Origin of the sequence: Zobellia uliginosa (assembly GCF_900156625.1) — a bacterium.
Taxonomy (GTDB): Bacteria; Bacteroidota; Bacteroidia; order Flavobacteriales; family Flavobacteriaceae; genus Zobellia; species Zobellia uliginosa.
The window spans coordinates 1-55,541 of sequence record NZ_FTOB01000013.1 but is presented as its reverse complement, the minus strand read 5'-3'; the positions used below and the strand labels follow the sequence as shown (position 1 = coordinate 55,541).

39 protein-coding genes and 1 tRNA gene are annotated in these 55,541 nt (G+C 44.1%); 9 read left to right on the top strand and 31 right to left on the bottom strand.

What is annotated here, in order from left to right:
- Positions 1 to 104 precede the first annotated feature (104 nt).
- The 7 genes from BW980_RS21470 to BW980_RS21440 all read right to left on the bottom strand — a co-directional run bounded on the left by BW980_RS21470 (position 105) and on the right by BW980_RS21440 (position 12,845).
- Complete coding sequence (locus tag BW980_RS21470; protein ID WP_076457209.1) at positions 105 to 1,208, bottom strand: acyltransferase family protein; 1,104 nt, start codon at positions 1,206 to 1,208, stop codon at positions 105 to 107.
- A 13-nt stretch (positions 1,209 to 1,221) separates the two neighbouring features.
- Positions 1,222 to 3,030 carry an alkaline phosphatase gene (locus tag BW980_RS21465; RefSeq protein ID WP_083690588.1) on the bottom strand — a complete coding sequence of 603 codons (1,809 nt, stop codon included), beginning with the start codon at positions 3,028 to 3,030 and terminating at the stop codon, positions 1,222 to 1,224.
- Positions 3,031 to 3,109: 79 nt separating this feature from the next.
- Positions 3,110 to 4,699: a RagB/SusD family nutrient uptake outer membrane protein gene (locus BW980_RS21460; protein WP_076457213.1), complete on the bottom strand. Its 1,590-nt coding sequence runs from the start codon at positions 4,697 to 4,699 to the stop codon at positions 3,110 to 3,112.
- Positions 4,700 to 4,718: 19 nt separating this feature from the next.
- Positions 4,719 to 7,784, bottom strand: a complete 3,066-nt coding sequence (locus tag BW980_RS21455; protein WP_076457208.1) for a SusC/RagA family TonB-linked outer membrane protein — start codon at positions 7,782 to 7,784, stop codon at positions 4,719 to 4,721.
- A gap of 177 nt (positions 7,785 to 7,961) precedes the next feature.
- A complete protein-coding gene (locus tag BW980_RS21450) occupies positions 7,962 to 11,693 on the bottom strand; it encodes an AraC family transcriptional regulator (protein ID WP_076457207.1) in 3,732 nt (1,243 codons plus the stop codon).
- Positions 11,694 to 11,881: 188 nt separating this feature from the next.
- A complete protein-coding gene (locus BW980_RS21445; protein ID WP_076457206.1) occupies positions 11,882 to 12,247 on the bottom strand; it encodes a DUF4870 domain-containing protein in 366 nt (121 codons plus the stop codon).
- A 142-nt stretch (positions 12,248 to 12,389) separates the two neighbouring features.
- Positions 12,390 to 12,845: a hypothetical protein gene (locus BW980_RS21440; protein WP_139327762.1), complete on the bottom strand. Its 456-nt coding sequence runs from the start codon at positions 12,843 to 12,845 to the stop codon at positions 12,390 to 12,392.
- 144 nt (positions 12,846 to 12,989) lie between these two features.
- Between BW980_RS21440 and mnmE the strand changes: the two genes are divergently transcribed.
- Positions 12,990 to 14,387: a tRNA uridine-5-carboxymethylaminomethyl(34) synthesis GTPase MnmE gene (gene mnmE, locus BW980_RS21435; RefSeq protein WP_076457204.1), complete on the top strand. Its 1,398-nt coding sequence runs from the start codon at positions 12,990 to 12,992 to the stop codon at positions 14,385 to 14,387.
- 140 nt (positions 14,388 to 14,527) lie between these two features.
- On the opposite strand, the gene BW980_RS21430 is transcribed toward mnmE, so the two are convergent.
- Positions 14,528 to 15,802 (bottom strand): glycosyl hydrolase family 28-related protein, encoded by a 1,275-nt coding sequence (locus BW980_RS21430; RefSeq protein ID WP_076457203.1) that lies wholly within the window; start codon positions 15,800 to 15,802, stop codon positions 14,528 to 14,530.
- 292 nt (positions 15,803 to 16,094) lie between these two features.
- On the opposite strand from BW980_RS21430, the gene BW980_RS21425 reads away from it, so the two are divergent.
- On the top strand, positions 16,095 to 16,799 hold the full coding sequence (locus BW980_RS21425; RefSeq protein ID WP_076457202.1) for an urease accessory protein UreH domain-containing protein: 705 nt from the start codon (positions 16,095 to 16,097) through the stop codon (positions 16,797 to 16,799).
- Here the strand turns inward: BW980_RS21425 and BW980_RS21420 are convergent.
- The 14 genes from BW980_RS21420 to BW980_RS21355 form a co-directional block, all read right to left on the bottom strand.
- The gene (locus BW980_RS21420) at positions 16,796 to 17,890 is read right to left on the bottom strand and encodes an NHL repeat-containing protein (protein WP_076457201.1); all 1,095 of its coding nucleotides are present in this window, start codon (positions 17,888 to 17,890) and stop codon (positions 16,796 to 16,798) included. The two genes, BW980_RS21425 and BW980_RS21420, sit on opposite strands and share 4 nt — an antisense overlap.
- Before the next feature lie 43 nt (positions 17,891 to 17,933).
- Entirely contained in the window at positions 17,934 to 18,995 is a 1,062-nt protein-coding gene (hypE, locus tag BW980_RS21415; RefSeq protein WP_245800138.1) for a hydrogenase expression/formation protein HypE, read from the bottom strand.
- 70 nt (positions 18,996 to 19,065) lie between these two features.
- On the bottom strand, positions 19,066 to 19,626 hold the full coding sequence (locus BW980_RS21410) for a transposase (RefSeq protein WP_076457200.1): 561 nt from the start codon (positions 19,624 to 19,626) through the stop codon (positions 19,066 to 19,068).
- A 36-nt stretch (positions 19,627 to 19,662) separates the two neighbouring features.
- Positions 19,663 to 20,757 (bottom strand): hydrogenase formation protein HypD, encoded by a 1,095-nt coding sequence (hypD, locus tag BW980_RS21405; RefSeq protein WP_076457199.1) that lies wholly within the window; start codon positions 20,755 to 20,757, stop codon positions 19,663 to 19,665.
- A gap of 6 nt (positions 20,758 to 20,763) precedes the next feature.
- Positions 20,764 to 21,042 carry a HypC/HybG/HupF family hydrogenase formation chaperone gene (locus BW980_RS21400; RefSeq protein ID WP_076457198.1) on the bottom strand — a complete coding sequence of 93 codons (279 nt, stop codon included), beginning with the start codon at positions 21,040 to 21,042 and terminating at the stop codon, positions 20,764 to 20,766.
- A 3-nt stretch (positions 21,043 to 21,045) separates the two neighbouring features.
- Positions 21,046 to 23,307: a carbamoyltransferase HypF gene (gene hypF, locus BW980_RS21395; protein WP_076457197.1), complete on the bottom strand. Its 2,262-nt coding sequence runs from the start codon at positions 23,305 to 23,307 to the stop codon at positions 21,046 to 21,048.
- A gap of 73 nt (positions 23,308 to 23,380) precedes the next feature.
- Positions 23,381 to 24,076 (bottom strand): hydrogenase nickel incorporation protein HypB, encoded by a 696-nt coding sequence (hypB, locus tag BW980_RS21390; RefSeq protein WP_076457196.1) that lies wholly within the window; start codon positions 24,074 to 24,076, stop codon positions 23,381 to 23,383.
- 66 nt (positions 24,077 to 24,142) lie between these two features.
- A complete protein-coding gene (locus BW980_RS21385) occupies positions 24,143 to 24,490 on the bottom strand; it encodes a hydrogenase maturation nickel metallochaperone HypA/HybF (protein ID WP_076457195.1) in 348 nt (115 codons plus the stop codon).
- On the bottom strand, positions 24,490 to 25,971 hold the full coding sequence (locus BW980_RS21380; RefSeq protein WP_139327761.1) for a hypothetical protein: 1,482 nt from the start codon (positions 25,969 to 25,971) through the stop codon (positions 24,490 to 24,492). Before BW980_RS21380 ends, BW980_RS21385 begins: the two co-directional genes overlap by 1 nt.
- Positions 25,946 to 26,203, bottom strand: a complete 258-nt coding sequence (locus BW980_RS21375; RefSeq protein WP_076457193.1) for a hypothetical protein — start codon at positions 26,201 to 26,203, stop codon at positions 25,946 to 25,948. The genes BW980_RS21380 and BW980_RS21375 overlap by 26 nt, the downstream gene beginning before the upstream one ends.
- The gene (locus BW980_RS21370) at positions 26,200 to 26,520 is read right to left on the bottom strand and encodes a hypothetical protein (RefSeq protein WP_076457192.1); all 321 of its coding nucleotides are present in this window, start codon (positions 26,518 to 26,520) and stop codon (positions 26,200 to 26,202) included. The genes BW980_RS21375 and BW980_RS21370 overlap by 4 nt, the downstream gene beginning before the upstream one ends.
- Positions 26,517 to 26,996 (bottom strand): hydrogenase maturation protease, encoded by a 480-nt coding sequence (locus tag BW980_RS21365; RefSeq protein ID WP_076457191.1) that lies wholly within the window; start codon positions 26,994 to 26,996, stop codon positions 26,517 to 26,519. The genes BW980_RS21370 and BW980_RS21365 overlap by 4 nt, the downstream gene beginning before the upstream one ends.
- Before the next feature lie 82 nt (positions 26,997 to 27,078).
- The gene (locus BW980_RS21360; RefSeq protein WP_076457190.1) at positions 27,079 to 28,671 is read right to left on the bottom strand and encodes a nickel-dependent hydrogenase large subunit; all 1,593 of its coding nucleotides are present in this window, start codon (positions 28,669 to 28,671) and stop codon (positions 27,079 to 27,081) included.
- A gap of 21 nt (positions 28,672 to 28,692) precedes the next feature.
- Positions 28,693 to 29,652, bottom strand: coding sequence for an NADH-quinone oxidoreductase subunit B family protein (locus tag BW980_RS21355; protein WP_046287861.1), 960 nt, complete (start codon positions 29,650 to 29,652; stop codon positions 28,693 to 28,695).
- Positions 29,653 to 30,021: 369 nt separating this feature from the next.
- Between BW980_RS21355 and BW980_RS21350 the strand changes: the two genes are divergently transcribed.
- Entirely contained in the window at positions 30,022 to 31,836 is a 1,815-nt protein-coding gene (locus BW980_RS21350) for a hypothetical protein (protein ID WP_076457189.1), read from the top strand.
- Here the strand turns inward: BW980_RS21350 and BW980_RS21345 are convergent.
- From BW980_RS21345 to BW980_RS21325, 5 genes are all read right to left on the bottom strand, one after another.
- The gene (locus BW980_RS21345; protein WP_083690589.1) at positions 31,831 to 34,431 is read right to left on the bottom strand and encodes a glycoside hydrolase family 95 protein; all 2,601 of its coding nucleotides are present in this window, start codon (positions 34,429 to 34,431) and stop codon (positions 31,831 to 31,833) included. The two genes, BW980_RS21350 and BW980_RS21345, sit on opposite strands and share 6 nt — an antisense overlap.
- A 10-nt stretch (positions 34,432 to 34,441) precedes the next feature.
- Positions 34,442 to 36,871 (bottom strand): DUF5703 domain-containing protein, encoded by a 2,430-nt coding sequence (locus BW980_RS21340; RefSeq protein WP_076457187.1) that lies wholly within the window; start codon positions 36,869 to 36,871, stop codon positions 34,442 to 34,444.
- Positions 36,872 to 37,089: 218 nt separating this feature from the next.
- A complete protein-coding gene (locus tag BW980_RS21335) occupies positions 37,090 to 38,751 on the bottom strand; it encodes a RagB/SusD family nutrient uptake outer membrane protein (protein ID WP_076457186.1) in 1,662 nt (553 codons plus the stop codon).
- A gap of 10 nt (positions 38,752 to 38,761) precedes the next feature.
- Positions 38,762 to 42,160 carry a TonB-dependent receptor gene (locus tag BW980_RS21330; RefSeq protein ID WP_083690586.1) on the bottom strand — a complete coding sequence of 1,133 codons (3,399 nt, stop codon included), beginning with the start codon at positions 42,158 to 42,160 and terminating at the stop codon, positions 38,762 to 38,764.
- A gap of 166 nt (positions 42,161 to 42,326) precedes the next feature.
- A complete protein-coding gene (locus BW980_RS21325; protein ID WP_076457185.1) occupies positions 42,327 to 43,490 on the bottom strand; it encodes a FecR family protein in 1,164 nt (387 codons plus the stop codon).
- 117 nt (positions 43,491 to 43,607) lie between these two features.
- Between BW980_RS21325 and BW980_RS21320 the strand changes: the two genes are divergently transcribed.
- Positions 43,608 to 44,210, top strand: a complete 603-nt coding sequence (locus BW980_RS21320) for an RNA polymerase sigma factor (RefSeq protein WP_076457184.1) — start codon at positions 43,608 to 43,610, stop codon at positions 44,208 to 44,210.
- 387 nt (positions 44,211 to 44,597) lie between these two features.
- Here the strand turns inward: BW980_RS21320 and BW980_RS21315 are convergent, their stop codons facing one another.
- Together BW980_RS21315 and BW980_RS21310 are read right to left on the bottom strand one after the other, a co-directional pair.
- On the bottom strand, positions 44,598 to 45,776 hold the full coding sequence (locus BW980_RS21315; protein WP_076457183.1) for an acyl-CoA dehydrogenase family protein: 1,179 nt from the start codon (positions 45,774 to 45,776) through the stop codon (positions 44,598 to 44,600).
- A 55-nt stretch (positions 45,777 to 45,831) separates the two neighbouring features.
- Positions 45,832 to 46,542 carry a tRNA1(Val) (adenine(37)-N6)-methyltransferase gene (locus BW980_RS21310; RefSeq protein WP_076457182.1) on the bottom strand — a complete coding sequence of 237 codons (711 nt, stop codon included), beginning with the start codon at positions 46,540 to 46,542 and terminating at the stop codon, positions 45,832 to 45,834.
- Between the two features lie 267 nt (positions 46,543 to 46,809).
- Between BW980_RS21310 and BW980_RS21305 the strand changes: the two genes are divergently transcribed.
- The gene (locus BW980_RS21305) at positions 46,810 to 47,856 is read left to right on the top strand and encodes a sugar phosphate isomerase/epimerase family protein (RefSeq protein WP_076457210.1); all 1,047 of its coding nucleotides are present in this window, start codon (positions 46,810 to 46,812) and stop codon (positions 47,854 to 47,856) included.
- A 37-nt stretch (positions 47,857 to 47,893) separates the two neighbouring features.
- Here BW980_RS21305 and rimM read toward each other — a convergent pair whose 3' ends face one another.
- Entirely contained in the window at positions 47,894 to 48,424 is a 531-nt protein-coding gene (gene rimM / locus BW980_RS21300) for a ribosome maturation factor RimM (protein ID WP_076457181.1), read from the bottom strand.
- Between the two features lie 16 nt (positions 48,425 to 48,440).
- Positions 48,441 to 48,992, bottom strand: coding sequence for a 30S ribosomal protein S16 (locus tag BW980_RS21295; RefSeq protein ID WP_076457180.1), 552 nt, complete (start codon positions 48,990 to 48,992; stop codon positions 48,441 to 48,443).
- Between the two features lie 307 nt (positions 48,993 to 49,299).
- Here BW980_RS21295 and dnaE point away from each other — a divergent pair, with 307 nt between their 5' ends.
- The 4 genes from dnaE (at position 49,300) to BW980_RS21275 (ending at position 55,373) form a co-directional block, all read left to right on the top strand.
- Positions 49,300 to 53,736, top strand: a complete 4,437-nt coding sequence (gene dnaE, locus BW980_RS21290) for a DNA polymerase III subunit alpha (RefSeq protein ID WP_076457179.1) — start codon at positions 49,300 to 49,302, stop codon at positions 53,734 to 53,736.
- 129 nt (positions 53,737 to 53,865) lie between these two features.
- A complete protein-coding gene (gene trxA, locus BW980_RS21285) occupies positions 53,866 to 54,183 on the top strand; it encodes a thioredoxin (RefSeq protein ID WP_013993536.1) in 318 nt (105 codons plus the stop codon).
- Positions 54,184 to 54,296: 113 nt separating this feature from the next.
- A complete protein-coding gene (locus tag BW980_RS21280; RefSeq protein ID WP_076457178.1) occupies positions 54,297 to 55,226 on the top strand; it encodes a DUF58 domain-containing protein in 930 nt (309 codons plus the stop codon).
- A 73-nt stretch (positions 55,227 to 55,299) separates the two neighbouring features.
- Positions 55,300 to 55,373 (top strand) — tRNA-Asp (locus BW980_RS21275).
- The last annotated feature ends 168 nt before the right edge of the window (positions 55,374 to 55,541 follow it).

The window sequence follows — 55,541 nt, the reverse complement described above, 5'->3', positions numbered from 1 at the left end:
TTTGGCTATAGATGATAGTGAATCTGAAAGCATTTAACTTTTTGGATTCAAAGATCGGCCAATTTTAACCTCTCCACAACTTTTTGTGTTGAGCCTAATCTATCCTAGACTTTAATATAGATTTTTTTTCTGTCCAACCAAAGACCGATGCTCCAGCAGAAGAGCATAAAGACCAGGGCAAAGGCCAAAGAGCCAAAGTAAGGCCCTATCCAGCTAAAGCGCTTTTCGTAGCAATATTCGTAGAGGGTCTGTTCTCCGTCTACTCGGATAAAGTGCATGCCTATGGCCAGGTATTCCGAGAGTAGATAGATGAAAAGCGGGTTTTTGCCGAATACTTCAAAGAAATTATAGTTGATCGGTCGCTTTAGGAATTCAATGGTATAGATCAATACGGACAAGACCACGATATCAAGACCTACGGTAAGCACTACGAAGGAACTGGTCCATAATTTTTTGTTTACGGGGAAAGTAAGGTCCCATAAATAGGCCACTACCAGTAAACCCGCTCCAACAAGAAGCATTTTGGCCAGTTTTTCGTAATCGATGCCCTTGTCAATAAGGTACTTTCCTACTAGGTAGCCACCAAGAACGTTGCATATGGAAGGCAAGGTGCTTAAAATCCCTTCAGGGTCAAACGGAATACCATTACCCATATAGAGGTGGCTGTCACCCAAAAGCATTCGGTCTATGGTTCTAACAAAGTTTCCTTCCAAGGTGTAATCGCCAAAGGCGCTTAACAATCCCCAATAGCCCAATAAAATCGCGGCCGAGGCTATGATCAATTGCCTATTGGTCAGAAAATAGATCATAGTGGCGCCAATGAAATAACATAGGGCAATACGTTGCAGTACACCTAGAATCCTTGTTTCGTTAAAAGGAATGGCTGCTAGATCCCCAGTTTCGGTCCAAGAGAAGAAGGGAATCCAATACATGGTATAGCCCAATAGAAATATGATCAAGGTACGTTTGGCTATTTTCTTGAAAACATCGGAAAGCGGTTTGTCGGCCCATTTCGTTTTGACGAAAGCAAAGGCGTTGCCAACGGCAAACAAAAATGAAGGAAATACCAAATCGGTAGGGGTGAAGCCGTGCCATTTGGCGTGTAATAAAGGTGAAAAGGTCATGTCCCAGTCTCCGGGCGTATTGACAATAATCATCAGGCAAATGGTCAATCCGCGGAAAACGTCGAGCGCTTTGAATCTTTTCATGGTCGGTTATATTTTATTTGGACTCTAAGTTAAGTGCTCTTGTGATCTTTTCAAACATATCACTGTTTTCGTAGATGCCCTGAAATGATTGCGAGCTTGGGCCATAGGCAAAAATAGGAACCATAGTGGCCGTATGGTCGAAGGTAGTAAAAGTTCCTTCAATTATTCCTTTTTTAAGGTCGCCTTGTGGTATGCTAAAACCAGAGGTTTCGTGATCCGCGGTAATGACTACCAAAGTATTTCCCGATGCATCGGCAAATTTTATCGCTTCGGTGATGGCCCGGTCAAAGTCTATGCCTTCAGAAACAATACCGCCTACATTGTTGTAATGACCTTGACTGTCTATTTGTGCCGCTTCGACCATTAGGAAAAAGGGTTTGTTCTTTGAGGCCAGAAAATCGATTCCGTTTTTTGTGGCTTCCGCAAGGGCATTGTCACGGCCATCGAGTACACTAGGTACGTCTTTTTTAGAAAGAAAATAACCGAGCTTGTCGGCCTTATGTTTACCGATTTTATCGATGCGGTCTACAATGGTGAAGTCGGTGTTTTTCCAATCGAAGGTGAAATTTTCTTCCCCTCCACCAATAAAAAGGGAAAGTTGGCCCTTAAGGATGTCTTGGGCGATTTCTTTGGTGTCCGATCGGTCTTTTTGATGGGCGAAGAAGGAAGCGGGAGTCGCACCGGTAACCTTGTCGGTGGTAATGATACCCGAAACGTAACCGTGTTTTGAGAGAAATTCGGGCATGTTCTGAACGGGCTTTCTTGATGGGTCTAGGCCGATGGCGCGATTATAGGTTTTTGTACCCGTAGCCAGTGCGGTACCTGCCGCGGCAGAGTCGGTGGTAAAATCATCGGCAGATTGTGTCTTTAAAAAGCCGATGCTCTTTAGTTGTGAAAGGGTAAGCTCGCCGCCATTGGCCAAAACGGCCGATGAAATTTGGTTTAGGCCGTTTCCGTCGCCGATCAGTAGTATTACGTTTTGTACAGGACCCTCTTTTTGGTCCGTAGCGTAGGTAGGGCGGTATACTTTTGAGCTTATGGTGTTGGTATAGGTGCGTTTTTCCAGTGTATTGAGGTAGGCCGATGTCTCGTGGGGCATATCGGTATTTATGATGTCTACGCCCATATCGGAAAAGGCTTTCCATGCGGTATTTGAATCTGGTGTTCCCCAAAATCGGAAGGGCTTATTGAGATTGTGGGCTTTTGTGATGGCTTCCGATACGGTTTGGTAATCTTCTTGGGTAAGTCTACCCTTTCCGTTCCACTCCGAATAGTTTTTAAAATCGACACTAATAAAAGCGACTTTTTTCCAATCATCGGTATCAAGGTCGCTCTCTAGCTTCTGGTGATCGAAATAAATGAACTCGGGATAGGAACTATAGGTTTCGGGCTTGGGCCTTTGCCCGGAAATAACAATCTTTATATCGGGCCGTGAGGTAATCTCGGGGTATTTTTTAAGTGTGGCCAATATTTTTTTTAAGGTAGGAATGGCCTTCGATTTGACATCGAGCATCAGCATAAGGCCGGAAGCATTACCGATGTTGTTTTTGATGGCATACTTTATAGGATCTAAATAAAGTATTTGTAATGTGTTGCCCTCAATAATTTCCGATTCGGTGTGGGCAATGTTCAATGTACCGTTCTTTAAAACGACATCGGCCTCAATAATATCGAGACCATTGGCGTAAGCCTTCCAAAAGGGAACGTTTTGCAGGTAATCGTTGTGAGAGTGGATCAGGGTTTTTCGATTTTCTTGGGCAGTGAGCAGGGCTATGCAGAAAAGGGCGATTATGAGGGAATACTTTGTTTTGAATCTATACATACTTCTTAAAATTAAAAAAAGGTACCCCATTAGGAGGTACCTTTTTGTAAAAACTAAACTAACGAACTCATTTTTATGCTTACCATCCTTTGTTCTGTTGAATTCCAGATGATTCTATTACTGTATTGGGTATGGGCCAAACATTCATGTATGAGGCATCAAAATTTCGTGCAGGCCATACAATTTCAGAAGTGTAGGGCGAATCGGGATCGGAACGATCGGTGTAGATACGGCCATAAATAGGCTCGGCATACGTATCGGCGGCATCGCCCCAACGAACAAGGTCGAAATGTCGGTTGGCGAACTCGCCGGCAAGCTCTACCCTTCTTTCATGTTTTAAATCGCTCATGGTCGCATTGGTAATGGGGGCAAGACCAGCCCTTTCCCGTACCATATTCAATGGGGCATCTCCATTTTTACCATCCATGATTAATGCTTCGGCTTTCATAAGTAAGACTTCCGCGTAGCGCATTAAAGGCACATTGTAAACGGTAGAAGGATCGTCGCCATTGCTGTTCAGGTACGTGCCGATAGGATTTTCAAATTGAAACTCGTACATGTATTTGTTGAACTGAAAACCTGATAGGGAGTTTTCCGATTGATATCTTCTGGTTTCGCCGAAAAAAGTAAATTCATCACCGAAATTCAATATGGTTACCGCCTTTCTGGCATCGTCGTCTTCAAACTCGTTGTAAAGGCCTTCTGATGGCGTATAATAGCCCCAGCCGTTATATTTGCCCCATCCCTTGTTCTCCAGCATAACACCGGTTAAGATGCTGCCTTTATCAACTCCTGAGTTAACGGACCAAATGTACTCACTGGTCCAGTTGTTCAAATGGCTGTGCAATTCACGGTAATCTTTTGACGGATTACCCGTGTTGATCAGCGCCCTACCCGAACCACTATTGGTAACGGCATCGGCGTACTTTACTACCTCGGCATATCTAGAGGCGTCGTGTTGTGCCCAGTATAGGTTGGTTTTTGCGATATAGGCGTAAGCGGCGTCCTTATGTGGGCGACCATAGTTATCGGAAGAATATTCTGTGAATAGCGGTAATAATTCCGCGGCTTTCAAAAGGTCGGCTTCTATTTGCTTGTAGTTTTCGACCACGCTGGCAGGTCTTGTGTAACTACCGGCCTCATCGTTCATGTTCTCTTCCGTAATAATGGGTACACCCCCATTTTCACCGTTATCTCCATAGGTATGGGCAACCCAGAAGTAACTGAAGGCACGCATAAAGTAGGCTTCTCCCAAATATTGGTTTTTTAGGCCTTCGCTTATTTCCATATTGGGGACGTTCAAAATAACATCATTGGCCCTGCGGATTACCTGATAACTTTTAGGGTAGCAGGTTGAGGTATACCCGCCTTCGCCACCGGTGATATTGAAATCTTTGATATTGTCGGCAGAGGCTTTGATTCGACCGGTAATCATATCATCGGAGGCGTTGATGTACCAAAAGAAGCCCCTAGAGAACATTTCTTGGTCCGTCATGTATTGATACATACTGTTCACTGCCTCTGAAGCATCTTGTTCAGATGCCCAAAAATTGGCGTATGACGTGCTTCCTAGGGGAGTGACCTCCGTAAAATCGTCAGAGCAACTAATCAGGTTAAGGCCGGCAAAGCCCAGTACCAAGCTCATGGTTTTTATGCTATTGAATTTCATTTTTTTCATTTTTTTTAGGTTAGAGCGATAATGATAGACCAGCGGTAATAGTTCTTGATAATGGGTACCGTGCGATATCCAATCCTTTGCCACCAACTTCGGGGTCGATGCCCGTATAATCTGTAATGGTAAATAGGTTTTCTGCAGAGATGTAAAAACGCAATGACGAGCCGGGCAATACGGTATTCATAATACGCTCGTTTATGGTGTACCCAAGGGTTACGTTCTTCATTCTTAAGTATGAGGCATCTTCAAGATACCAGCTTGATGCCAGACCAAAGTTTTGGTTGTCGTCTTTGGTCGATAGCCTTGGTGTAGTGGCCCCTGTGTTGGAAGGCGACCATGCGTCAAGTACCCTGTTATCTAGGTTATATCCGGTAAGCGAAGCGTTATAGGTAGAAAACTTGTATCCGTTAAATACTTCAACACCTGAAACGCCTTGAAACAACATGCCTAAATCAAAATTTTTGTAATTTAGGTTCAGACCGAAGTTATAGGTGAAATCGGGTTGGTAACTGTCGTAAAAAACCTTGTCGTTATCGTCTATTTTTCCATCATTGTTGCTATCGGCAAATTTAAAATCGCCAGGCTGGGCGTTAGGCTGTATTAAGTTGCCATCTTTTACATGGGCATCAATTTCTGCCTGATTTTGGAATATGCCCAATTGGGGCACTACATAGACCGAGTACAAGGCTCTGCCCACTTCGGAGCGGTAAGGTCTAAGCACTCCTCTAACATTGTCAGAATGGGCAATAAAATCTATACCGCTTTTATTATAACCGTCTAGGTTTACCAGTTCATTTTCCAGTACGCTGGTATTGGCATTGATGGTAAAGTCGAGGTCTCCTATTTGCTTGGAATAGCTTGCCGAAATTTCAAAGCCATTGTTCTTTACCTCCCCACCGTTTACATCGGCAGCCGATGTACCTTGGTGTAGATCTTCAAGACCGGGAAGGATCATTCCCTTGGTCGATTTTTCGAAGTAATCGAAAGTAAGGCTTAGACTGTTGTTGAAAAGTGCTGCGTCTAGACCAAAGTTGACCGATTCCGACACTTCCCAGTTTAGGTTTGGGTTCGATTGCTTTCCAACGTACGCACCCTTATCGTCATGTGAGGCGTCTTCGCCAATAGTAACTACCGTGGTGTTCAATGGAACGTCAAAAGAATAATAGCCTACGGAGTTGATATTTCCTATCTGTCCCCAAGAAGCTCTAAATTTCAGGTCATTGATGGCTTTGACATTGAAGAATGATTCGTCTGACAATCTCCAGCCCACGGTAGCCGATGGAAAGTTATCCGCTTGATTGTTTACCGCTAAGCGTGAGGTCATATCCCTTCTAATGCTCCCTGAGATAAAGTAGCGATTCTTGTAATTGTACATTAGCCTACCAATGGCCGATGTCAAGGCATCTTCATAAACATTGGTGCCAGGGTTTCTGATGACGGAGGCATTCGATAGATATTGGTTGAATGCTTCTTCGTTGCTAAAACCTTCCCCTCGGTTAGATAGGCTCTCAAAATCCGTATGCTGGGAAGAATAGATTGCGGTAAGGTCTAGGTTGTGGTCGCCAAATGATCGTTTATAGCTCAATTGGTTGTCCCAGACCCAGCGGTTCGTGGTAGAGGTGGTTTGATCTAAATAATTGTTCGGGTTTGAACGCCCCAATTCAGGTACTTTAGGCTGAAACCTTTTGTATTGCGAATGGGTGTAGCTATACGAATAGTTAGTTTTGAACGATAGGCCGTTCAAGATTTTGTATTCTAAAAATACATTGGCGTTCAAAAAGTTTGTAGGCGCATTGGTCGTAGGTCTTAGCAAGAGGGCCAAGGGGTTGTAAACATCTCCGTACGCCCCTGCAAATTGAGAAAGGTTCTCTGGGACAACTCCGGCAAAACTGCCATCTTCATAGCGGGTTGGAGAGGCAGAAGGCATGTAAATGGCGTTTATTATGGTTCCTGAATACGGGTTGTCCGTATTGGTTCCTACGGCTTCCGTTTTTGAAAAGTAAACGTTCTCGCCAATCTTTATTTTATCGGAAAGGTCAAAGTCGGACTTCACCCTAAAATTGTAGCGTTCAGAACTTGTTCCCTCTAAAAGACCATTTCTTTTAGTATAACCAAACGAAGTTAGGTAATTCATACTTTCTCCGGCACCGCTAATATTAACATTGGCATTGTTCATACCTGCGGGCCTAAAAATCGCGTCTACCCAGTTGGTACGGTTTACTTGTCCGTACGGGTTTTGTGCGGCGTCGTGTGCCGATTGTCGTGGTGTTCCGGCATTGTCGGCGGCAGTGTTGTAAATGTCGGCCTGTTGTTGTGCCGTAAGTGGGGTAGGGAGGTTGGTAGCTTCTTGAATACCGCCATAGTAGTCTACGGTAATACGAGGTTTGCCTATGACCCCCTTTTTGGTTTGGATAACGATAACCCCCGATGCTGCTTGTGCTCCATAAATGGCGGCCGAGGCGGCATCCTTTAGTACGGAAACCGACGCGATGTCGTTGGGGTTGATGGCAGGGCCATAATAGGGCACACCATCTACAACGGTCAGCGGTTTTTCATTGGAAAAGGTTCCGAGGCCACGAATAACGACATTGCCGCTAGAAGTTGGGTCCCCACCTTGTTGTAATACGGTAACCCCTGCGACATTACCCTGTAGGAATTCGGTAATATTAGAGACCGGTCTTGAAGCAATGCTCTCTACATTATTGACCGTTGCAATGGCCGTGGTCAAATCACCCTTTCTGGATGAACCGTAGCCGATAAGGACTACTTCATCCAAAAAGCTGGCTTCTTCATTCATCGATACATTCAGGACCTGGTCTCCTGAAAAGTTTACTTCTTTAGTGGCAAAACCCAAGGAAGAGAACACTAGGGTTCCACTTTCTTCGGAGAGGCTTAGCGTAAAGTTACCGTCAAAATCTGTTGAGGTACCGGTTTGGGTTTCCCCTTTCAGTACAATCGATACCGAAGGAACCGGCATTCCATCTGTTTCGGAAACTACCGTTCCCTTTACTGTTACTTGCGAATAAGAAAAGGAAATACATCCTAATGCTATTAGCAAAACTAAGTACACTTTTTTCATTTAGGTAGAATTTTAAATTGGTTATGAACCAAAAGTAGTTGGAGGTGCTACTTTTCCAGATGAAAAAAGAATCATAAAGGTGTACTTATGTCTCAAAAAAGGGGGTGAATGGTTTCTTTTTAGTGCACTTTCATTACAATGATTTTAACGTAACATTGTGATAATATGTAGCTAACGTTAGGCGTTGTCGGTTTTGGCGCGATATGCTTTTGGGCTATAATCGAAATTTTTCTTAAATAGGCGGCTAAAGTACTTAGGATCGTTAAAACCACATTCTATACTTATTTCGGAAATGTTCAAGGTGTGATTTTTAAGGAGATATTCGGCTTTTTGCAGGCGTAACTTTATAATGACGTCGGAAGGAGACTGTTGGAGCACCTCTTTAAAGGCCCGATAGCACTTGATTTTTGATACGAAAAGCATTTCTTGTAGCTTCTGAACGTTGAACGAGGGGTCGTTGAGGTTTTTGTTTATCAGGGCCAGGGCCTTTTTTACAAGTTTCTCGTTGATCGATAGGGTTTTGGTCTCATCGAAAGGCGGAACATAGAAGAGGTGTTTTGATGTGTTGTTCGCATATTCTTTTCTAACGGATGTGAGTTTCGAAATTTTACTTTGAATAAAAGACTTGCTTACGGGTAGCTGTATAAAGGTGTCTACGCCAAGTTCTGTAGTTTGTATGCGCAATGAATGGTTTATTTCTTCGGAAACGTAGAGCACCGAAACGGCTATCTGTGCCCCATTGCTTTTTATAAGATGAAAGAGTTGTACCAACTGTTCGTCAATGGGAATATTGTACAGGGCCAGGCAATGTATGTTGACATGTTTGATGGCCGAGCTTACCGCTGATGCCGTTTTTTCAAAGATTAGATTGTTGTCGGGGTGGTCGAATAATTGAAGGGCCGGCAAAGCGTCGTCGTCATTACAAAAAACTAGAATGTTGTTTTTGTCCGAGGGAAGCTTTTCATTTAGGTCGAGGTGCTTCCATAAGACTTCTTCTACCTTATTGTTTTCGGTATCTACCACCTTGATCGGCAAGTGTACCGAAATGGTCAGTTCGTCGTTTTTTTCAATGCTAAGGTTTCCATCCATAGCAGCTAACAGGGTGTTCGATGCTTTGTAATACGGACTGTAATGTTGTATACTGAAAAAGTTGTCGGAGAGTACTTTACTGTCCGATTTTATAAAGAGTCCTAAGGAATTACCTTTTGTCCTTACCGTAAGTTTTAGGTAGCTGTCTTTCGAAAGGTATTTGAGAATGTCGTTAAAGAGGTATTTGAAAAACAATTTAAAACGGAGGGAGTCTAGTTCTACCCATTGGTCTTCGATATCTAGGGTGTAGTCTAAATTGATTTTCGATTTTCGGGCGTGTGTAGCGAGTCCGTCTACAAGTACTTTTATGGTTTGTCTTATTTTGGTCGCCGATTTTTTTAGTTCGCCTATGTCCTTAGAGTTGGTAAGGTAGTCCCATTCCGATAGCAACGTGATCAATTTGTTCGACTCCTTATTGATGTTTTGTTTTGTGCCGTCGTCTTCGTTCAGTTCTTTGGTGTTCTCAATAATTTTGGAAACCGGTTCCTTGAACTCCGACAATACGAAGGTCTTGAACTTTTCGATTTCAAAATCTTCGTTTTTAAGCTGGTGATAAGAGTTTAAGAGTTCTTCCCTTTGGCGGTTGATTTCTTTATTTTTTTCATCTAAGGTATGGTTGACCTTCAAGAGCCGTTCTTTTTGCCGGTTTATGGTTTCGGTCCGTTCCTCTATTTTACGTTCCAATTCTTTCTGGTTTTGCGCAATGTTGCGGTTTCGTACCAGTACCCAGCTTGTAAGGCTTAGTAGCAAGGTGGTCAATAGAAGTAGGTAGAAGAGGGTGGTCTTGTAAAACGGTTTTTTGATGATGATGGGAATGCCTTTAAAGGCTAGGTCTTTGGCAGAAGAGTTTTTTACTTCAAAAATATATTCGCCATCGGGCAGACCGGTGTAATGGACACGGCCTTGGCCTTCCTTGAATTCTTGAAACTCGTTGTCGTAACCGGAAAGTTTGTACAGTACCCGATTGTTGGGGTCTTGCGTAAAAACAACGGGTTCGATTTTTATATCTAGGGAATTGTCGATAAAATTTTTAGTAATGCCTTTCGTAAAATCGCTGGTATCGTCTATTTCGACCTTTATTTTGGGCAGTCTTTTGGTAATGTTCAGACTCGCCGGCGAAAAGTAGTTAAGTCCGTTTATTCCCGCAAAGAACAAGGTGCCTTTAGGGTCTTGGTAGTAGGCGCCTTCTGAGAATTCACGGCCTTGCCAGCCTTCATCCATATTCAGGCCTGTAACGGAAAAATCGTTTCTGTCTACGGCGGCAATCCCTTTGGTCGTACTCACCCAAACCTTATCGCTGTCTAAGAGTAGGCCATATACCATATGGCTCGGGAGGCCCTGTTTTTCTGAAATATGCTGTATAAGCCCTTTGTTTTTGTCGTATACGCTGATGCCGCCCAAGCTTCCCGTCCAATAGTAACCCGACTGCTTGTCTTTAAAGGAAGAATAGACGCTATTGCCCAAGAGCCCGTCTTTTACCGTGATATCCGTTAGTTGGCCGGTGGCAATGTCAAGTAATATCAGACCTTCGTTTTCGGTGCTGATCAAAAGTTCGTTATCAGCGTATTTTATGTTTCTAATGTGGTATGGGGCCAATGCCGATTGACCTATAAAGGCCTCAAAGCTATCGGTGGTCAAGTTAAATTTGGCCATCCCTCCCCAACAGGCTATATAGAGCTGATTATTGTTGTCTTCTTGAAATGAATAGTTTCTGTCGTTGGGGAGATTGGCAGTGTTTTTAGATTGATACAGGGTATAGCCGTTCTTCTTAATTCGAATAATACCCGCATAGGTGCCTGCCCAAATTTCACCATTGGAGGTGGTGTAAAGCGACCGGATTCGCCCCCAGTCTGAATTTTCCTGGGCCTCTGCAATATGATATTTTAAGTAGCACGGTTCGTCTTGGTCAAAGTAAAACAGGCCTTTTGTATAATATCCCAGCCAGATGCGATTATTGAAATCCTTGGTAATTGCCCGTATGGTTTCGTTGGGCAAATGTGGATATTTGTTCGGATGTGGTGTAATTGTAGAGATTTTCTCAGAGCCGCTATAGGCCATGCTTAGCCCACCATCTTTATGTCCTAGCCATATATTGCCAAAACTGTCTTCGTATATTCGTTCAACCTCATTGCTGTTAAAGCTATAGGGGTCGTAGAGGTCGTAATAGTAATGGTCGATCCGGTCATTGTTCCGATTGGCGATGCTGTTGGGAATGATATAGATACCGTTCCTTCGGGTGGCATACCAGATATGTCCGGATTTGTCTTTGAGGACATCGTTGATAATGGTATTTGGATATTTGTTCAAAAGAAGCTCCCTGAGGATACTATTGTCTTCCTTTTTTTTCTCGACAAACTTTGCTTCCTTAAAGTTACCATCGATAAATTCGTAATGGGTATTATCGGTCCGGATGCCTATTCGTCCCTCTTTGGTCAGGGTCATATATTGTAGGGGTTCATCAAAGGAAAAATTCTGAAACTTGCCGTTGCCTAGGTGTTTGCTTATTTTTTTATCCTTTGTAAGGATCCATATATTTCCTTGGCCGTCTTTTTTTAGGTGCTGAACATTGTTTCCGGCTATGGAAGTCGAATTTTTTATATCGTGTTTGTAGACCGTGAATTTTTGGCCGTTATAACTGTTGAGTCCGTCCCAAGTGGCAATCCATAACAGGCCGTCATCATCGCTTATCAAATCGGTGATGGAATTATTCGAAAGCCCGTCGTTGGTACTGAGGGTCTTGAATTTTATGTTTTGCCCAAAAACCGGGTTTATGGGCAAAAGCATGAGCAGTATGTATAATAGTAGGAAGGGCGGTTTCATCTTGGTTGGTTCTGCGAGGCTTTGGGGCGCAGGTTAAAAATATGAAATTTAAGCTATACCAGCGCAATCGGTATATCGATGTTAATGCTTTGATGTTGTTCGGGGGGGTATGGAAGCAAAAAGCCCGCGAAAGTAATATCGCGGGCCGAGTATGGTCAGTGACCTATTTGTTCTATAGAAGGTGATTTTTACGAGATAAACCGAATGGTCATAAAATTGCTCGGAGTTTCGCCGTTACTTGCTTTTACGGCATTCACGATAGGTAGTACAAAAGCGATTATGCCAATGAAGATCAAACTTAAGATGCCTAGACCTAAGAGTAAAATGGCCGGAATACTAAGAATGGTAAAAAGGAGCATACTTAATTGAAAATTGACAATCGACTTGCCATGTTCGTCCATTCCGTCAACGTTGTCCTTCGTGGAGAGCCATAATACCAATGGTACGATAAGCCCGCCAAAACCGGTTACATAGGTCAGCAATTGCGATAGGTGTGCAATGACCAATAGTTGATTGTTCTTTTCTAATGATTTGTTTTGATTGATGACTTCCATTTTTTGATTGTTTAGGGGGTTCTAAATATAAGACGAGCTAAAAACCAAAATGTTACAATTTCAGATGGGGATAAGAAATAAAAAATCCCGTACGACATGGAGTGTACGGGGTTTTTTTGAAAATAAATTGAAGTGGATACTACTATAGCTTACGCTCTATTTTCAACAGTTTTTCCTGATTCTTTGCAATGTTACTCTTTAGTTTGCTTAGTTTCTTTTCGATTTTGGCGATATCGTTCGGAGAAAGTTTTCCTTTGATTTTATCCACTTCCATCTTGTTGCTGATCTTGCTGACTTTCTTTTCATCTCGGTCCAAGGTTTTTCTGATCGCACTGATTTTGTCGTTCAGTTTTTCGATTCTTTTGGCTGCTTTGTCAGCTCTTTTTTGCTCTTTTTTAGCGGCTTTGGCCGCCTTTTCAGCTTCTTTAGCTTCTCTTTCGGCCGCTTCTATCTGTTTTCTGATTTCCTTGGCTTCCCTTTCCGCTTGTTCGACTAGAGAAATAGAGTCGTTTTGAACTTCTCCTTCTTCTTCCTGGGCGAAGGTCAAGGCAGTCATACCCATAAAAATCACACAAAAAGTCAATAAACGTATTTTCATAATAATTTTAATTTAAAATAGTTAATGGAGGCGCGAAGGTAGATATTTTCGGTTATTGTTGCACTTTGGTGCAATTATATTTTTGTCGTAGGGAGAGGCCGAAGACTTCTATCTGTTTTTGAGTACTTTTGCAAAAACTCATGAATGATTCCTAACGATAACATCATAGCATTGGCCACACCTTCAGGTGCGGGAGCCATCGCCGTAATACGTATTTCTGGCGAAAAGGCCATAGAAATCGTGGCCCCCTTTTTTCAATCGGCCTATGGTAAGGATTTAACCAAGAAGAAAAGTCATACCATTAGTTTGGGCCATATGGTTGAGGGAGGAAAATTGCTTGACGAGGTTCTGGTATCGGTTTTTAAAGGACCCAATTCGTATACAGGGGAGAACGTTGTGGAGATTTCATGTCATGGTTCCCCATTTATTCAGCAACAGCTCATTCAGCTCTTCTTAAGGAACGGATGTAGAATGGCGGAAGCGGGGGAGTTTACCCTTAGGGCCTTCCTCAATGGTAAAATGGATCTCAGCCAGGCCGAAGCGGTGGCCGACCTGATTGCCAGTGATAATGCGGCCAGTCACCAGATAGCCATGCAGCAGATGCGCGGGGGTTTTAGTAATGAGATCAAGTCTTTGAGACAAGAGCTTCTAAACTTCGCGTCTTTAATTGAATTGGAATTGGATTTTTCTGAAGAAGATGTAGAGTTCGCCGACCGTACGCAGTTTAAGGAGTTGCTGGGGCGTATCCGGAAAGTATTGAAGGGGTTGATCGATTCGTTTGCCGTAGGAAATGTTATTAAAAACGGAATCCCTGTAGCCATTGTAGGTGAACCCAATGTGGGGAAATCTACCTTGCTCAATGCATTCTTGAATGAAGAGCGCGCCTTGGTATCCGATATTGCCGGTACTACTAGGGATACGATAGAAGACGAGATCTCGATTGGAGGTATCGGTTTTCGTTTTATCGATACCGCAGGAATACGCGAAACGGAAGATGTGGTCGAGGGTATGGGTATCAAACGGACTTTCGAAAAGATCGAACAGGCCCAGGTGGTCTTGCTTCTTGTCGATGGGGCCAAGCTTAGGGCCGATAGTGACAAGCTCAAAAACATCGTAGTCGATTTCGAAAAAATAAAAAACCGCAACCCGCAAAAACCTTTACTTCTATTGGTGAACAAGGCCGATACATTGACCGAAAAGGATAAGGAAAATATTGGAGGGGCACTAAGTGAAGTGAGGTATATTTCTGCCAAATCCGGAGAAGGGGTAGAGGACTTGCAGAACAAACTTTTGGAATTCGTAAATACGGGAGCCCTGCGTAACAATGAGACGATTGTAACCAATACGCGACACTACAATTCGCTCTTAAAAGCACTTGAGGAAATTGAAAAGGTACAATTTGGTATGGAAGAGGGACTCTCTAGCGACCTTATGGCCATTGATGTTCGCGAAGCCCTATATCATTTAGGGGAGATAACCGGCCAAGTGACCAATGATGAACTGCTGGGGAATATTTTTGCTAATTTTTGCATCGGAAAGTAGTAGCAAAAAGTTTTGTTGTTTACAGTTCATATTTCGGTTTTTATTCAATACGGATCCATTAAGGAATGTGCTTAGATATAAATTAACCTTATGAGACCAAGGTCTCATAAGGTTAATTATAGACTTGATTAAAAAAGTCGTTATGGGGTGCAGCTTATCTTGTCTTTTTCGGTGATGATGCTTTTTTGAGTAGGGTCAAATCCTTTTTTGGTGACTTTTGATATGGTAGCTTTGTAATAGCCAGGTCCTTCTCCCCGAGCATCATACAATATGGGGGCAATGGAAGGCCCTATAAAAATTTCTTTGCCGAGATTGCCGGTAAATTCATCCGGATTCGGGGTTAGTAAGGCCCTTGAACTACAATCCAAGTATTTGACCCAGTGTTTCCATTTAAGCTGGGAGGTGGTCCCGTAAGTTGCTTTAACGTTCGTTATGACGGGGTTTTTAAAGTAACCGGGAGGTATACCTAGTTCCGATTGTGATTTGGTAGCAAAGCCTTTGTCTATGCGAACGGCAAAGCCACAGTTGTGGGCTACGACATTCTTTATGTCTACATGTCCGTTTTTGATGGTATGGGGAGATATCATGACGGCGGAGTTACCATTTTCCGCGATAATATTTTTTGCTTTGATGTCAAAGATACCCAGCCCTTCAAGTTGTAATTCATTGAACTTCGTTTCCCCTGATTCCAATCGCAAGGTCACTCCACCTTCACTGTAGAGGTTTTTGAATTCTACGTTTTTGGCAACCTGTGCTTGAACCAAACCATAGCCATAGTGCGCAGAAAAGGCACTAATGTTTTTGACCGTACCGTTGCGTGGTCCGAAATACTTGCCGTCATAGAAAGCTAAACCAAAAGTGATTGCTGAAAACTTCGAGAGTTTGTCCAGTACGCTAAAATCTGAAAATACAAATCCGTCCACATTTCCACACTGAACAACCCTGACATTGGTGTTCTCGACCTCTCTTAAGTCAACGGTGAATTTGCCGCAGCTTCCGGCTATTTTTACGTTTTCTACTACGTCTGAGTTTACACCCAGATAGAAAATAGAATAGTTTTTGTTGTTTTTCCTTCCTATGGGCTTAACGGTCGTGCCCTCTTCAAAATACAAATGAACGTTAGATTGTAGGTGTATCTCACTAAGGTAGTATTGGCCCTGAGGTATGAATATAGTACCTCCTCCATCTATGGCCGAAACTTCGTCTATGGCCTGTTGTAATTGTTCGCTGTCGTTCTCTTGATCGGTTCCGTCAGCTCCATAATCGGATACTAGGTTCTTTTGTAACCTGTTATCGTCTATTTTACAATGTAGGGGGGCTTGATCGTTTCCCGACCCGATGTAGTGGTTTATTTCACATTGTACGAGTAAAGTGGAAAGGACAATTGTGGCTAAATGCATTCGAATTTTTTTCATAGATATAGATTTGTGGTTTCGGTGTAAAACTATGATCCAACATGAAATCAGGTGTATTTGAGAGTAAATGATTTGTATTTAGTAATATATATCCTATAAAAATATAATCTTTTTACTACATATAATATAAGTCTTGATTTAGCCTATTATTAAGTCGTATTCTACTTATGGAAAAGGCTTCTAAAGTGCCTGTTTTCAGGTGTTTCTAATTGTTGTTGTAAACTGAAAAATACGGGGTTGAGATGTGCTTGATAATCTGAAATTTCCTTACATTGTATCTAGAATTCTCAATATGATTAATTTTCCATTATTTGCAGGTATTGCCGCCGCCGTACTACATGTGGTTTCGGGTCCGGACCACTTGGCCGCGGTGACGCCCCTGGCCATTGAAACCCGACGAAAAGTTTGGAAAATAGGTCTGTTTTGGGGTTTTGGACATTTAGTTGGAATGCTCCTCATAGGACTTCTATTTCTGGCCTTTAGGGAATACATTCCCATCGAAAGAATATCGGAGCACAGCGAACAATTGGTCGGGGTGGTGCTGATCGCCATTGGGCTATGGGCCCTGTTCAGTCTTTTTTACAAGGCCAAAGGGCACAAACACCCCCATGTACACGATGGGGACGAGCCCTATATCCATGTACACGAACACGATCATGACACCAATAAACTCGAACATTCCCATTCCCACGATAAGAAGGTAAAACAAAATGTCTGGTCTTCTTTTGGTATCGGTGTGCTGCACGGACTTGCCGGGGTGGCGCATTTTATACTTCTTCTTCCGGTATTGGGATTCGAAAGTCAAGGAGATAGCCTTCAATATATCGTAGGCTTTGGCATCGGAACGGTGTTGGCCATGACCGTTTATACCTTTCTATTGGGAAAAGTGTCCGGTTATGCCAAGGGCCAGAGCAAATCGCTTTTTAAGGCGGTACGCCTTTCGGGCGGACTCTTCGCTATTTGCATTGGGGTCTATTGGCTGTATTTGGGCCTCTAAAATTTTAGATCGGTAATGACCAGGCGGTGGTTGCCCGTATCGGCAATAATCAGCTTGTTCCCTTGGGTAGAGATGGAGAAGGGCCAGTAGAGCGAGCTTGAGGTGCCGTGTAGGGTTTCCTTGTTTTCACTTCCCGTCTTAAAATCGCGCTTTCCGATGACGGCCGTGGCCTCGGCATTGTTGTCTTTTGGAAGGGTTTCGAACCATAATATCCTACTGTTCCCAGTATCGTTTACCAAAAGTCCGTCCTTATAAAAACAGGCATCGTAGGTCCAGTTTAAGGATTTTGAACTGGGGAAGAGGCCAAATTGGTTCTGTCCACAGGCATCAAAATTCGCTTGGCCAACGATTACATCGGCCGGTTTTGAAAAGGCATCCTCCGCATTGTTCCATATCAGGTTTCTGTAGAATTGCGTATCGGCAACGACCATTTGCTTGTTGGCGTTCACTTTCACCGAATAAGGCCAAATGGGCTCGTGGTTTTCGTAATCGCGGGTCGTAAAATCGGGTTTCCCGATGACCTTGTCGGCCGCTTTATAATTGGTTTTGGGGATGTCTTCGTAAAAAAGGATCCTGCGGTTTCCGGTATCGGCGATCCATAGGTGGTTTCCATCCGAAAAAACCCCGTAGGGCCAATTCAGGGTCTGTGCAGAAGGGGTATTCCCTATACCCTTGACATTGGGTTGGTTGGAACGAAAATCGGGTTGGCCCACGACTACATCCGCCGCCTGCCCATTTTTTGTAGGTAGGGTATGCCAGATCAGTACCCGATGGTTCCATGCATCGCCGACAATCAATACACGGCCGTCGCTCCAAATACCGGAAGGGTAGTGCAAGGTGTTTTCAGATACAAGACCCCCCGAATTTCTTCCGGTTTCCGAAATGTTCGATTGCCCTAAGACTATGTCGGGTTCCTGATATTCCGATGTGGGCAACTGCTTCCAAATAAACACGCGATTTCTGCCCGTATCGGAAACAAAAAGATGATTGTTGGCCACAAAAACCCCTCTTGGTGCCAAAAAGGGCGTTTGTTCCGAACCTTTAAAAATATACGAGTTGGTAACGTTCGGACCTAAAGTTTCAAAATTCATAAATAGGGTTTGATGGGTATCGGAGCTCTTTTGTGTTCTTTGTTTAGCAAATTCTTGGTAACTGTTCGCCGGGCAACATGCTGATTACCCGCTTACCGCCTATACCGCTTTCCATAATCACTTGTTTGGGGTGTTCGTCGACTACGCTTCCGATGATCTGTGCATCCTTGCCCTTTTCATCTTGTCGCAATCGTTCCAAAACGGCATCTGCCGATGCTTCCGATACAAAGGCGATAAAAAGTCCCTCGTTGGCGACGTACAGTGGGTCGAGGCCCAAGAGTTCGCAGGCGCTTGCCACTTGGTCGTCGATAGGCAGGTCTTTTTGAAACAGGTCGATCCCTATTTCCGACGATTGGGCTATTTCTTTTAGCACCGTTGCCACTCCGCCACGTGTGGGATCGGTCAATAGATGAATGTCGGCCCCGTAGGCATCGATCAGTTCAATAATCGTATGGTTGAGGTTGGTGGTGTCACTTTTTATTTCGGAATCGAATTCCAGTCCTTCACGTACCGACATTATGGCCATTCCGTGCGAGGCGATATTACCGCTGATGATAATTTTATCGCCCACCGCTATATTTTTGGTACTGATATGGGCCTTTGGATGTATCGGACCCACCCCGGAGGTGTTGATGAATATTTTATCACCCTTTCCCTTTTCCACCACCTTGGTGTCACCGGTTACAATTTGGACCCCGGCTTTTTCACAGGCATATTTGATGGCGACCAAAATGTCCCAAAACTCCTTTACGGGCAGGCCTTCCTCGATAATAAAGCTCAAGGACAGGTATTTCGGGGTGGCCCCGCACATGGCCAGGTCGTTTACCGTTCCGTTTACCGCAAGTTCACCGATGTTCCCACCCGGAAAAAAGATGGGTGACACTAGAAAACTGTCGGTAGAAAAGGCGGTCTTTCCATTGAGTTCCAAAAAGGCACCGTCGTGTCTTTCGTCTAAAATATCGTTGCTGAGCAGGTCAAAGACGCCGCTGTCTAATAGTTTGTTGGTAAGTACCCCTCCGCTTCCGTGCCCAAGGGTAATGACGTCGAAGTCCAGTTTGGGCATGGGGCATTGCAGTTGCATGCGTATGTTATTGTTTTCTTTCATTTTTTTCGGTTAGACCTTAGGATTTATCAGACCTCACGGGTCTTCAAGACCCGTGAGGTCTCAAGGTCTATTATTCTAAAGTTAAACTTTTTTCCAGTTCCGTTTTTTTGTTCAAATGGGCATGTACAAAGTTGGTCCTGTCTTCAAATAGGCCTAGGATAAATTTCCGATCGAGCTTCGAGGGCAAATCGGACAGGTAACTTTGGTAGGACGAATACTTGTACTTTCTAAAATCATTGGTAAACCCGTGGTGTTCGGGGTTCAAGTGGACATAAACGATCAGGTTTTTAAGGTAGTTTTCGTCTTCTATTCTCTTTCTTCGGAATCGGTCCCGAAAAAGGCTTCCCGTGCGGTGGTAGGCCTTGTTGATGGCCTTGGCATAGGAATTGAATAGGTTGGATAGTTTTTGCGAAATCACCTTGTCGGCCACATTTTCATTGAATTTCAAAACGATATGAAAATGGTTTTTCAACAAGCAGTAAGCGTATATGTCGCTTATGGCATCGAGGTATTTGTACATCAATCGAAGGAAATAGGCATAATTCCGGTCTTCAACAAAGATGTTCTCTCTGTTGTTTCCCTGGTTGTAGATATGATAGTAATGGTCCGCTCGTATCGGTTCGTATTGCATTTAAATAGGATTTAGCCTAAGACCTGTCTTTTGCGATTATGCTTCCACCATTCCTGAAAAGTGATAATATGCGGCGCAGGCCCCTTCACTACTCACCATGGGGGCGCCCAAGGGATTGGTCGGTTTGCATGTTTTTCCGAATTGGGAGCACTCAAAAGGTTTTTGGATGCCCTTCATGATCTGTCCCGAAATGCATAATGGGTTTTCGGGAGCTTCCGCGATGTTGACATTGTATTTTTTGGTGGCATCATACTCGGCATACTTTTCGCGTACCGCATAGCCGCTATCGGGAATCTCACCGATACCGCGCCACATTTGGTTGTGAACCTCGAATACCTCGTTGATGATTTTTTGTGCCTCGGGGTTTCCTTCTTCCCGAACGATACGGGCGTACTGGTTTTCCACTTCCGATTGGCTCTGCTCCAACTGGCGGATGACCATCAAGATGCCCTGAAGCACATCCAAGGGCTCAAAACCGGTTACGACGATGGGAACCTTGTACTTGGCCGATAGGGGGTGGTATTCCGTGTTGCCCATGATGGTACAGACATGGCCTGCGGCCAAAAATCCATCGATCTTGCTTTCCTCATCGTCTATCACCGCTTTTATGGCAGGCGGTACCAATACATGCGATGCCAATATAGAATAGTTTTTTACTCCTCTACGGTGGGCATGCACGACGGATAGCGCATTGGCCGGAGCCGTAGTTTCAAACCCGACGGCAAAGAAGACCACTTCCTTATCGGGGTTGTCTTCCGCAATCTTAACGGCCTCCAAGGGCGAATACAAAACCCGTACATCGGCCCCTTCGGCCTTGGCTTCCAAGAGACTTTTTTCGGAACCGGGCACGCGGAGCATATCGCCAAAGGAACAGAGGATCACCCCTTTTTCCGAAGCCAGGTATATGGCTTTGTCGATAAGGTTCAAGGGAGTGACACAGACCGGACAACCGGGCCCGTGGATCATGGTGACCTTATCGGGCAACATATCGATGATGCCATTTTTTACTAGGCTGTGGGTCTGTCCGCCGCACACTTCCATAATGGACCAAGGTCGGGAAACGGTTCTTTTTATTTCCTCCAAATATTTTTTCGCCAAGGCGGGGTCGCGGTATTCCGACATGTACTTCATAATTCGCTATTTATCGGTTTTGGGTAAGTATTCGTCTACATCTTCCAAATCGCCCAATTCCCCTATTTCTTCGAGGTATTTGAACGTTTTTTGCGCTTCTTCCTCATCTACTTTGCTAATGGCGACACCCACGTGCACCAGCACATAATCACCTACGCCGGCATCGGGCAGCATCTCTAGACTGGCCTCTTTGGTAATGCCGCCAAAAGATACCTTGGCCATACGCACCATACCGTCATATTGCGATTCGATACTCTTTATTTTTCCTGGAATTGCTAAGCACATATTTCAATTTTTTAGATAGTGATGATAGCATAATTGTCCGAACGAAATGTTCTCGTCGTTACTAGACAATATACGATTAAATTTTAACTTGAAGCCTTGTGTTTTCGATAGTTTCAACAGTTTTTCGACCAATACCGAATTCTGGAAAACACCCCCGCTACAGGCTATGGTTTCACAATGGTTTTCCTTTGCCGTCTTTACGATGGATAGGGCCAGGGTGTGGATAAAACTGTGCGCTATCCGCGATGTGGGAATGTCATCCTTTTTTGCTTTTAGGATGTTGGCCATTAGGGTTTTTGTTGGGATGTTTTGATATGGGATTCCAGCCAGAAAATCAATAGGGGTATCGCCATTATCATCTCGTGCCGTGTTTTCTAAAAGCATGGCGGCCTCTCCTTCGTAGGAAGTCGTGTCGCCCAGATCCAAAAGCGAGGCCACGGCATCGAACAAGCGACCTACGGAAGAGGTTTTTAGGGTGTTTTTTTCCAACATCCTATTATAGATCTTCCATTCCGTGTCGGAAAATTTTTGTCGTACCCCTTCCCTTTCGGTCTCGGGAAGCATACAGAGCAATGACAAACGGGGTTCCTTGGCCATTTTATCGGCAGCAATCCAATCGACATATTCAAAATGGGCAAGGCGTTCCATTTGGTGGTCTTTATACATGAAAAACTCACCGCCCCAGATGGCACCATCGTCACCTAGGCCAGTACCGTCCCAAATGGCCCCCATAATTTTTTCCTTGGAAGGGAAGAGTTCATGTTCTCCCAAGACACTGGCGAAATGGGCCTTGTGGTGCTGCACGGTCCGTAGTTCGGCCTTCCATTCGTTGGCCCATTCCCTCCCCAGAATACTGCTTTGGTATTGGGGGTGGGCATCGATCAAAACAAGCTCAGGCCTTGTATCAAAAAGGGCCATGTGTTGTACAATGCTTTTTTGATAGCGTTGTGAAACGTCATAACTGTCGAGGTTTCCGAAATAGGGACTCACATAGGTATGGGTATTGGGAACAAAAGCAAAGGTGCTTTTTAGGTGGGCGCCCATGGCGAGCACCTTCTTATTTTCTGAAAACGGGGCGTTCAAATAATTGGGGGCAAGCCCACGGGAACGGCGTAAGGTAATTTGCTGTTCACCTGCAAAACGGACGACCGAATCGTCCTGGGGAAAGGTGATGTTTAAATTGTGGTGTACGAAATAATCGGCTACGTCCGCTAATTTCTTTACGGCATCGGCGGCTTCGGAAATGATCGGGGAACCGTGAATGTTTCCGCTCGTGGCGATAATGGGGATCTTCAAGGTGTCCATCAAAAGCGTAAGCAGGGCCGAAGAGGGCAACATGACGCCCAATTGGTGTAGTTTTGGGGCGATGCTTTTCCGTTCCAGATTGGCCATACCTTTTTTGGGGTCAAGAATGACAATGGGTCCTGCCGAAGCGGTAAGTGCCTTTTCCTCTTCGGTACCTAGTTTAAAGTCCTTTTTTATTTTTTCAAGGGAGGGATAGAGTAGGGCAAAGGGTTTGGTGGGACGTTGTTTTTTCTCCCTTAACCGGGCTATGGCCGTTTTGTCATTGGCATTGCAACAAAGCAAATAGCCGTTCGTGTTTTTAAGGGCTACGATGTTACCCGAAAGAATAAAGCCCGAAACCTTTTTGATGATCTTAGGGGTATCGGTAGCTATGGAAGTTCCGTCTGAAGTGGTTAGGTTCAATTGAATACCACATTCCCTGCAGCTATTGGTCTGTGAATGAAAGCGTCGATCGTTGGGATCGGTGTACTCCGTTTTACATGGGGTACACATGTGAAAATCCGATAGGGAGGTGTTGGCCCTTTCAAAGGGAAACTTCGTGGTTACCGCATATCGGGGACCACAATGGGTACAAGTGGTAAAGGCATAAGCGTATCGGCGGTCGTTCGTATTCCTGATCTCCGATTTACAGGATTCGCAAATGACAAAATCGGGCGTTAAGGGAATGTTGATCTGCTTTTGGGCCTGCGAAGGAAGGATCTTAAAATCGTCATAGGAGCGAAAGGGAATCTCGGAGAGGGTATGGGATTGGATAACCGAAATTTCAGGGGCCTTTTTTATAATGGCATTTAAAAACTCCCCTGCCTTTTCTTCCTCCGAATTTATATGGACCAATACCCCGTCCCCATTGTTGCAAACCATGCCTTTTAATCGATGGTGATGCGCCAAACCATAGACAAAGGGGCGAAATCCAACTCCTTGTACCTGCCCCGAAATAATGATTTGAAAAGTTTTTGCCATGGTTTTGAATACAGACCGACCTATAGACCTCACGGGTCTTCAAGACCCGTGAGGTCTTTAAGAAAAGAAAGACCTATCGCTTCTTTTGTTTAACTTTTTCCAACAACCAATCGCACCATTGGTCGATACCCTCATCGGTAATGGAGGATATCTGCAATACTTCTATTTCATGGTTGACTTCACGGGCATCCTTGGTAACGGCCTCGACCGAAAAAGGAACATAGGGCAAGAGGTCGGCTTTGGAAACCAGCATCATATCACTGGTCAAGAACATTTTTGGGTATTTTTTCGGTTTGTCGTCCCCTTCGGTGGTCGCCATTAGGGTAACGCGGTAGTCCTCGCCCAGGTCAAAGGAAGAGGGACAGACCAAATTGCCTACATTTTCAATGAACAATAAATCAATGTTTTCCAAGTCGAATTGGTCCAGTACTTGGTGAACCATTTGCGCTTCCAAGTGGCAAATGCCCCCGGTTACGATCTGTAGGGCCTGAATACCCGTTTCCCGGATGCGTTCGGCATCCCGTTCGGTTTCAAGGTCACCGACCATAACGGCAATGTTGATTTTGTCTTTCAGCCTTTCGGCCGTTTTTTGCATAAGGGTCGTTTTACCGCTTCCTGCCGAAGAGGTAATGTTGATCAAAAGAGTGCCGGTCTTGGCCATTTCCTTTTTAATGATATCGGCCACAAAATCATTGGCCTTCAGCAAATGGATGTTCGTGTTTTCACATTGCACGGTACCCCGTGCCGCTTTTGTTGATTTTTCTACCATTTTCTTTCCTTTTTTGAGTGACCCTTGGGGTCGTAATTCGTTGTTATAATGGGCTGGCCGCTAGGGTCAGTCTTCAAATTCTACTTTATGGATTAGCATTTCCTCGCCTTGGATCACATTTTTGCTGGGCCGGTCACAGTTTTCACAGATAAACCGATAGTTCTGTACATCGGTAACGTGGTTACATACCTCGCACTGGATCTTTAAAGGGGTCGATTCTATATGCAGTTGCACATGGTGGTACCCCGGATGGGTCAGGTGATAGGCGCTATAGGCATTGTGCAACAAACGCGGCTCGATGTTCGATAAGATGCCTACCTTTAAATGAATGGCCTTCATTTTGTCTAACTTTTCCCTTTCGAACTCCTGTTCGAGGGTGCGCATAATGCTATTTACGATCGATGTTTCGTGCATTAAATCAAACTTTTTACTTTTTCCAATTCCTCTAAATGCTGATCGGCCTGGGCAATCAGGTTTTTGTCTTCGACCAAGGTTTTTATCTCTTCGGCCTTGGCCTTCATTTCTTCGTATTTTTTCAGTTCTTCGGAACTGTTTTCGTTGTGGGTAAGCCAGCCGAGTTCCAATTGGTTCAATAGGGTGAGGGCCCGCTCGAACGGATAGTCGCTGGCCGTTCGTATTTCTAGGGCCTCGTTGAACAGTCCCGCCGCCTTCTCTAGATTGTCATGGATTTTCGCCGGGGGGAAATGCATCAGGGCCGTGGCATAATTGTGGCTGGCCATGGCATTTTCATAAGGATATTTTTCCTTGGTATAGAAGGCCAGTACCTCTTTGAAGGAGGAAGCACAAAAGGCCGTCCACATGGGTTTTTCTTCTGATGATACGGGAATTTCTGAATAGATAAGGGCCAGATTATGGTGTACATCGGCAAATTTCTTCGGATGTGTGTCCCGTTTAAAGACCTTTAAGACATCTTGGAAGGCATTGATGGCCGCTTTGTAATACTGCGGATTTCCATTCTTTGACCAAGTGTACAAAAGAATGGCTTTTTTGTACATGGCTTCCCCCAGGAATTCGGGAATATCTTCCTTTCTAAAATATTGGATCGCCCTATTGATCAATTCCTTTGATGCGATGAAATCTTTCTTGAAGTTCGCGATTTCGGCGGCATCGACCAGTAACATCCCTGCCTGTACGCCCAAGCCTTTTTCTTCGTAATAGGCAATGCAGCCCAATTGTAGCTCATGCACCTCATTTAATTTTTCGGGGTCGTAGGGCACCTGTAACTGGGCCATTAGAATACCGGCCAAATGGCTGTTCATGGCATTCTTGGCATCGTCGGAAACGGCAATCTTAAGTTGTTCTTCGGCCAATTGTTCGGCCTCCTGCAATTCTACCGAATCCAATAACAAATTCAGGTAGTGCTTTGCGGTAAATACCCTGACCTCGTCGTTTTCGGCCTTTGACAGGGCTTCGGTGAATCCTTTCTTAAGTTCGGCATGCCCCGGGGAGGGCGCTACGGCACCGTAATAGTTGATAATGGCACTGTTATGGGCCGAGGTGTTATAGCAGAAATCGATCATGTTGTGCGAAATCTCATAGCCGAACTGTAAATGGGTCGCGATAAGAAGGTGGTGGTATAGGGGCGATTCTTCCAAAACAAATTCAAAAGCCTTCTGGTGGTTCCCCAATTTATAGAAAACCAAGGCAAGCAAACTTTTTGGGGTAAACGGAATCTTGGGAAACACATAGGGCGGTTCCAAATCATACCAGTCCAATGGAACGGAGATGGTATCGACATCCACCGTCAATGTTTTTATATCCCGTATGCCTTCGGGGTCTTCGGTTACCGTAACCAGTTCATCCAATCGGTCTACGGTCGCAATCGCATCATTTGCTTTCTGCAAGGCATCAGTTGTCGTTAATATCGTAAGCATCTTTGTCTACTTTTTGTGTGCCACGGGGGTCTTTCGCCGCCGTCAACATCATGTTTCTGCCATATATCTCGGCCAGGCGTTCCGTTCTGTAATCCCCAATGGTCTGAACCAACACTTGTTTGGGGTCTTTGGTGTTGATGAAAATGAGTGAAACTTCCCAACGGCCTTTTACCGGGGTAACCTTGTACTGCACCTCGGCATCCATCAGCCAATTGTTGTTTTGTTCCGTCATGTAATGGCGACCTTTATTAATTGGGTCTTTTCAATAATCTCATAATCCAATTCCCTATCGCTCATATCCAAATCGTTGTCTATCAGCAATTCACGTACGGCAAGGGTCTTGTCACCCTTTAAGTTACGCGATTTTAACAGAAACTGCGTGGGTTTATACATTTTTACGAACCATTGGCTTGTGACGGGCGTAATCAAAATATGGCCCTGTTCCTCTACATAGGTCACATAAGCGTACAGGCTTTCCCCGAAAATGGGGGCTATCAATTCATGGTCTAGGTAAATATGGGACGTTTTTAGGCTAATTTTTGAACTCACGTGGGTATCGATAGCTTTAGGTCTTCCAAAATATGTTGTACAATTTTGTCCCCGGCGTCTTTCACTTCATCGCTAAGGTCTACCTCTAGCTTGGTATTTTCAATGGCCACGAGATATACTTGGATATCCTCTGGATATTCATCGCGAAGTATTTTTTTGGTATAGGATAAGGCCTGGTCCCATTTCATGCCATGTAAAAAAACCATAGGGTCGTCTTGCGGAGCCTTCATCACCTCTTCCGCGGGTACCTTGAACAAGGTGCCTACAGGCTCGTTGCTGTTTAAAACTGCATCGACCAAAATGATTTTATCGTGTCCCTTGAGGCCAAAGAGTACCTCAAAGGCAGCGGTGCCCATGTCAAAAATACTGATATCTTCCGTTTGGGGGAGCTTTTCGCGTAGTTGTTCAATAACGTAAATGCCTACTGCATCATCGCTTCGTACCGGATTACCAAACCCCATTATAGCCGTCTTCATATGCTTTCTTGTTTTAGATACAAAGACCTCACAGGTCTTAGAGATCTGTGAGGCCTAAGGTAATTATTATCGAAATCCGTAATTACAGTTTAAATCGGGATAATTCAACGCCACTATGTGCATCATGGGCATGTACGGTACATACCAGGCAGGAATCGAAGGAGCGCGCCACAATACCCACTTCAACGGGATCTGATGGATCTTCTATCTCGGTACCCATTAGGGCGGTTTCTATAGGCCCCGGGTTATCGTTGGCATCTTGCGGACCTACGTTCCATGTGGTCGGTGCCATTACCTGATAGTTTTTGATCACACCGTTTTCGATTTCGATCCAGTGGGCGAGGGCACCACGTGCTGCCTCGGTAGCACCGAAACCTTTACCGTCTTTTTCAACGGGTTTAACGTAGAATTCACCATCCAAATCGATCTCGGACAACCATTTTTCTATGAAGGTATAGATTCTTGGAGCCTCATGTACCCTGGCCAATACCCTGGTAAATACACTGGGACCCAGTTTTTTGATAATATCGCCGAACAAAGGATCTTGGATCTGATGGTCTTTGTTGGCCGGGTTGGCGTTCATGATGGCACGGGCCAATGGTCCGGCTTCGGCGGCATGGCCGTCGTAACGTGGCGATTTGGCCCAGCTGTACTGATTGTCAAAATCGGTTTCGTGCAAGGTCTGCGACTTCATGGGCGTTGGTAGGGGCTCGTCCCAAGGGTGGAGTCCGTCTTTTTGATTATCGTACCATGAGTGCTTCACGTGCTCGCTGATCTTCATGTGGTCGAATACATGATAGTTTTCCCCGTCGAAGAATCCGCTCGACGAAATCAAGGCGTCGTTTCTACCTTCGATAGTCGGGTTATTGTACATGTCTTTATGTAAGTAGGTTCCCGTTGCCAAGAACTTACCGACCCCCTGTCCGAATTTGTCCAATCCGAATTCGATTCCTGCACGTATCAATAGCCCAAGGTCGCTATTTCTCTGCGATTCGTTTTCTTCGACCCACGCCAACATATCGTCCCAGGTCTTTATTTCCATGTAACGTTCAATGGAACAACCCAACCAAACGGGTTCCAACCAATCATTTTTGAACTGGGCGAGAATGGCATGTGCCCTGGTGATATCCTTTAAGGTAGGGGCACACATGACACCACCTGGTACCATATAGCTCGAGTGCGGCCATTGGCCACCGAACAAAGCGTATATCTGAACAGGCAGTCCACTGGCGGTCAACCCAATTTGAAAGGTTTCGCCGACGTAGGCGGACCAGCGTTTCACTACTTCCTTATACAACGGCTTATCGGCGTATTTTTTATTCGCCAAATCGGTCGCGAAGATGGCGTAGAACCATCTTGGGATACTTTGAAGGGTTTCCGAAGCCTGGCCGATGGCCCTTAACAAAAGGGCATTGGGCGTTAACTTGGTACCCCATGCGGTATCGAGTGCCGAAGAGGCACAATAGAGGTGAGACCCTCCACAGATTCCACAAATTCTAGGCGTAACCACGAGTCCCGATTGGGGGTCCTTGCCCGCCATTATTTTTTCAAAGCCCCTGAACATTGCCGCTTGCGTATGGGCGCGGGTAACCTTACCGTTGTCGATATAGACCTTTACGTCCAAATCGCCCTCAACGCGGCCAACAGGAGATATATTTAATTCTTTAACTGACATTTTAAATGCTTTAAGGTTCGGTTATTTTGAAGTTTCCTGTACTCTCTTATTCGAAGGCATGATCTTTTGGAAACCTGCCTCCATATAATAGGCTAGTTTAGTTCTTCCTTCAGGAACCTCTTTTGGAAACGTGCCCATATATTTCATGGTTTTCATAACGCTTCCCTTTTTGAGGTCGTGGTGTGGGAAACCGGGTTCGGTACAACCAAGGCAAGGATGATTGGCCCTTGTCTTACTGGACTGTCTGTTCCACAAAATGTTGTTACAGCTCGCCCTGGTCATTGGTCCTCTACAACCAACCTCATAGAATAGGCATCCGCCACGTCTACCAAAGCCACCATCTACTTTTTGTGCAAAGTTGACCACATTGGTACAACCCGTTTGTACAAAATCGGTAAAGAAGGTCTTTGGCCTGTGGTAATCGTCGATTTGAACATCACCGATCCTTCCTACGGCGATGGCCACAAGAATTTGGGTGATCCAATCGGGGTGGGCCGGACAACCGGGAATATTAATTACCGGTAAGCCTCCTTTTGATACATAGTCGGCCCCTAGGAAACCACCTTTGTTTTTCTTATGGAATTGCAATCCGGTAGACTCACTGGGGTTCGGAGGAACCGCAGGTATACCTCCCCATGTTGCGCAATCGCCGATAGCGACGACATAACCTGCAACTTCAGAGAGTTCTTTGATCCAGTCCATCATCGGACGGTCGGCGAAATAGTTCATTGTACCCGTGTTGTTCGGGCCTTGGATCAATGAACCTTCGTAAACAAGGATGTCCATCTGCACCTTACCGGCGAGAATATCCTTTAAGAGATCTTGAACTTGGTCCCCAATCTGTAAACCCGTTGTGGGGTGCCATAAAATGTTGAGGCCGAAGTCGGTAATAAGCTCCACCACGGTGGGTTCCTCGGCATTTAAAAAGGACATGGTGTTGCCACTACATGCGCCTCCTTGCAACCATAATACATTTGCCATATTCTTATGAAATATTTGGTTTGGAGATATTAAAGTATAAATATGACACTTATTTAGCAAAATAATTATGAAATTCTCATTAATTTGGAATATATCTAAATAAAATGTAAGGCTATTCTGATGTTTAAGTGAAGGGGAAGGGGTTTGATGGAAAATCCGCCTTTTTAGAAGGTGGTTTTGCGCTTTATGATTCTTGGTTGTGCTTGGAATTAGGAGGGCTAGGTGTAGCCCTACGGTATTTTGGGCTTCAGGAAACCTGATTAAAATCATATTTTGTAAGAAATTAAGATCCGATTTTTGTGGGTTTAATTTTGGTTTTATGGACGAAGAGGTTCACTAGGGTCAAATCATCGCAAAAATTATATTTTTATGACGTACGCACATTCCTTTCACATCCCGGTTATGGGTATAGGTTTTACTATTGACTCTCCCTTAAAAGTTTCACAATTCGGTATCGATTCGGTCATCTCATTGGTCGACGATGTGCTTCTGGAAAGGCTACGCAAGATGTATTCGGGCAAGCATGGCCTACCGTACAAGGAGATTACCGACAACCAAAATGATTTTAGGGCGAAACGTATCAGCTCGTATCTCAATATGGTCCATGATCTGGCCCATGAGAAATTCGAGGAATTCAAGATTAGCACCACCGAAACCGCACATAGCATCAAAGAATACTTTCATATGCTGCCAGACTCGTCAACGTTTAAGCGGGAATTTAACCAGCTTACGGAACATTGCTTCAATTTGACCGAAATCAAGGACTGGGTAAGGGAACACATGCCCATGGGGAGTATTGATGTGAACATCATGACGAAGGTCGATAAGGACAATTATGTTAAAAAGGAAAAGCTGTCCTCGGAATATAACGATGCCCATGCGGCCCTAAGGGGCTTCGCAAAAAGTAAGTTGCAGTCTTCCGTAGTGCTCTCTGCGGGAATGAACCCCAGACTGTATAGCTATTTGGAGCAGTTTGATGACTTTTACCCCGATGCCGAGGGAAGGGTCAAAAAGAAAATAGTTCTTAAGGTAAGTGATTACCGTTCGGCTTTGATCCAAGGAAAGTTTTTGGCAAAAAAAGGAATTTGGGTTTCGGAGTATCGCGTGGAGTCAGGGCTCAATTGTGGGGGCCATGCCTTTGCCACGGATGGCTATTTAATGGGGCCGATTCTTCAACAGTTTAAAGATCATCGACAAGAACTGATCGATACGGTTCACGGGCTTTTGACCGGAGCACTTGAAAGCAAGGGGCGTATGCTTCCTAAAAGACCGTTGCCCTTAAAGATTTCTGCCCAGGGGGGTGTGGGTACGGCCGAAGAGCATCAATTTCTTCTTGATACCTACCAGATAGACTCCGTAGGTTGGGGTTCCGCTTTTCTTTTGGTGCCAGAAGCCACTACGGTGGATCAAGATACTTTGGGCAAATTGGTAAAAGCGAAAGAGGACGATCTTTATTTGAGCAATATTTCCCCTCTCGGTATTCCTTTTCATAGTTTAAAGGGAAATACCAAGGATTTGGAAAAAGAGAAACGTATTTCTGCGGGAAGACCTGGTAGTCCGTGTCCGAAAAAATTCGTGGCACTGAACAAAGATTTTAATGAGAAGGGCCTGTGTACGGCATCGCGTCAATACCAAAATCAAAAGTTAAGGGAACTTAAAAGTCAAAACCTATCAAAAGCCGAGTACGAATACCATTTTCGGAAGATTACCGAAAAATCGTGTACTTGCGTAGGTTTGGGAACGACGGCACTTTTGGCCTATGACTTGGATACCAAAATCGAAGGGGAAGGGGTGTCGGTCTGTCCGGGCCCGAATATGGCCTATTTTTCAAAGCTTACTTCCCTAAAGGAAATGATTGACCATATTTATGGCGAAACCAATATCATCGCACGTACCGACCGCCCGAATATGTTTGTAAAGGAACTGCATATCTACCTCGAATATTTCAAGGAACAGATTGCGGAATACGAAAGGTCGCCATCAGACAAACAGAAAAAGCAATTGTTGTCATTTGGCGAACACCTAAACGACGGCATTACCTATTACGAAAACTTGTTTGGGGAAGGCCAAGAAGGGAAGGCCCCCTCATGCGGACATTTGTTGGACCAGTTGAGGGGAAGCCGTGAACTTCTAAAACAATTGCTTCAGGAAATTGAAGTGTTTGATGGGTGTAATAGTCTATGATCGACCTGATCTTGTTATATGACAAGTATCTCCCGGTTTTACTTCTATCAAGTATTCGTAAAAATCAGGTACGTCGATTTGCGGTAAAGCTATCTCCTTATGGTCTAAGTGCTTTCTTGGTTTTAAGGGTTGTAATAAATAATTGGGTTTCGATTCTTTAGATAATGTTCCACCTGAAATATGTAAGGGGACGGCGCTTCGTATTGGCAGGGTACCTTTCTTACTTACTTTAATGGTGGCTTCCTTCAATTGATTTCTTTTCCAAGTTATATCGACCTCGAAATCGCCCCGGGCCTTAAGGCCTCTAACACTACCCTCTTTCCATTTTGTGGGTAATGCCGGGAGCAAGTGTACAAAGCCATCGTGAGATTGCAGCAACATTTCTGCAATACCGGCCGTAGCTCCAAAATTACCATCAATTTGAAAAGGGGGATGGGCATCGAACATGTTAGGGTAGCTGCCTGAACCCTTAAATTTGGGGTCGTTCTCTTTAACGAGATTAATAAGACTGGACATGATTTTGAGCGATTTGTCACCATCATACAAGCGCGCCCACATATTTACTTTCCAACCCATTGACCAACCTGTAGCCTTATCCCCCCTTCTAATTAATACCTGTTTTACCGCTCGGGTCAGTTCAGGATTGGAAGTCGGCGTAATTTGATTTCCAGGGTGAAAAGGATACAAATGTGAAATATGGCGATGGTGTATATCTTTGTCTTCAAAATCAAACTGCCATTCTTGCAATTGGCCGTGTTTGCCGATTTGGTAAGGCAGTAGCTTGTTTTGTTTGTCAATGATTTCTTTTCTTAATTCGATGTCTTCAATGCCAAGAATATCAACGGTTTGTAGGTATCGTTCGAAGCTTTCTTTTATCAAGGCCATATCCATTGTAGGTCCCTGACTCATTGTCGAACTCTTTCCGTTTCCATATAGAAAACTCTGTTCTGGAGAATGCCCTACAGGGGTAACCAAGTAGCCTTCTTTATTTGGCACCAACCAATCTTTATAAAAGAGTACAGTGCCTTTAAGCAAAGGGTAGACTTCTTCCAATAAGAATTTTTTGTTACCGGTAAAGAGGTAATGTTCCCAAAAATGGCTGGTTAGCCAGCCAGAGGCCATTGGCCAAAAAGAGCAGGGACATGAATCGACTGGACCTGAATTTCTCCAAATAGTCATGTTGTGATTGGCGACCCAACCATGATTCCCATACATTGTCCACGCTGTTTTACGCCCATTTTCGGCTAGTTCTTTTATAGAGTCAAAGAAAGGTTCGTGACATTCTGAAAGATTGGTCACCTCTGCCGGCCAATAGTTCATTTCCATATTGATATTCATGGTATAACCACTTGCCCAAGGCGGGATCAATTGATCATTCCAAATGCCTTGTAAGTTAAGCGGTTGCCCGCCAGGTCTAGATCCAGCTATCATTAGATAGCGACCGTATTGAAAGAATAACGATACGAGGTTTTCATCGCCTCCTTCTTTGTAATGTTGAATACGTTCGTCCGTCGGTCGTTGAGAACGCTTTCCAATTTTGTTGATATTCAGGTCGACCCGGTCGAATAAGGAAGTGTAATCGGAAATGTGACGTTCTTTGATGGTCTCATAATCGAATTGTTTTACATTTTCAAGCTGTAGGATGGCTTTTTTATAAGCTAATTCTTTGCTTGTAGGGCTTTCGTCAAATGAGGTAAAGCTTGTTGCCGCTGTAAGTACAATGGTTATTTCCGAGACGTTCACAAATTTTAGTTTTCCATTTTCATAGAATACTTCGCCACCAGTGTGACTCAATTTTAAGCGTGTTTGGAAATACATGCCCAATCCATCAACTTCATCATGATATAATATTTGTTTGGCGATAGGTTTCCTGGTTCGGTCAGGGTTATATATTTCAGGGTATTTATGTTCGTCCCCATATTTTTCTACGTGATCTAGGGTGCGCCTTAACCCGAAGCCAGGGACTTGTGCGTTTAGAAACATAGTACGTCCCTCTCCGCCTATTTCCATGGTCGGTTCATGTATTGTAGATAAAGATACCGTACCACTCATTTTATTGGGGCCATCGGCTGAAAGCCTTATCGCAAAAATATGGTCGGGATGACTTGCCAGAATCTCCCGATCGTAATGGGTTTTGCCAATTGTATATGAGACGTGGTGTACGGCCTTTGATATATCTAGAACTCTTTTGTAATTCGAGACTTTTCCTTTATGGTCCATTTCTATCCATAAATCGCTCATAGGTTGATATAGGTCCTGAGCCTTGCCCAGCCACTTTTTCTGAACCATTTCTTGGCCTTCGGCATATTTGCCTTCTTCGAACAAGCTGATAATTTTATTATAGTCTTCCCGGATATTGAAATTTTCGTATTTACGATTTGGATCTCCACTATACAGTGTTGATTCATTTAGTTGAATGTGCTCTTTGAAAGGATTTCCAAATATCATGCCTCCCATATAACCATTGCCAATAGGTAGGGCTTCCGTCCAAACCTCGGCTGGCTTGTCATATTGCAATACATTAGTACCATTTGTTTGTCCGTAAGTGGTACTCACAAAAAGTAAAAAGACTATCGCCCCAATTGTTCGGTTCATTTTCATGTATTTATTTTTGATTGAGTATATGTACATGTTTTCTTCTGTTCTCGGGAATCACTTTAAGGTCAAGCAATTTTCCATCTTTGAATTCTCCTTCCACTATTGTGTTCTTGGGGGCGTGAAGCTTAAATTTAACGTCCCATTCAGTAGGCCAAGCAGGAAACAAAACTATTTGATCATCTACCGTTTGCATCAACATCTCCTGAAGTCCAATCATCCCTGACCCACCCCAGTTATGGTCGGGTACCCAGTCATAACCAGGCCCCCAAAAAGTCGGAAACCTTCGTTCAGAGCTCATTAATTTTCTAGTGTTGTATTCCGCCGCTGCTTCGGTCATACCCATGCGTGCAAGAAAAATTCCATCTTGATGCCAGCTAATGACATTTCCTTTGCGAAATTCGGGAGCCAGCGCATAGGTATTTTTAAAGGAGCTGATTTCCTCATCACCTAATTTGAATTGATTGAAAGGGAAAAGTGGATAGAACTGGGGCATTTCTTGGTTCGATTCACGTAACCAAGTTTCTGCCGGTTTGATAATAGGGCGTCCTTCGACTTCATCAAAGGGATAATCTGGAATCCTACCTAAAAATTCAGCATAATAGTTCTTTTTTTCTGGCGTTATGTAGGTTTCGTCCAATAGCAGCAAACTCTTTAAGGCAGCCTTGAGGCCGGAAAGCACATCTACCGGGTTCTTAGCGCCTCGATACGATTCGCAGGAAGTAGATGGGAAAATCACGAGCTTTCCGTTTTCGTTCAACTCCTTACCATTTCTCATTTTCTGTCGTAAACGGTAATGCTCGTCAAAAAAAATAAGTGACTGCTCTATGAAGGGCATATACTTTGAGATATCGGCACCGGTATAGCGATGGTATTCCAAAATCATATAAGATTGTTCTATTTGCGACTCCCAATGATAGGCAATAGACCCATTGGCCATCACCCCTTTTTCTACCACATCATCATAGGCTCTTGCCCCGGTTGCACGCTCATCTCCGAACGGGATTTCCTCCCCGCGCTTTCTACGACCTTCCAACCAACCGTAACCATTCCCAATTGCCAATCCGGGTACGCTATTATATTCACTATAGACGGCACCGTTGTGCTTAAAGTGTTCTTTTACCCGGGCTTTTGCTCCGGGCAAGGCCTTACGGTACAACTCAAAATGGGGTAATATCGCGTCATAATCGCCCGACCTTAACATTGGCCAATGCACCAATCGCTGGTTTTGTGCCGTAAATACGCCGCCGCCCCATTGCCTAAAATCCGGACCGTAATCGCGCTCTGTCTTCACATGACCCGAATCGAAAGTGAAATTGCCTCCGTTGAATTTTGTGGGGTACTCACCATAGACATTACATCCCAATTGGTATCTGAACAGTTGATAGTTTCGGGCGATGGTCCATGCCTTGTCATTGATATCGGCCGTTGCCGAATTAATGAATATATAGCTTCTAGACCAGAACTTGTGCCACCAGTTTTTTGTGGAATCGTGCATTTGCTGCGATTCTACTGTATTACTTTTTGCTATCGTCTTTTCTAATCCGTTTTTCCAACCGTCTAAGTCCATATATTGACCAATATGCGTGACCATTTTAAGATGGTGTTTCTTACGCTTCTTCTTTGAAGCGATATGCCACGCCTTAAAAGGCTTACCCGCATATTCTCCCGATGTAGTTTTTGAGGGTATAAATCCATTGCCTAGCAACATACCGCCGAAGGTTCGGTCTTTGAGGTCATCTGTTATTTGATCCCGATAGTTTTCCAAGCCCTGTTGCTCAATCATCAATTCAGGGACCAGTTTGTCATCGGGATTTCTATGATAGAAAATAATCCCGCTATCCATCTGCTGAACATGGTCTTTGGAAAGCGTGATTTCACCCGGATATGCGTCCAAATTAAAGGTAGAGTGTCTTCGCCCATCGTTCGTCATTGACTCCGGATTCATTCGCCAGTTTTCATAGGCAGCATCCACCCTAATTTTTTCATTAGCTTCTACCTCTAGGTGAACTATAGGTTCATTCACTTCGACCCATATCGCAATTTTAACCTCCAAAGGTGTTCCCGAATCCTTATTTTTACCATGGATTTCAATATAACCGTCATGAAGTTTTAATTCTTGACGAAATTCATAGTCCTTACCTTCTTTAGCAAAGGGATTCGGACTCAGTTTAACACGAATACGTCCTAATTTGAGATATTCATTGGTTTCTGCAAGACTACCACTTCGTTGAACGTACAATAAAAGCTCTCCTTTTTCAACCCATACGTTACAGCCTATATCTCCGCCCCCTAAAGGCATCGACTCGGAACTGTTCTCACTTTGTTCGGTCCATAATATATTATAATCGCTAAAATCGGGCTGCTGGAATTGCATTGCCGCTAAATGCCCTGAAGCGGAAAGAAATAAAAATAGATATAATAAATTACATAATTTCATACGTGTTATATATTATTGTTTACTTAACCGAGTAAAGAGTCATCTTCTTTTTATCAAAAAATAAAACATTCGAATCGCCACTATTTAAAAAGAAAATGGGACCGATATAGACCGAGCCCCAGTTTTCAAACCAACTCAAAACTCAAATTTTCAATCAATTAATTTAGATTATCAAATGGCAACCTGCTTATAGTGATACCCGATATTACCGGGTATCCTCAATAGCCTGGGTTTTGCTCCAATATGGCTTCTGTATTTACCAGGATTTCAGAATTGGGAATTGGCCAAAGGTTCTGTGTGTCATTAATAGGGTTACTGGCGTATTGCCCGTTATGCATGGGGTTATATGTTCTTACTCTTTCGACTATATTTCCCATTCTCATTAAAGTGAGAAGTCTAAACTCTTCGGTAAAAAGTTCTCGGGCACGTTCGTCCAATATAAAGTCAATATCTACCTCACCGGCCGTGATAGCATTTGCGTTTGCTCTTGCCCTAACCCTATTTATATCATCGGCGGCACTTTGGGTATCTCCGTTAAGTAAATGTGCTTCGGCGCGAAGTAAAAAGGTTTCGGCCAACCGCATCAAATACCTATCATTGAAGGATGAAGCCGCACCATTATTGGTTGCTCCGGTTTCAGGATTATCTATAACATCATCAGGAAAATCGCCAAGGGGAGCGCTTTTGGCGAAAAGGGCACTCCACCACCTTTTATAGGGATCTGGAAAATCGTCAATGGCACCACTTTCAACCATCATTTGACCAAAAAATTCAGAATCAGGATTGTCTACCGGCACATCTCGAACGATATTGAACTCTGAATTTCGCATATCGTCACCGGCCCCTACCCAAACTTCGTTGAGCATATAGTCAGATGCTGCCCACCAACCTATACCACGACCTCCGTTTTGGCTCGAGTGTCCGAAGAAAACATTGTCCCCATTGTTATCTTTTAGTTGCCAGTAAAGCGGCACTAAAAATCTTGCCAAGTCATCACCCTTACCTCCGCCGGGAGCGAGATGCTCATATTGACTGGCCCAAATGGTTTCAGTATTTCCACTACCCCTGTTGACGTTACCTCTTTGAAAAAGGTCCCAATAGACATCCCCAGGTTCGGAAACCCTTGAACCGTATCGATCAGTCATCAGTTGATAACTTGGATTGTCGATAACGGCAGAGGCGGCGGCTATGGCCTTGGTATAATCGCCTTTCATAATATAAATCTCCGACAGCAGGTGATTTGCCGCTCCTTTTGAAATCCTGCCATCTTCCGTAACCGCATCCGCATCGGGCAAGTCCGCTATTGCATCTGTAAGATCTTGAACGATTTGGTCAAGGACATCGGCTTTTGATGCTCTCGTAAAATCTCTTTTCGGTTCTTGAAGCTCCTCAAGGCTAAGGGGTACCCCTCCATACATAATTACCAAAGCCCTATAGGCATAGGCCCTGAAGAACTTGGCTTCAGCAATTTTTGCGTTTTTTTCGGCTGCGGAGGCGTACTCGACATTCTCAATTCTAGAAAGTACTGTATTTGCGTTTGCTATAATCTTATAAGATTCTTCCCAAAAAAACTCTACTTCACCTGTTTCGGGCGTAATCCTATCTGCCCAAGAATTCAATTGATGGGTAGGGTCAATACAATCGTAGGCAATATCGGTCGTATAAAAAAGAGCCCAAGTGTCCACCACCCCTGCAATAAAAGTTTCATGAACACCTTGGTACAATTTGACTACCGCCAAATCTATTTGTTCGGGAGAGGTAAAGGAATTTTCGGGACTATAAAAATCAAAAACCTCTTCTTCTAAAAAATCCTCTTCATTACAGCATATCAAAAAGGACACTGTAAGAAATGCTATTATTATATTTCTTATTTCTCTCATGATTTTTTTATTAAAATTGAACGTTTAGACCCAAGGTATATGTTTTCAATAGGGGACTGGTAGGCATAAAGCCTACACCTGTCTCAGGGTCGCCTCCCCTCCAGTCTGTCCAGGTGGCAAGGTTTTTTCCGCTTATAAACAGACTGAGCTTATCAAGATTAATTTTTTCCGTGATTTTATCCGGAAAATTATAATTGAAAGTAACGTCCTGCAATCTCACGAAACTTCGCTGTGTTATTGGTGCTCCACCAAATTGTGAGCGTTGATCTAAACGGCGGTAACGTGCGTTCGGATTTTCTGGCATCCAGTAATCCCATGCTCCTTTGGGTATATTGTGATAACCCAACTGATCAGATTTCTCAAAACTTCCTTGGGAATGTGGTGTATCGTTCCCCCAGTAGTACTCCTTGCCCCCTTGGATGGAATTAACAAAAACAAAAAGACTAAAATCGTTATACGAAATTGTGTTGCCCACACCGAATCTGTACGATGGGTCACGATAACCTAAAATTTTACGATCATCAAGAGAAGAAATTTGCCCATCATCGTTCAAATCATTCAACCGATAGGTGCCAGGCAAAAAACCTTCCCATAAAGTTCCATTAGCTTCATCTTCCAATTGCCACATTCCTACAATCTCATAATCATAATATACATTTTGCGGCTCGCCGATAAATAGGCTACCACTAGTATTGTTCGTAATTAAATCATCTTCTACTCCGTCACCGTCGTTATCATCACCGATAATAGATTCTATCTTATTTCTTACCCTATTGAAACTGAAAGAAGTGTCCCAACGCCATGATCCAGTATTGACAATGTTGGCATCTAAAGTGATTTCAATACCATTGTTCGATACTTCGGCGAGGTTTGTATTCACGTTTTCAAAACCAGTAATTTGGGGCAAGTCGATGGTAAAAAGTATATTCTCGGTCTTGTTCTGATAATAATCGATACTTCCCTGAAGTCTTGAATTAAATAGACCAAAGTCCACCGCCAAATTTGTTCCCGTGGTAGTTTCCCAAGTTAGGGCGGGGTTAGACAGTGAAGCAACTTCTTGTCCTAAGAAGGTCTGACCACCATCGCCAAAAACTACACTTGGCTCCGCCTGAACTTGTGCTCTTGTATCATAGCGACCGAGACCACGTCTACCAGATTGACCGTAACTTGCCCTTAGTTTCAAATAATTGAGCCAAGAAGAACTGTCGGCAAAAGACTCTTCTGTAATAGTCCAACCCAATGCCACGGAAGGAAAAACACCGATTTTCTCATTTTCCCCAAAACCGGAAAAGCCATCCCTACGAACAGTGCCCGTAAAGAAATACCTGTTCTTGAAATTATATAACAACCTTCCCATCTGATATAAGCTTGATTCTTCTTCTTTTGAAGAATTAACGGTATTCAGGGTCGGGTCACCGGCACTAAGGTCATTGAATCCCAATATATCGACGCTAAAATTTCGAGAGGCTGCCCGTGTACCCGAAATATGTCTTTTTTCAATACCATAAACAAGGGTAGCATTAATATTGTGCGCATCTTGAAAAGTTTTTCTGTAGTTCAGAATATTATCAAAAGTATAGTCCCAATTGACCGAATGATCTTTAAAGGCCGTACCTTGAAAACTTGCTGCAGACGGGTCAAAACGTGCTTGATCCCTTCTTCTATAGTTGTTTGCGTAATTTGCTCTGTAGTTAAGACCATCTATGGGTAGTTTGATATCGGCAAAGATGACACTTGAAAGGTTAAACCTTATATCGGAATCATCGACTTCAAGTGCTAAGAATGGGTTGAGCCAAGATCCTTCAGGGTTGGGGACGAATTCACCCGCTTCATCACGAATTGGCGCCCAGGGTTGCAGATAGAAATAGGCATTTTGGTTGTTATAATTCGCCGATTGGCCCGAATAATCACTGACGGTAACAAAGGTTTGTGTGCCTATGGTCAGCCAATCGTTGATTTTGGCATCTATATTGGCCCTAAAATTATAACGTTGGTAATCATCCCCCTTGATGAAACCTTCTTGATCCGTCAACCCCATTGATAAGAAGTAACCCAGCGAATCACTTTTTCCCTGAACGCTTAAGTTATGTGAGGCGATGGAGCCATCATTCGTTAATAGGTCGAACCAAGGCGTATCCAAACCATCCGCATACCCTTGGTTTATTTCATTTGTTTTAAAATTATTCTGCCATACATAGTCAGGGTCCACCTCTAAAAAATCAGGTGATAACCTACTTCCTCGGGCCCACCAAATATCAGGATAAAACTCTTCGAGTTCGGCGGCATTCATTGGTTCAAATTTGTTGGAAGGAGTTTGAACCGTATAGCTAGAACTGAAATTAAAAATAGGTTTACTGGAAACACTACCATTTTTGCTGGTAATGACAATGACACCATTCGAGGCCTGTGATCCATAGATAGCCGCAGAACTGGCATCTTTTAGTACTTCAATACTCGCGATATCGGCTGAATTAATGTCCACTATGCTCCCACGATAAATTATACCGTCCAAGACAATAAGAGGCTGATTGTCCCCTCCTGCACTTGACAACGTACTTTGTCCCCTTATCGAGAGTGAAGGGTTTTGTCCGGCACTGGTAACCGCCCCTACGTTCAAACCGGCGATAGAGCCTTGAAGTGCTTGAACTACGGAGACGTTTGAGGTTTCGGTAGCCGTGCTTAGATCAGCACTCGCCACAGCACCCGTTAAATCACTTTTTCGTGCCGTCCCGTATCCTATTACCACAACTTCATCAAGACCTGCAGCACTTTCTTTTAGGGTTACGTTAACCGTGGTTTGTCCGTTTATGGCCACATCCTTAGAGGCAAAGCCGATATAGGATATTTGCAAAGTGGCATTTTCATCATTTAGTACGATTGAAAAATTACCGTCAAAATCTGCCGTAACCCCGTTTGTCGTACCCTTTTCTATGATGTTGGCCCCCGGTAACGGTCTTCCTTCCGTGTCCGTTACAGTCCCCGATATGGTTTGTTGCGGATTTTCATTGACCGAAATTTTGGCTTCATCTTTATTCCGAACTTTTTCCGAGGTTTTCTTTAACAGTATTTTGCGGTCATCTAATTCGTATGAGGTGTCAACATCTTTGAATATTAGCGCCAAGACCCGTTTTATGGAAGCTTGGTCAACCTTTATCGATAGCTTGCGTTGTAAATCGACATCTTTGGTGTTGAACAAAAATTTAAATTCGGTAGTAGTCTCTATTTCATCGAGAATCTCCTTTACGGTAGAATTCTCTCGTTCCATCGATATTTTTGTCTTTTGGGCATAGGAAGAATTGGCCTGTATTAAAAAACTTATGGTTAAGAAGAATAGAAGTGACAACTTCATTTTTAGGTCGTACTTTAAGTGCCAAGAGGGAACACCCTCCGACTTTGGTGGTTTTTTCATAATTTTGAGTGATTATTAGTGATTACGCCTTCTGTGTGATCATTTTTACTAAATCGGGAAATGTTGCACCATTTTCCGATTTTTAGTTTTTGCTTCGATCAAGAAGCAAGGAACATGACTTTGGTTGGTTGTACTATTGATTTTCTAGCTCATTGGCTCTCTGGGTTTAATTGATTATTATTTTGTTCTCTACAATTTGGTACTCGATCCGGTATACCTTGTTGAAGTAGTTGAATACCTGTTCGATGGATTCATGGTCGGTTTCAATGGTAGCGTTAAACGTTTCGTTGGCCAACTTCGAGTTGTTGTTTATTATTACCACGTTATAATGGCGCTCCAATTTTTGGATGATGTTATTGAAAGTTTCGTTCCTGAAGACCAAGTTGCCGTTTCTCCATGAGGTGTAGAGTGAGGTATTCACTTTTTTGTCTACAATGTGCTTGGTCTTTTTGCTGAAAGTGGCCATATATCCAGGTTGGAGAAAAATTTCCTTTTTGTCGGTTTGTTCCCTTGCTTGTTCCGATAGGCTTACGGACCCTTCGACCAATACGACTTGCGTGTTTTGGTCTTCGGGGTAATTGGTTACATTAAACGTGGTGCCATATACCTTTATGTCGAGTTTCTGGGCATTGACAACAAACTGCCTTTTTTTGTCGGGGCTAACTTCAAAATAGGCTTCGCCCGTTAAGATAACCTTTCTAGGTTCTGACTTCTCAAAAGCAATAGGGTAGGTTAAGGTGCTCCCAGCGTTTAAGTGCACCTTGGTTCCATCCGAAAGAACGATACCAAAGCGTTTTCCATTAGGAATACTCAGGGTGTTGAATTCGGGTGTAGATTCCTTTTGGTTGTCTTTATAAACCAACTGATTTTCTTTTTTGTCCCCTATGATACGGCCCGTTTCGTCAACTATTTTTGAACTTCCGTCTTCTGAGATAATTTGTACCTCTCCGTTTCCTAGCTCCAGGGTAATTACGTCTTCCCTTGGTACGACCATGTTATTTGTTTCCCTGTCGAACCAATTGTTTTTAAGGGCCAGGCCGAGGCCTAAAAATACAAGGGCAATGGCCGCATACTTTAAGATGGATAAGAACCTTACTTTGTGTTTTGAATTCGTATCGTTACGAATTTCCTTTAAAAGTTCTTCTCGTACTTTGTCTAAATTAGGGTCGTTCATGGCCAGGTTTACCGCAAAATGCGTTTTTATGTATGTTTTGAAAATTTTCTGGTTTTCTTCTTCTGCCAGCCAATTGTTCAGTAAATCGAGTTCTGCTCCATCCGCTGTAAGCGTAAAATATTTAATGATGTACTTTTCAGCTTCCTGTGGAGTCATTTACTTCGTTTCTTTTTATATACTACAAGTCAAATTTGCAATACCCTAACTATTTTTTCATTTATTTTTTGATAATCACAATATTTTTACTGTTTATTTGTGAAATAATTATGGGTTATGGATTTTGACGAAAACCAAAAACTAATTGAAAAGCTTATTTCTGGAGAAGAGAAGGCGTATATGTTTTTATTGGACAAGTACCATAGACAGCTTAACGCTTATGCACTTACCTTGACCCATGAGGCGTCTATGGCCCAGGATATCGTTCAGAATGTATTTCTTAAGACTTGGAAATCGAGAAAAAAACTCAATCCGGAATTTTCGATACGTAGTTTTTTGTACAAATGTGTTTATAACGAATTCTTAAATCATTATCAAAAAAATAAGGCAGTGGTGCTGTTGCGTGGGAAGTATATCGAATATGCCCACGAGGTCGTCGAAGAGGCCGACGATAATGTTATTGCCCGAATGATTGAAATTGTAAACAAAGAAATACAGAAGCTGCCTCCCAAATGTCAGAAAGTCTTTGTTCTCAGTAAACGGGAGGGACTCACCAATCCAGAAATTGCCGATTATCTCGATATTTCCATAAAAACCGTAGAAGCTCAGATTACAAAGGCCTTCCGGATTTTAAAGGATAAATTAGGGGGAAAATACGAGGCTATTTTGATGGTTATATTTGGAAGCTGTAGGGCAAAATTATCGATAAAGCCTCAATAAAAGATTCTTCTGGGTTTCCATAGGATCGGAAATGAAAGTGTTCTAAATAATATCAAGGGCTCAAAATATGAATAGCCCAAAACTAAAAAGAGTCTTATCGGTTTCGATAAGACTCTTTTACGAGAACACTATATGAAAATGAAAAATTTTATTTCTGAATGATTAACACTGTAAACTTACGGCAGGAGGCCTCCATTTGAAAAAAAATGATGTGAAACGCCCAATTTGTGTTGTGAAACTATCCTTTTGAATACTTCCCTGTCAAATACAACTTTAAATTCCCTTGGGGAAAGCCCTAATTTTTTCAAATCGAGGCATATATCATCCCGGAAATATGTCAGGGCCAATTCCGTTTAAGGGGACAACTGATTCGGATGGTGGTGGCTGCTACTGAAAGGCCGGAAATCCGGTAATATCGGCACCGGTGATCAATAGATGGATGTCGTGGGTGCCCTCATAGGTGATAACACTCTCTAGGTTCATCATATGCCTCATAATGCTGTATTCGCCGGTAATGCCCATTCCGCCCAATACTTGTCGGGCTTCTCGGGCTATGGTGATGGCCATTTCCACATTGTTGCGTTTGGCCATTGAAATCTGCGCCGATGTCGCTTTGCCTTCATTCTTTAATTGGCCTAGGCGAAAGGCCAATAACTGGGCCTTGGTGATTTCGGTAATCATTTCGGCCAGTTTTTTCTGCTGTAATTGGGTGGCGGCGATCGGTTTTCCGAACTGTATGCGTTCTTTGGCATATCTCAATGCGGTATCATAACAGTCCATGGCCGCGCCTATGGCTCCCCATGAAATTCCGTAGCGTGCAGAGTCGAGGCATCCGAGTGGGGCGCCTAGGCCCGATTTATTGGGCAATAAATTCGCTTTGGGTACTTTGACGTTGTCAAATATCAATTCGCCCGTAGCCGAGGCCCTTAAAGACCATTTGTTGTGCGTTTCGGGTGTTGAAAAACCTTCCATACCGCGTTCAACGATAAGTCCGTGAATACGGCCTTCCTCATTTTTGGCCCATACTACGGCAATGTCGGCAAAAGGGGAATTGGATATCCATAATTTGGCGCCGTTCAATAGGTAGTGGTCGCCCATATCCTTGAACTTGGTTTCCATTCCGCTGGGGTTGGAACCGTGATTGGGTTCTGTAAGTCCGAAACAGCCCATCATTTCGCCCGAGGCCAATTTGGGCAAGTACTTTTTTCGTTGTTCTTCGGTGCCGTAGGTGTAGATCGGGTACATGACCAATGACGATTGTACCGAGGCCGTAGATCGCACCCCGCTATCACCACGCTCTATTTCTTGCATGATGAGTCCGTAACTGATCTGATCGAGTCCCGCCCCTCCGTATGCCTCGGGAATATAGGGGCCGAAAGCCCCAATTTCGGCCAAGCCCCCTAAGATTTGCTTTGGGAACTCTGCTTTTTGGGCATATGCTTCGATTATGGGCGAGACGTCTCTTTTAACCCATTGGCGTGCGGCATCACGCACCAATTTATGCTCTTCTGAAAGAAGGTCGTCAAGATGGTAGTAGTCTGGAGCTTCGAACAAATCAGGTCTCATAAAGTGAATTTTAATCAAATGTACTAATGAAACGTAACATTACGAACACAAATTGTTACATTTTTAAATAAAAATCTTTGGTAAGCGCGACATAGGCGTCGGTGTATTCGTGCCGGCCTATTTCAATGGTAAGTTCGTCGGTAAGTGGGGTGGACTTCGTACGTGTGAACTGAAGCAGGCTACGCTTGATCTCGGAGGTGGGACTGCCTTTTACACGGGTGATACGCTGTGGATATAGTTTAAAGGAATCCGCCAGTTGCAAAAATGCGGCTTCTTCTTTATACGGAATAATGGTGGCAAAGGCACCTTTGGGAGCCATTAGCTTCGCTACGCCTTCCAAGAGTTCGTCAAAGGGAAGGGATTGGTTCTGTCTCGCACTGTCACGGGAAGCATTCCCGCTGGAAACCTCCTCCGAATAAAAAGGGGGATTTGAAACGATCAGCTCGTAGGGGTCTTCCCATTCCTCTACAAACTCGTCAAGCCCTGCGTGATAGCAAAAAAGCCTATCGCCCCAATCGGAGGCTTCAAAATTTGATACACACTGCTCGTAGGCGCCCTCATCGATTTCTAGGGCGTCAATGGTATCCGCTAGGCTGCGTTGTGCCATCATGAGGGCTATTAGGCCTGTTCCGGCACCGATATCCAAAATAGATTCAGGAGAGCTTTCCAAAGAGGTCCAGGCGCCCAGTAATACACCATCGGTGCCCACTTTCATGGCACATTGGTCTTGATCTACGGTAAATTGTTTGAATTTGAAGGGTTTCATTCTGTAAGGGCGTTTCATCCGTTTAGTGCCTTCCGTTCTCAGAAGAGGTCCATGGGCTGAAACGGCTGATTGTATTTTGTATGTTTAAAAGACAAGTGAAATATCGGAATATAATTTCAATGCTGACCGCTTTTTGTTACAGCTGACATAAAAACTTGTCACTAGGGTTGAAAATACTTAATTTTCTTGTGATAATTCGTTCCTTTATGAATTATGGTTTTCCTTAAAGAAGAAGCAAAATACGACTCAAACCAAATATATACTCAAATGCAAAACGATTCAAAGTCCGGAAGGCGCAAGTTTTTAAAGAATACCCTAGCGGTGGCCGCAGGTTCAACACTCATTACGCCATCGCTTTTTGGGGCTCCGTCCATTTTAAAGCATTACAAAAAACCGAATTCCAGATTTAACGGGGTGCAAGTCGGCGTCATTACCTATTCGTTCAGAAGTATGGAAGACCAAAGTGCCGAAGCAACCTTGAAGTATATACTCGATTGTGGGATCAATGCCATTGAATTGATAGGGGACCCTGCCGAAACCTTTGCGGGAAGACCTGAGAACAAATTGGATCGATCGGTGTTTTTCGGATTGATGAAGAAGAAACGCAGTGGTAGCATTAGCGATGACGAAGCAAAGCAACTTGCCGAAATACAGGCCGAGCAGGCCGCTTATAACGCCCAGGTAAGCCAATGGCGAAAGACGGTGGACATGAAAAAGTTCGAGAAGTTCAGAAAGATGTACAATCGCGCCGGGGTCGATATTTATGCCTTTAAGCCGCGGAATACCTTCGGGAAGAACAATTCCGATGCCGATATCGATTGGGGAATGAAGACGGCCAAAGTTTTGGGTGCCAGCCACGTTACCGTAGAGCATCCGAGCGATGATGCTACTACGCTCCGCTTGGGCAATTTTGCCAAAAAACACGGTATTTATATTGCCTATCACGGTCATGAACAGCAAACGCCGACGCTATGGGATACGGCTTTGGAACAATCGAAATACAACGCCCTGAACCTCGATCTGGGCCATTTTGTGGCCGCGGGGAACACGGCACCGCTTGAAATGATCAAAAGCAAGCACGACCATATTAAAAGTATGCACCTAAAAGACAGACAGACCCCTGAACACGGCAAGGGTAATCTGGTATGGGGTAGTGGCGATACGCCCTTGGCCGGGGCTTTGCAATTGATGCGCGATGAAAAATATGGGTTTCCCGGAACGATTGAACTTGAGTATAATGTGCCCGAAGGCTCAAATGCCGTGGCCGAGGTTCAAAAGTGTGTCGCTTTCTGTGAAAAGGCTTTAAGTAAATAGAAAGGAATAGGGTAGGTCTGGTCGAATTAGGTCGGGTTTACCCTAAATAAAGTTCTACTAGACCGTCGGGAGTGCTTACATGGATGGCTTGATTGTCGCGGTCCACTTTTTTTACGATCTGGTCTATGATGGGTACGAGAATTTCTTTCCCGTCTTTGTCTATTTCAAAAATGGCTTGTGAGGTGGAATCGTTTACCCCGGTAATTTTACCGATGTTGCCATGAACTTCGTCCAATACGTCAAAACCGATAACTTCGTGAAAGTAGAATTTATCGCCTTCCAGCTTGGGGAGGACCGATAAGGGCAGGTAGAGTTCGTGGCCCATAATACGGTTGGCCGCCGCTTCGTCTTTGACCTCTTCGAAATCGATCCGTAAAAGTTCCGATTTGTGCAGGCGACATTTATCAATAAAAAATGGAACCAGTGTATTGTCTTTCATCAAGACAAAAACTGATTCCATGTTTTCGTATATCTCAGGTTCGTCGGCGTCTAGTTTAACCAGTACCTCACCCTTGAAACTATATTTTGAAACGATCTTACCGAGGTAGAAACAATCTTCCTTGCGCATCCGTTTCAAAATTTATTTATTCTTCTTCTTTAGCAGCTTCTGCTTCTGCGGCCGGAGCTTCTTCGGTTGCGGCAACTTCTGCTTCTGCTTCTTCACCTTCAGGTGCTTCTGGCAAGGCAGCTTCGGCAGCGGCTTGGGCTCTCTTTTCGTTTACTTCTTTTTCGGCTTTCAAGGCTTCGGCCCTTGCTTTTTCCTTTTCCTTGTCAAGGCCATCTACCTTAGAGGCTATCTTGTTTTCTTTTTCTTCCAACCAAGCCTTGAATTTTTCTTCGGCTTGCTCTTCGGTCAAAGCGCCCTTGCGAACACCGCCCAATAAGTGGTGCTTTAAGAGAACGCCTCTGTAAGAAAGGATTGCTTTGGCAGTATCGGTAGGCTGGGCACCGTTCTGTAGCCATTTTACTGAACCGTCAATGTTCAGGTCAATGGTAGCAGGGTTGGTGTTTGGGTTGTAAGTACCCAATTTTTCCAAGAATTTACCATCTCTTTTTGCGCGGCTGTCGGCAGCAACGATCCAATAGAATGGTTTTCCTTTTTTACCGTGTCTCTGTAATCTAATTTTTACTGGCATATCACATTAATTTGTAGGGTGCCCGACCCTTGTTATTAATTCATTTTAAATTTTTCCCTTTAAAAGGGGTGCAAATATAGAATTTCTTTTTGAGGTAAGCACTCTTGAGTTAAAGAAAAATACAAAGGGAAGCGACTTTTTTGGAGGAAGCCGTGTTGTAGTCGTAACTGTCATCGGTCTAGGGGTTTGCGGGGCCTTGGGCCGGCACTTCTGTGTCCGTTGATAACTCTTGACAAGTCATAGGTCTTATGAGTGCTCTTTTTACGTAATTTTACCTTCTCTTTTTTAAGCTCAAACACGAACTTTTATGTACCTCATTTTTGATACGGAAACCACCGGACTTCCCAAACGCTGGGATGCACCCATAACCGATACCGACAACTGGCCGCGCTGTATACAGATAGCTTGGCAGTTGCATGACGAAATGGGGCGGTGTATAGAACATCAAGATTATTTGGTGCGCCCCGATGGCTTTAATATCCCCTATGATGCCGAGCAGATCCACGGAATTTCCACGGAGCTCGCCGAACAACAGGGGGTTGCCTTGTCGGAGGTTTTGGAGAAGTTCAACATCGCCATGTCGAAGACCAAGTTTATCGTAGGGCAGAACGTTGGTTTTGATGTAAATATTATGGGGGCGGAATTCCATAGAATGGGCGTTGAGAACCCCTTGCAGGAATTACCGGTTTTAGATACCTGTACCGAGCATACGGCACAATTGTGCCAGATACCGGGTGGACGTGGGGGCAAGTTTAAGCTTCCTACCTTGACGGAGCTGCACCAGTTTTTGTTCGGGGAACCTTTTGGGGAAGCGCACAATGCCACGGCCGATGTTGAGGCCACTACGCGTTGTTTTCTCGAACTTATCCGTAAAGAACAATATACCGCTGAACAGTTAGATGTCCAGCCCGATTATTTCAAGAATTTTTCAGAGGCCAATCCGCAAGAGATCCAGCTTATCGGATTAAAGCATATCAACCTTAAAAAGGCTTCCAAAAAAATAGCGGATGCCCTTTGGGAAAAAGACACGAGTGGGGTGTCGCAAGAGGAAATAGAGGAGAACCTGGCCACTTTGGAGTCGGCCAGTTTCGCCCATTTGCACAACCATACCCAGTTTTCCATACTTCAGTCCACCATAAGCGTACCCGATTTGATCGCGGCTACGGCCAAGGCTAAAATGCCCGCCGTTGCCATGACCGATCACGCGAATATGATGGGCGCCTTTCACTTTGTCAATGGGGTGCTCAACCACAACAAAGGGGTGGCGGCCCGTAACGAGGAGAACCTGAAGCGTTATGAGGCAACGCAGAACGGAACCCTTGAAGAAGGGCAGGAGCCGTTGAACGAATTGCCCGAACCCGAATTGGAAATTACCCCGATCATCGGTTGTGAGTTTCAGGTCTGTGAAGACCATACCAATAAGTCGCAAAAAGATAACGGGTATCAAATAGTGATGCTCGCCAAGAGTAAAAAGGGCTACCTGAACTTGGCAAAAATGTCTTCCATTGCCTTTGTCGACGGAAAATACTACGTGCCCCGAATCGATAAAAAAATCGTAGAGCAGTACAAGGAAGATGTAATGGTGCTAACGGGTAACCTTTATGGTGAGGTGCCCAGTAAGGTGTTGAACGTAGGGGAGAAGCAGGCGGAAGAGGCCTTGATATGGTGGAAAGAGACTTTTGGGGATGACCTTTATATAGAGATCATGCGCCATGGTCAAGAAGACGAAGACCGTGTCAACCAAGTGTTGATACAGTTTGCCAAAAAGCACAACGTAAAACTGGTCGCCACCAACAATACCTATTACGTAAACAAGGAAAACGCAGATGCGCACGATATTTTGCTTTGCGTTAAAGACGGTGAGAAACAGGCTACACCTATAGGTCGGGGCCGTGGCTATCGCTACGGGTTGCCCAATCAAGAGTATTACTTCAAGTCTTCCGAAGAGATGAAGGAGCTCTTTAAGGATATTCCTGAAGCCATTATCAATATTCAGGAAATCGTAGACAAGGTAGAGACCTTTACCTTGGCGCGTGATGTACTCTTACCTGCCTTCGATATACCTGAGGAATTCCAGTTTGAAGAAGACAAGTTGGACGGTGGCAAACGTGGGGAAAACAAATACCTGCGCCATATTACCTATGAAGGGGCCAAAAAGCGATATGGGGAAATAACGCCCGAAATAGACGAGCGACTCGATTTTGAGTTGAAGGTTATCGAAAAAACAGGTTACCCGGGTTATTTCTTAATTGTAGAGGATTTTATCAGGGCAGCTAGAAACATGGATGTTTCGGTGGGGCCGGGGCGTGGTTCCGCAGCGGGTTCGGCCGTGGCCTATTGTTTATGGATTACCAATTTGGACCCGATCAAGTACGATCTGCTTTTTGAGCGCTTCCTGAATCCTGACCGTGTGAGTATGCCCGATATCGATATCGACTTTGATGACGAGGGGCGTAGCCGTGTCATGGACTACGTAATCGATAAATACGGGGCCAACCAGGTAGCGCAGATCATTACCTACGGTACCATGGCCGCCAAATCGTCTATTCGCGATACGGCACGGGTCTTGGACCTGCCTTTGGGCGATGCCGACCGAATGGCAAAGCTGATCCCCAACATGTCTAAACTGAAAAAGATTATCGGGGTAGATGAAAAGGTGTTGCGAAGTAAGTTCAATAGCGAGGAGCTTGAAAAAATAAACGAACTCCTGAACATTTCAGAGGGGGATGGCCTGGAATCGGAAACCCTGAACCAAGCTTATGTTTTAGAGGGGTCGGTTCGTAATACGGGTATCCATGCCTGTGGGGTGATCATTACCCCCGATGATATTACCAAGTTCGTTCCTGTGGCCCTGGCCAAGGATTCCGATATGTACTGTACCCAGTTCGATAACTCGGTGGTGGAAAGTGCGGGACTGTTAAAGATGGATTTCTTGGGACTCAAGACCTTGACCCTGATCAAGGATACCGTAAAGATCGTAAAGGCGAAGCACGGTATTGAACTGGACCCCGAAAATTTTCCGCTTGACGACGAAAAAACATACGAGCTTTTCCAAAGGGGTGAGACTATTGGGGTGTTCCAATACGAATCGCCCGGTATGCAAAAGCACATGCGTGCGCTGAAACCTACGGTTTTTGCCGATTTGATCGCTATGAACGCCCTCTATCGTCCCGGGCCGATGGAATACATACCCAGCTTTATCGCCCGTAAACACGGTACCGAAGAAATTGTATATGACCTCGATGCCTGTGAAGAGTACCTTGCCGAAACCTATGGTATTACGGTATACCAAGAGCAGGTGATGCTCCTCTCGCAAAAACTGGCCGACTTTACCAAGGGTGAGGCCGATGTTTTGCGTAAGGCCATGGGTAAAAAGCAAAAGCACGTACTTGATAAAATGAAGCCCAAGTTCATTGAACAGGCTTCTGCAAAGGGGCATCCGGTAGATAAACTTGAAAAAATATGGAAAGACTGGGAGGCTTTTGCCGCCTATGCCTTTAACAAATCACACTCTACCTGTTATGCGTGGATCGCATACCAAACGGCGTATTGTAAGGCCCATTATCCGGCCGAATATATGGCTGCCGTACTGTCGAACAACATGAACGACATCAAGCAGGTGACCTTCTTTATGGAAGAATGTAAGCGTATGGGGCTCGACGTTTTGGGGCCCGATGTCAACGAATCGTACTATAAGTTTGCGGTGAACGATGCCGGTGCCGTCCGTTTTGGAATGGGGGCCATTAAAGGTGTGGGCCGTGGTGCGGTAGAGACCATTGTTGAAAGTAGAAAAGAAGGAGGGCCGTTCAAGTCGGTCTTCGATTTTGCCAAACGTATCGATCTGCGTGCCGCCAATAAAAAGGCCTTTGAGAACCTCGCGGTGGCCGGGGGCTTCGATTCCTTCGGAGATACGCACAGGGCCCAATATTTTCACGATGAAGGGGACGGTATTACCTTTTTGGAAAAGACCATAAAGTACGGTGCCAAGTTCCAGGAAAGTGAAAACTCTAGCCAGGTAAGCCTTTTTGGCGATGCCAGTGAGGTGCAGATACCGGAACCGCAGGTGCCACCATGCGAAGAGTGGGGTACTATGGAGAAACTACGGCGCGAGAAAGAGGTGGTGGGAATCTATATTTCAGGTCATCCCTTAGACGATTTTAAAACCGAAATCGATGCGTTCTGTAATGCAAGCTTGGCGAACCTGAGCGATCTTGAAAGTGTGGTAAACCGAGAGTTGGCCTTTGCGGGAGTTATTACCGACGTGCAACATAGGGTTTCAAAGAACGGAAAGGGCTGGGCTTCGTTTACGGTAGAAGATTATTCGGAGTCCTTTGAATTCAGGATTTTCGGGGAAGAGTACCTAAAGTTCCGCCATTTCCTTATGATCAACTCCTTCGTTTATATCAAGGTCTTTGTTCGTGAAGGATGGATGAACCGTGATACCGGTAAAAAAGGTGATCCCCGTATACAGTTCAATAGCTTTATGTTGCTTCAGGAAGTAATGGAAACCTATGCCAAAAAACTTACGATCAAGCTCAATATCGATGACCTAAAGGAAGAAGATATCCATCAATTGAAGGACACCCTATTGTCGCATACGGGCAATCATCCGTTGAATTTTGTCGTGTATGAAATGGAGGAAGAAATCAAGGTGAGTCTAACAAGCCGGAAGCAAAAAGTACAGATTAGCAGTGAACTGTTGGCAACACTAAGGGAAAACGAGGTGCATTATAAGCTAAATTAGGAGATTACCTGTGCAATTTAACGTTATAGATTACGTTGATAGTGCAATAGCTAAAACGAATGTATCCTTAGTAAGGAAACCCTAAGATATTTGACTAAGTTTGCATAATATATCTAAAATTATAGAATCATGGCATTAGAAATAACAGATGCTACTTTTGACGAAGTAGTTTTGAAAAGTGATAAACCGGTAGTAGTGGATTTTTGGGCAGCATGGTGCGGACCTTGTAGAATGGTCGGCCCTATCATCGAAGAAGTAAGTGCTGAATATGACGGCAAAGCCGTTGTAGGTAAAGTAGATGTGGATGCAAACCAAGAGTTTGCCGCCAAATACGGTGTCCGTAACATCCCAACGGTATTGGTATTCAAGAACGGGGAAATCGTTAACCGTCAGGTTGGGGTTTCACCAAAGAAAGTTTATACAGATGCGATTGACGCAGTTTTATAACGTACTTTTCCCTGAAAAAGGGAGATTATAGAGGAAATCCCGCTTATGGCGGGATTTTTTTATGCCTAAAATTTCGCAGCTAGCGATTACGGTTTAATGTTTATCTTAGTGATATGAACCTGCAGTCAGAACTAAACAATGCCAGCCTTTTTCAAAACCTAGAGCTCTTGGCCAACCAAGTAGTGGAAGGTTTTATCAGCGGCATACACAAGAGCCCGTTCCATGGTTTTTCGGCCGAGTTTGCCGAACATAAGATCTACAATGTGGGGGAGAGTACCAAGCATATAGATTGGAAGCTCTTTGCCAAGACCGATAAGCTGTATACCAAACGCTTCGAAGAAGAGACGAACCTAAGGTGCCATATGATCTTGGACAGTTCGGCATCGATGTACTATCCCGAGGTCAAGAACCTAAGCCTGGGCAAGCTAAATAAAATCGGTTTTGGGGTACTGGCCATAGCCGCCCTGATGAACATTCTTAAGCGGCAGCGCGATGCGGTCGGGTTGAGCGTATATTCCGATAGCTATAATTTTTACGCCCCGGAAAAGGGGAGTGAAAGGCATCATCAAATGCTATTGGCCAAACTGAGCGAGCTAAGTCAGGAGACCAAGCCGGCCCAACAGACCGAAACCTATACCTATTTGCACCAGATTGCCGAGAATATAAAACGGAGAAGCCTGATTTTTCTTTTTACCGATATGTTTCAGACCTCGGCGGATGACGAAAAAATTTTTGAGGCCCTTCGACATTTGAAATACAACAAGCACGAAGTGGTATTGTTTCATCTTTTGGACCGGTCTACGGAGTATCACTTTAATTTCGACAACACTCCCAAGCGCTTTTTAGATGTGGAAACGGGGGAGTATATCGATTTGTATTCCAGTAATATAAAGGAAGCCTACGAGCGTAGTGTTACCGCCTATTTTGAAGATTTAAAGCAGAAATGCATACAGTATAAGATCAAATATGTAGAGGTTGATGTAAAGGGCGATTTCTCGAAAATACTCAACACCTACCTGGTTGAACGGCATAAATTTGTCTGATCATGAAATTTTTTATTAAAAATTGTTTGTGCAATTGAAATAGCGGTGTATATTTGCACTCGCTAAACGCCACGGTCTGGTAGTTCAGTTGGTTAGAATACCTGCCTGTCACGCAGGGGGTCGCGGGTTCGAGTCCCGTCCAGACCGCGAAAGCCTTCAACGCAAGTTGGAGGCTTTTTTGTTTTCAGCTCCTGTGGTGAAATAGGCGGTGAAATCGGGAATCAAGTCATAAAGTTGTGGGATTTTATCTTTAGGCAAAAATATTAGTTAACCTAAATAAGAAGAACTCTACGTTTCTAACACCTCTGAATTGAG

Coding starts and splice junctions, on each gene's coding strand:
- BW980_RS21295 (WP_076457180.1), bottom strand. CDS start 48,992: ATGCCAGTAAAAATTAGATTACAGAGACACGGTAAAAAAGGAAAACCA.
- BW980_RS21460 (WP_076457213.1), bottom strand. CDS start 4,699: ATGAAATTCAATAGCATAAAAACCATGAGCTTGGTACTGGGCTTTGCC.
- hypF (WP_076457197.1), bottom strand. CDS start 23,307: ATGGCAAAAACTTTTCAAATCATTATTTCGGGGCAGGTACAAGGAGTT.
- BW980_RS21350 (WP_076457189.1), top strand. CDS start 30,022: ATGACGTACGCACATTCCTTTCACATCCCGGTTATGGGTATAGGTTTT.
- BW980_RS21380 (WP_139327761.1), bottom strand. CDS start 25,971: ATGCTTACGATATTAACGACAACTGATGCCTTGCAGAAAGCAAATGAT.
- hypD (WP_076457199.1), bottom strand. CDS start 20,757: ATGAAGTACATGTCGGAATACCGCGACCCCGCCTTGGCGAAAAAATAT.
- mnmE (WP_076457204.1), top strand. CDS start 12,990: ATGATTCCTAACGATAACATCATAGCATTGGCCACACCTTCAGGTGCG.
- BW980_RS21340 (WP_076457187.1), bottom strand. CDS start 36,871: ATGAAATTATGTAATTTATTATATCTATTTTTATTTCTTTCCGCTTCA.
- BW980_RS21325 (WP_076457185.1), bottom strand. CDS start 43,490: ATGACTCCACAGGAAGCTGAAAAGTACATCATTAAATATTTTACGCTT.
- hypB (WP_076457196.1), bottom strand. CDS start 24,076: ATGGTAGAAAAATCAACAAAAGCGGCACGGGGTACCGTGCAATGTGAA.
- BW980_RS21455 (WP_076457208.1), bottom strand. CDS start 7,784: ATGAAAAAAGTGTACTTAGTTTTGCTAATAGCATTAGGATGTATTTCC.
- BW980_RS21470 (WP_076457209.1), bottom strand. CDS start 1,208: ATGAAAAGATTCAAAGCGCTCGACGTTTTCCGCGGATTGACCATTTGC.
- BW980_RS21330 (WP_083690586.1), bottom strand. CDS start 42,160: ATGAAAAAACCACCAAAGTCGGAGGGTGTTCCCTCTTGGCACTTAAAG.
- BW980_RS21430 (WP_076457203.1), bottom strand. CDS start 15,802: ATGAAAAAAATTCGAATGCATTTAGCCACAATTGTCCTTTCCACTTTA.
- BW980_RS21345 (WP_083690589.1), bottom strand. CDS start 34,431: ATGAACCGAACAATTGGGGCGATAGTCTTTTTACTTTTTGTGAGTACC.
- BW980_RS21365 (WP_076457191.1), bottom strand. CDS start 26,996: ATGAAGACGGCTATAATGGGGTTTGGTAATCCGGTACGAAGCGATGAT.
- BW980_RS21465 (WP_083690588.1), bottom strand. CDS start 3,030: ATGTATAGATTCAAAACAAAGTATTCCCTCATAATCGCCCTTTTCTGC.
- BW980_RS21425 (WP_076457202.1), top strand. CDS start 16,095: ATGATTAATTTTCCATTATTTGCAGGTATTGCCGCCGCCGTACTACAT.
- BW980_RS21410 (WP_076457200.1), bottom strand. CDS start 19,626: ATGCAATACGAACCGATACGAGCGGACCATTACTATCATATCTACAAC.
- BW980_RS21360 (WP_076457190.1), bottom strand. CDS start 28,671: ATGTCAGTTAAAGAATTAAATATATCTCCTGTTGGCCGCGTTGAGGGC.
- BW980_RS21305 (WP_076457210.1), top strand. CDS start 46,810: ATGCAAAACGATTCAAAGTCCGGAAGGCGCAAGTTTTTAAAGAATACC.
- BW980_RS21385 (WP_076457195.1), bottom strand. CDS start 24,490: ATGCACGAAACATCGATCGTAAATAGCATTATGCGCACCCTCGAACAG.
- BW980_RS21320 (WP_076457184.1), top strand. CDS start 43,608: ATGGATTTTGACGAAAACCAAAAACTAATTGAAAAGCTTATTTCTGGA.
- BW980_RS21420 (WP_076457201.1), bottom strand. CDS start 17,890: ATGAATTTTGAAACTTTAGGTCCGAACGTTACCAACTCGTATATTTTT.
- hypE (WP_245800138.1), bottom strand. CDS start 18,995: ATGAAAGAAAACAATAACATACGCATGCAACTGCAATGCCCCATGCCC.
- BW980_RS21335 (WP_076457186.1), bottom strand. CDS start 38,751: ATGAGAGAAATAAGAAATATAATAATAGCATTTCTTACAGTGTCCTTT.
- BW980_RS21440 (WP_139327762.1), bottom strand. CDS start 12,845: ATGAAAATACGTTTATTGACTTTTTGTGTGATTTTTATGGGTATGACT.
- BW980_RS21315 (WP_076457183.1), bottom strand. CDS start 45,776: ATGAGACCTGATTTGTTCGAAGCTCCAGACTACTACCATCTTGACGAC.
- BW980_RS21400 (WP_076457198.1), bottom strand. CDS start 21,042: ATGTGCTTAGCAATTCCAGGAAAAATAAAGAGTATCGAATCGCAATAT.
- BW980_RS21280 (WP_076457178.1), top strand. CDS start 54,297: ATGAACCTGCAGTCAGAACTAAACAATGCCAGCCTTTTTCAAAACCTA.
- trxA (WP_013993536.1), top strand. CDS start 53,866: ATGGCATTAGAAATAACAGATGCTACTTTTGACGAAGTAGTTTTGAAA.
- BW980_RS21310 (WP_076457182.1), bottom strand. CDS start 46,542: ATGAAACCCTTCAAATTCAAACAATTTACCGTAGATCAAGACCAATGT.
- BW980_RS21375 (WP_076457193.1), bottom strand. CDS start 26,203: ATGACGGAACAAAACAACAATTGGCTGATGGATGCCGAGGTGCAGTAC.
- BW980_RS21355 (WP_046287861.1), bottom strand. CDS start 29,652: ATGGCAAATGTATTATGGTTGCAAGGAGGCGCATGTAGTGGCAACACC.
- BW980_RS21450 (WP_076457207.1), bottom strand. CDS start 11,693: ATGAAACCGCCCTTCCTACTATTATACATACTGCTCATGCTTTTGCCC.
- BW980_RS21445 (WP_076457206.1), bottom strand. CDS start 12,247: ATGGAAGTCATCAATCAAAACAAATCATTAGAAAAGAACAATCAACTA.
- dnaE (WP_076457179.1), top strand. CDS start 49,300: ATGTACCTCATTTTTGATACGGAAACCACCGGACTTCCCAAACGCTGG.
- rimM (WP_076457181.1), bottom strand. CDS start 48,424: ATGCGCAAGGAAGATTGTTTCTACCTCGGTAAGATCGTTTCAAAATAT.